Here is a 57,671-nt window from a genome sequence, read left to right as displayed (position 1 = left end):
ATGCCAAGCGTAAAGCTGCCGAGCGTTTTGAACAGGTCGGGGAATAGCGTGTTGAGCAGGCAGCCCAACAGAAGCGGCACCAAAATATTGGCGCCCGGGATGGAGGACATCTTAAAGAACGGCTCCTTTGCCGCCGGCGCCTCCACCGCAGTCGATTCACTCATATATATCTCCTTTGGATGCATGCGAATCGTAGTCGCACGCGCCTATATCAAAAAGAAGGCGACGGTCCCGAGTCGCAGGAGCCGTCGCCGAATAATCGTCGTGGGGTATTACCCGTCCAGGACGATGCCGCCGTCGCAGTCGCCGATCTCGCCGTTCACGAAGCTGGCGAGGTCGGAAGCGAAGAACAGCACCATCTGCGCAGGCTCGCTGGCCTGGGCGGCGCGGCCCAGAGGAATACCGTTGATGATGCGCTGAGAGTTCTCGTCAGAGAGAATCGAGGTCATATCGGTCAACGTAAGCGACGGGCACACGGCGTTGCAGCGGACGCCAAACTTGCCGCCTTCCTTGGCGACTGCCTTGGTTAGACCGTTAACACCGGCCTTGGAGCTGGCGTAGGCGGCTGTGCCGAGCAGGCCGCCACCGATCTTGCCCGCAACGGAACTCACGTTGACGATAGTGCCGGCATGGGCCGCCTTAAAGTGCGGGTACACGGCGTTCATCATAGTGAAGGTACCGTTGAGGTTGATGTCGATGGTGCGACGCCACTCGGTGTCATCGATCTCGTCGAACTTCTTGGTGCTGATGACGCCAGCGCAGTTGATCAGGATGTTGGTTTGCGGCAGGTCCGTAAAAATCTGCTCGACGGTCTCGCGCGCCTTGGGTGCATCGGCGACATCGAGCTGATAGAACTTGTTGCCCTCGCCAAGCTCGGCCACCGCGGCCTCGCCCTTAGCAGCGTTCCTTGCGATGAGCGCGACATGTCCGCCGCCCGCGACGATGCCCTTGGCGATCTCGAGGCCAATGCCCTGAGTGCCGCCCGTGACAATCGCGGTCTTACCCGTGAAGTCAAATGCCATGACTCCATCCCCCTTTATATAAGGTGTCTCCTCGCGGGAAGTTGGAGCATCGCACGTGGCGATTATATGAGTCCCAGTCGTCATGGTGGTGACAACCCCTCGCCTAACCGCGTGCATGATAATTCTTTGAAACGCTACAATTATTGAATTATTTTAATTCTTTATACGCTCTTTATATTGCCTAGCGGCCAAGTAGATTTTTGGGACATGCCTAGAAATCTACCGAATGGAATGCTTGGGCGGGGGTATCATCTTTCACCGAAATTAGTTTCTAGTGTTAGGAGTTTTCGGTGGAAGATACCGATTTCCATGAGCTTGGGCGTCAGCTCTTTACCGAGTTTGGCAGCATGCACCAGCGCGTTTCGCGCTTTGCCGACCAGGCTCTGGGTGGCGAGATGGCCGTCATGCGCGCCCTCATGCGCGCCGGCGGCTCGCTCACGCCGAGCGAACTCGCCGATCGTGCCTGGGTCTCGAGCGCCCGCATCGCCAATATCCTGCGCGCCCTCGAGGCCAAGGGCTGGGTCGAGCGCGAGCACTCAAAGACCGACCGTCGTCGCGTACACGTCACGGTGACCGACAAAGGATTCCAGGTTATCGAAATCAAACGTCGGGAATTCGAGGACCGCACCGCGGCCTTCCTCGAGCAGCTTGGCGAAACAGATACCCAAGAGATGGTGCGCCTTCTTAGACGTGCCAACGAAATTATCGACCGCAATCAAGAAAGGAGAGATGCCGAGTGAGGATTCTCAAGCTCTTTAAAAAACATATCCTGGCACTGTTCGCAGCTATCGTACTTATCGTAATCAGCTGCAACGCCGATCTGGCGCTGCCTACCTATATGAGCGACATCGTCGACGTGGGTGTGCAGCAAGGCGGCATCGCGTCGCCCGTACCCGACACCATTCGCGCCGAATCGCTCGACGACCTCGAACTCTTTATGAGCGCCAAGGACGCCAAGGCTGTGGAGGCCGTGTTTAGCAAGGCTGACAAAAACGACATTCGAACGTACGAGGGCACCGAGGAAGAGCGTGCCGATGGAGGCAAGATTGCCGACATTATGAGCCTGCCCGAGACTGTTGTCCTTTCGCTCAACCAGGGCATCGACGCCAACTCCATGGGCGACATGATGGGCTCGTCCAGCGAGAAAGACGACAACGCTGCCCAGGCCATGCCCACCCCCGAGCAAATGGCAGCGATGACGCCCGAGCAGCTCGCCGAGATGCAGCAGAAGGCCGCGGCGGCGCAGAACATGCAAAAGCAGATTGATGCCGACGGCGGTAAGATCACTATGAAGAGCCTGCGCCTGGGTGTCGAGGGCGGTCTGGTAGACCAAAGCAAGCTCGTCGAGGGCGCCAACCAAATGGCGGACAAAATGGGCTCCATGTCGGGCTCCATCGTCACCCAGCGCGCCGTGAGCTATGTACAGGACGAGTACAAGGCGCAGGGCATCGACCCCGCCGACGTGCAGAACGCCTACCTGAGCCGCATGGCGACCACGATGTTTGGACTGTGCCTCGTGTCGCTCGTCGCCACCATCCTGACCGGTGCCGTGGCTTCGCGCACCGCCTGCTCCATCGCCCGCGACCTGCGCCGCGAGACCTTCAACAAGGTTATGCACTTCTCGCCGGCCGAGGTGGGCAAGTTTAGCCAGGCCTCGCTCATCACCCGCTGCACCAACGACATTCAGCAGATCCAGATGGCCGCAACTCTGTTTATCCGCATGTGTCTGATGGCCCCCGTCATGGGCATCGTCGCCGTCATGCGCGTCCTGGCCAACCATACCGGCCTGGAGTGGACCATCGCCGTTGCCATCATCGCGGTCTCGGCCGTCGTCGGCGTGCTTATGGGCCTCACCATGCCCAAGTTCAAAAAGATGCAAAGCTTTGTTGACCGCGTGAACCTTACCGCCCGCGAGCTGCTCGACGGCCTTATGCCCATCCGCTCGTTCAACCGCGAGGAACATGAGCTCGAACGTTTTGACAAGGCGTCGCTCGACCTGATGACCACGCAGCTCTACACCAACCGAGCCATGAGCTTTATGATGCCGCTCATGATGCTCGTCATGAACTGCATCACCGTGCTTATCGTCTGGTTTGGCGCGCAGGGCGTGTCCGACGGCGTGATGCAGGTCGGCAACATGATGGCGTTTATCTCCTACACCATGCAGATCGTCATGGCGTTTATGATCCTCACCATGGTTTCGGTCATCCTGCCCCGTGCCGAGGTCGCAGCCGAGCGCGTAGATGAGGTCATCACCTGCCCCACGAGCATCAACGACCCCGCCTCGCCCAAACTGCCCGCTGCCAGCGCGCCGCGCGGCGAGCTCACCTTCCGTGACGTGAGCTTCCAGTATCCCGATGCCCGCGCCGACGTCATTAGCGGCGTAAACTTCACCACGCACGCCGGCCAGATGCTCGGCATCATTGGTTCCACGGGCTCGGGCAAGTCCACGCTCGTGCAGCTGATTCCGCGCCTGTACGACGTCACGGGCGGCAGCATTTCGCTCGACGGCATCGACGTGCGCGACATGACCCTTTCCGAGCTGCGCCGCCGCATCGGTTATATTCCGCAGCAGGGTCGTCTGTTCTCGGGTACCGTCGAGAGCAACCTCAAGTTTGCCGGCGACATGGTGAGTGACGAGGATATGCGCCAGGCAGCACGCGTCGCCCAGGCGGAAGACTTTATCGCCGAGCGCGAGGGCGGCTACGACTCCCCCATCAGCCAGGGCGGCTCCAATGTCTCGGGCGGTCAGCGCCAACGCCTGGCCATCGCCCGCGCATTGGCCAAAAAGCCCGAGGTCGTGGTGTTCGATGACTCGTTTAGCGCCCTCGACTACAAGACCGACGCGCGCCTGCGCGAGGAGCTGGCAAAAAACGTTACCGACGCCGCACTCGTGGTCGTAGCCCAGCGCATCGCGACCATCATGCACGCCGACCAGATCATCGTGCTCGACGACGGCCACGTAGTGGGCACCGGCACGCACGAGGAGCTGCTGCGCAGCTGCCCGGCGTACCTGGAGATCGCACAGTCGCAGCTTTCCGCCGAGGAGCTGGGGCTTACCCAAAAAGAAATTGCAGCCGTCACGGAAGGAGGCGAGCGCTAATGGCAGACGAGACCAAGACTCAGATTCCCAAGCCCACCCGCCAGCGTGGTCCCATGGGCCGCATGGGTGGCATGCGCCGCGGCGAAAAGGCCAAGGACTTTAAGGGCACCATGAGGCAGCTGCTCGGCTATATCGGCCAGCACAAGATTGCCGTGTTTGCCGCCGTCGCCTTTGCCGTGTGCTCGGTCATCTTTAACATTGTGGGACCCAAGGTGCTCGGCCAGGTTACGACCAAGCTGTTCGAAGGCCTGGTCGCAAAGGTCAACGGTACCGGCGACGTTGACTTTGACTGGATCGCCAAGACGCTCGGCTTCTTGCTCTGCCTGTATCTGGCGAGCTCTGTCTGCAGCCTGGTCCAGGGCTGGCTCATGACCGGCGTCACGCAAAAGATCTGCTACCGCATGCGCAAGGAAATCGCCGCCAAGATTGCCGTCGTGCCGATGAGTTACTTCAACGGCCACAGCAAGGGAGACGTACTCAGCCGCATCACCAACGACGTCGATACGCTGGGTCAGTCGCTCAACCAGAGCGTGACGCAGCTCATCACCTCGGTGACGCAGATTATCGGCGTGCTCGTCATGATGCTTTCGATCAGCCTGCCGCTTACCGGCGTCACCGTGCTCACGCTGCCGGCCGCCGCGATTATCTTGACCGTAATGATTCACTTCTCGCAGCCGTACTTCCGCGAGCAGCAGCAGGTTCTGGGCGCCGTCAACGGCATTATCGAGGAGGACTTTGCCGGCCAGAACGTCATTCAGGTGTTCGACCGCGCCGAGGCCTCGATCGAAGAGTTCGACCGTCAAAACGACCGCCTCTTTATTAGTGGCTGGCGCTCGCAGTTCCTGTCGGGCCTGATGATGCCGCTTATGAGCCTGGTGGGTAACATGGGCTACGTGGGCGTTGTCGTGGTGGGCGCACAGCTCGCACTGACCGGCAACGCCACGCCCGGCGACATCCAGAGCTTTATCCAGTACGTTCGCAACTTTACGCAGCCCGTGCAGCAACTGGGCAACGTGAGCAACACGATGCAGTCGATGGCAGCCGCCACCGAGCGCGTCTTTGAGTTCCTGGCCGCGCCCGAGGAGGAGCAGAAAGCCGACGCGCAGATTCCCGAAAAGCGCCCCGGCCATGTGGAGTTTGATCACGTCAAGTTTGGCTATACGCCCGACAAGACCATCATCCACGACTTTAGCTGCGAGGCGCAGCCCGGCCAGACCATCGCCATCGTCGGTCCTACCGGCGCCGGCAAGACCACGCTCATTAAGCTGCTGCAGCGCTTCTACGATGTGGACGGCGGTTCGCTGCGCGTCGAGGGTGTCGACGTGCGCGACTGGGACCGCGCGGCGCTGCGCGGCGAGTTTGCCATGGTGCTGCAGGATACCTGGCTGTTTAACGGCACCATCCGCGAGAACATCCGCTACGGACGCCCCGATGCGAGCGATGCCGAAGTCGAGGCCGCCGCACGCGCCGCACGCTGCGACCACTTTATCCATACGCTCGCCGGCGGTTACGACTTTATGATCAACGAGGAGGGCACCAACCTGTCGCAGGGTCAGCGCCAGCTCGTGACCATTGCCCGTGCCATTTTGGCCGACCGCCCGGCGCTAATTCTGGACGAGGCAACCTCCAACGTTGACACTCGTACCGAGGAGCTTATTCAGCGTGCCATGGATGCGCTGATGCAGGGCCGTACCAGCTTTGTTATCGCGCACCGCCTGTCCACGATCCGCAACGCCGACGTGATCTTGGTAATTCGCGACGGCGATATCGTCGAGAAGGGCACGCACGACGAGTTGCTCGCCCAGGGCGGCTTCTACGCCGATCTGTACAACTCGCAGTTCGACGAGGCGGCGTAAATTCTGCCGCGGGGAACGAATAACGCCCGAGAACGGGGGCGCAGGACAACCTGCGCCCCCGTTTTTGCTCTGCGGCCCTCAAACCGTCTCCCCTGGGACCTGATTGGCAGCCCCTTCGAGGCCCCGTGGGCAAAAAAGGGCAAATATGAGTACTGTTACCTTTTTAGTAACAGCCAAAACAGCCCCAAATGCCGTTTTCACGGCTTACACGCGTCCCTAAATTGATCAAACAGCCCTATAGCGGACTTATATGTGTTTGCGTTAATAAACATATTTTGCTGTTATGTCTATTATTTTGCGAAGGCAATATGATACCAAGATAGCAACCGTACTCATATTTGGCATTTTTTGCCCACAGGGTATTTCCTGGGGAACTGACAACAGCCTTAGGGTCCCGCGCGGCGCCGCTCCCTCCCGGCATTCGCCGACGTTTGCCCAGATAAAACCTGCCAAAATAAACCTGTCTCTTTTTGGTAGGTTTCGGGGTGACAAGGGCTTGCACTTTAGCGTGCGACAGCGGATAATGCCGAGCATTCGACAATGTTCTCGTTGCCATCAATTGATTGAGGAGGCCCCTATGGCCATGGAATTCAAACGCAGGCTGCCGATCCCTATGGAGATCCGCGAGGAAATGCCGCTTTCTGCCGAGCTTACCGCCAAAAAGCAGGCATTTGACGCCGAGGTCGCCAAAGTCTTTACCGGCGAGGACGCGCGCAAGGTGCTCATCATCGGCCCGTGCTCTGCCGACCGCGAGGATTCGGTGCTTGAGTACATGAACCGACTGGCCAAGACCGCCGAGGAGGTCAAGGACAAGCTCATCATCATTCCGCGCGTCTACACCAATAAGCCGCGTACCAAGGGCACCGGTTACAAGGGTCTTCTGCACAACCCTAACCCCGAGGCGCCCGACGACCTGCTCGAGGGCGTCAAGGCCATCCGCCACATGCACCTGCGCGTTATTGAGGAAACGGGCTTCTTTACCGCCGATGAGATGCTCTACCCGTCCAACTACCAATACCTCGTCGACCTGCTGAGCTATGTTGCCGTGGGCGCACGCTCGGTCGAGAACCAGGAGCATCGCCTGGTGTCGAGCGGCATTTCGGTACCCGTCGGCATGAAGAATCCCACTGCCGGCTCTACCACCGTTATGCTCAACTCCATTTACGCCGCGCAGGCGCACCAGAGCTTCATCTTCCGCAACTGGGAGGTCGAGTGCGACGGCAACCCGCTCGCACACGCCGTTATGCGTGGCTACATCGGTCTCGATGGTCGTACCTACCCCAATTACCACTACGAGCACCTGGAGCGCCTGGCCGAGCGCTATACCGAGCACGCCGGCTACGCCAACCCGGCGGCGGTCATCGACTGCAACCACGACAACTCGGGCAAGCGCCCGCTGGAGCAGTACCGCATTTGCAAGGAGGTGCTCGACAGCTGCCGCCGTAACGAGTCCATCTCTAAGCTGGTCAAGGGCTTTATGATCGAGTCCTACCTGGAGGACGGCAACCAGCCGGTCGACGGCGGCGTCTTTGGCAAGTCGATCACCGACCCGTGCCTGGGCTGGGAAAAGACCGACTACCTCATCCACGAGATCGCGGAACGTATTTAGTTACGCGGTTTTACCAAACCGCGTAACGACTCGACGCTGCACGGGCCGCACCTGTACAATCTGACGTTCAACTTCAAGGGCGCGACCAGAAGGTCAGCGCCCTTTCGTTTGACGCGGCAGTTAGGGACGTTCTTTTCCTGCCGGCAGTCAGGGACATTCCCTGGGTAGTCGTTGGGGACGTTCTTGTTTGACTAGTCGTTTAAGAACGTCCCCAACGACTACAAGCTCTCCAACCGCGAGGCCGAGGTTTTGCGTCTGGTTGTGCTGGGCAAATCAAACCAAGAGATTGCTGACGAGCTGTTCCTTGCCGTGGACACCGTCAAGACCCACATCCACAACATCCTGGTCAAAACCGTGCAGCAAAACCGCACGACGCTCATTCTCCGCTTCTGGAAGCGCTAACCTGCCAAAAAGGGACAGGTTTATTTTGGCAGGTTTTATCTGGGCAAACGTCCAAACCGCCGCGAAGGGGGAGTTGCCCCCCCTTCGCGGCGGTTTTTGGTTCATGGTTTCATTCGTCTCAATCTGTAACGCGTAGAGGACAAATCGCCGTCTTACTGTTACAGATCGAGACGAGTTATAGAGTGCGCGTCGAATAGTCTCAATCTGTAACAGGTAGAGACGTTTTTGCCAGCCAGGTGTTACAGATTGAGATGAACGAAGGGCAGCAGCGTTAAACAAGTCCGCCGCAAAGCAATTCGGAGAGATCCGATCCTAGAGTTATCTACCAGGTACGATATGTGCACTGATATTTTGTCTCAAACCCGGGCATCCCGTTGCCGCGCGGGCTTAACGCTGCACCCGTATAGAGAATCGTTTGCCCCGTACGAGAATACGAAGTTTTAAAAGACAGCCTCTTGTATGTCTGATCGAAGCAATCAATATTCTCGCTCGGGTGGTTTGCAGTGGAGAACGATTTGTAGGTGTCCAAGACATCCGCCGTCACAAGACGACAAGGTGCAACAGAACCTGCATCTGGTTGCGCCGACGCATAAGTGGGAATTACGGCCATCGACAGAGCGAACATAATACATGCGCACATTGCCTTCACATAGTTCTTCGCTACATTTCGCTTCATGGTCATCTTCCTTTCCTAGTTTTTGTTATCGTTCGTCTTGAAAAGCTGCGCGTACACATTACCGATCCATTTCGAATCACCTCCCATTTCTCGGGTAACGACACGCGAGCCATCTCGTGTGAACAATACGGAAGCATCGCAAAGCGATTCGAGATTTCCGATTAGATGAGAAGAGATAATGACATGCGCCCCCCTACCCGCATCGTCTCTAAGAGCATTCGAAACGATTGCGACGTGTCTCACATCAAGTGCATTCATGGGCTCATCCAAAAGGACGACTTCGCAATAGGACATATACGCCATCGCCACATTGAGTAATTGTCTATTTCCATCAGACAGCCTAGATACGGGCGTATTCTTCAACCCAGTCAAGTCAAAGCGATCAAGCACCTGGTCCAAAGTGCGAGGTGAATGCCAAATTCGCCTGCATCGGTCGAGATGGAAAGCGACTGTCATGTATGGAATCAATAGAGACGGCCCATTCGGAACCAAGAAGAATTCCTTTCTCATTTCCTCACAGTCGACACATGCTTTTGCATGAAAACAGAGAGAACCTGACACGCGCACTGATGACCCAGCGTCTCCCCAAAGAGCATTAAGTAACGTAGTCTTGCCATATCCATTTGGCGCGACAAGACCCCATATCTGGCCAGCGGGCATATCAAACTGCAATCCCTTTGCCAGCTGGTTTTTTTCAACCGTCAACACATCCAGCGACAGAGAGAGCAAGCTTTTCTCGCCCAAACTATCCGGACTAATATGGTTCCAGGCCCAGCGATTCTTGCTTTTTAGACGCGAAAACGAGATGATTCCCAACGCACAGACAACAAGCGTGCCCATTACGGCAAAGAAACAGTGCAGCGCACTGGCTTCAGGAACGAGTGATACCTCAGCTCCATTGGCGTAAGAAGCGCCGCCGAGTGCAAGCGAAGAGACAGAATAGCTCGGCACCATATACGGCAGCAACGCATGCCATGGAGCATCTTTGCTCGCATAAAACGGAAGCTGGCTTATGCCCCCCACAAGAGCGACCACCATGGACGAAATGGCCCTGTTTCTGCTTCCTGCGTATACGCACACGCCCAAACAAGCAAACATCATAGACAACGCAGCCTCAAAGACAGCAAATAGCCCAAGCTGAACTAACACAGTTCTTTCGACCACGTCACCATACTGAATGAATACGACTGGGTACTCCGTCTGACCGGCACCGTTAAGCACCGTTGCCAATACAAAACAGGGAGCCAACGCCAGAACCAAAACCGTCATCGATGCAATGCCAGAGACGAGAACGCGGCATGCATTCATCTCTAACTTTGACAACAAAGCCCGATCGTAGAACCGCTTTCCATCCCCCTCAAGCGACATATAGAGGACGAGAACCGGAACTAAAAGCCACGCTATTGCAGGAACAGCGCCGCAATAATATGCAAGAAGATTCATCCCAGGCATTTTTGTTGTTGAGCCGTACGATTCCGGATGGGGCAGCATTGCTATGGCTCGGGGAAGACGCTCTTGGGCCTCAAGCGATAGCTCCGAATCAACGCCATTCAAATAACCGAGTCGGTATTCCTTGAGCAATAGATTGTCGTAATCGGCAATCGCATCGTAATACCCTCTGGAATCTGCCTTGTTTTCAAGCGCTCGATCAAGACACGCCCTTTCGTCGGCAATGATGCTGTTGAGCTCCTGTGGGGCGGTGTCATAAACGCCGCCAGAGACTTGAGAGGCCAACAATGCCCTCTGCTCCTCGATGGAACCTCTGCCATATAGATAATCTGCCCCCGTTGGAACGGATAGAAAAACCGGGATGCAGAATACGAGCGCGAGCAGCGCCGTCAACAACATAATTCCCCGGTTGCGCGCAAGAACTTCTAAATTAAGCCGTACATATGTGAGGCAATCACAAACCTTCACAGCAAGCACCTCCGGTTCGCAACACACGGATCGTCGGACCCGTTGTCCGGAAGTATCGCCTTCATCGTCTGAACTGTCTGTAGACGTGCGGGATGGACTTATGATCTTGTTTGTCTACAGGCTTCTACCTGCCATTTTCTACAACATCAGCTATAAGACAAAATACTTTATCTCTAAGTTCACGCTCCGAGTGAACTCCAAGCAAGGCATAGCTCTTGCTCTTGGCCTCTTTGACGGTTCCCCGAGCAACATTAAGATGCGCGCAAATCTCGGTGGTTCTATTGCCATCAAAAACGCATGCCATGATGTCGGCATAAAGCGGCGTGAAGCCAAGCCTCAAGAAAGCCTCACGCACGGCATCGCGTCGATCACCCGCCCGAGCTGCATCTTTCAAACGCAAGGATAGCAGCGAATAAGTCAGAAGGATAAGTACGACAAGGAACGCGATCACGCGTAAAGCAGGCAAAAGGACGCCAACGGACTCACCGCTCCCAACGGACTCAAAGAAAATGTACAGTCGACTTACTGCATCGTGAGCCCAGAACGCTATTCCGGCACCCGCGGATACCGAAGAAAGACTCAGTTCAGGTGAGCAACATAAATGCATTTCTGTCATCCGCCGTATAACCGCATAGCAACACAGGGCCAAAAGCACTGTGGCTATCGATAGGATTATCACATCATGCTCAAAGCTGAAGCATACGAGGATTTCCTCGATGCCCATTCCAGACGCATACATAAACAGGAAGCAGGCGAAGACTATCCTGCAGTTCCGATTGGACGATGAGAGCCTCAGTGATTCTGAACGGTGATCATGGTCATTTGTTGCGTCGAAATGCCACGTATCCTTTGACGAAAGAAGTTCAGCCGTCGCCTCCGAAATGCTTTTATATCCGGTTTTAGTCAAGGCCCGCGACAAATAGGTACGGGCGGTAGACGGGGAAATATCCAAGGCAGAAGCAATCTCCTCGTACGTTTTTCCCTCTATCCTCATAGAGAAAACCGCGGACTCCCTTTGAGAAAAACCCAAAGTCGCAGGGATATCGGCAACTGCAGAGCGTTTTCCTCCTAATTTGGCATCCGCAGAAAAAGCGCTCGTTAAGTCGGGTAACGATCGCATTATGGCCCTGACAAGGATGCTGCCCAAGACAGTCACCAGAAGCAGTGCGATCTCTTGACGCCCACCAAAGCTCAGGAGCACAGCTCCGATGTTTATATTGCGCGAAAACAAACAATCCAAATCAAGAGCAACGGCAGCATTACCAAACGCAAGAGGTTCGACGAGCGAGGCAGCAACCCCCATCTCGGCGTTAACGGAAAGGATAGAACCGATGGACTCCATCAACGAGGCGAGAAGAAACTGAAGGCCAACAAGCAAAGCAATCAAGAGTACAACGGGGCTGTAAAGGGCGAGCTCAGGATACCCATGGAGAACAGGGCCATCGGCTACATGTTTCCCCGTTGATCCCGCACGCATGTTTGTGAATTCACCGCCAAGCGCCCAAGAACAGCAAGCGACAAGCAAGGGGGCTAGCAACAACAAAATGAACGCGAGCGCCGAAACCACACCATGAAATTGATGAAACACATTAAGAGATACCGTGAACATCGCGAGAAGTGCAATATCTACGAGCATAAGTCCAAAAAGCCGTTTGGAAATACCCGGTCTCACGGGGCGAGAGATGAGACCCACACAGAAGCCCGAAAGCAGATGCAGACCGATAAGAACGGTGCCAGAAAGGCCCGCATAAATACTTGGCGCCATACAATACAGACCAGCCGCCCCTATAAACAACATAATTGAATGCCAGAGGAACGAGCGCTTTACGTTTTGTAGATCAGCCGCCTCGATTGCCATAAATTCAAAGCTCCTAGATAGCATTTTGGCTATTTTAACATCGGCCCCAGCGTTAAAAAACTGTTACCCGAATTAATCAATATACCCCCTCCGCTAAAAGGCACCACGCTCATCCTCCACTTCTGGGAGCGCTAGCCTGTCAAAAGGGGACAGGTTTATTTTGGTAGGTTTTATCTGGGCAAACGCCAGGCGCCGCGAGGGAGCCGCCTTCCCTCGCGGCGGTTTTCTAGCAGAAAAACCAAGTGAGTAGGCTTTTTTCAGGAAGCCAAGCACGCCCCAAAACATCACTGCCCTGACCTGCGGTTTTATTGAGCATTTGTCCCGATGTGCTCGGCAGGTTCAAAAAAGTCTACTCACTTGTATCTGAGACGCACCAGGTTGGCAAAAACCGCCGCGAAAGGGCCCCTGGTCCCTTCGCGGCGGTCATACGCCTCTGATTTTGCGACGATTTTGCCCGCTTGTTACTCGCTGTAGCGGGTGGCGATGGCGGCTCGCACCATGCCGGTACTCATGAGGTAGGTCACCAGGAAGTAGCCACCGTATGCTGCCAGGAAGATTGCACAGGTGAGGCCCACGGTGCCGCCGATGCTCATAGCTCCGAACGTGCTCACCAGCTCGATGATCACCTTAAGTGCCACAAAGGAGTGCGCCAAGCCCACTGCCAGCGGGAACAGGAAGAATACCGCTTGCTGCGCCATCACCGAATGGCGAATCTGGCGGTCGTCACAGCCGATCTGTGCCAGCACACGATAGCTGCGGCTGCCGTCGGCCACGTTGGAGAGTTGCTGGATCGACAGAATCGCCGCGCATGCAACGACCAATACAAAGCCGATGTAGATGGCTAGGTAGCTAATAAGACCGTTCATTTGCGCTGCCTGCGTGTACATCTCGGAGCGTGTGATGAAGGTTCCCCACGACCCCGGCTCCTTGCCGTCAACGAGCAGATTGTCGAGCACAGTGTATTTAATGCTCTCGTCTGCCTCGGTCGTATCCATCCCCTGTTTGTAGTTAACGAGCAGGCTACTGGAATACGGCTGCAGATTAAGTTGGGACAACAGCTCGTCGGCAACGACGACGGTACCCGGATTACTGCCCATCGCCGAGTTGGCGATGGCCGCCGTATCTTCGTCCGACTTATCGGTTGCGGGCTTGAGCGTATGCCCGCCCAAGGTAAGGGCATGGCCGCTAGCCATATACTTGGTGTACAGGTCGACCAGCTCGCCGCCCATATCACACGTGAGCAGATACTGGTCGCGGCCAATGCTCACCGGCTCCTCGCCCATCATCTGGCGCAGTTTGTTGTACTGGCTCGCCGGCGTCACAAACAGACCCATCGCATCGGCATTGCTACCCCCGAGCGCCTTGGGAAGCTTTTCGCCCATGGTCTTGCACATTTCACTTGGAGTCACCGAAGGATCCGAGCCGCCGAGCGGGTAACTCAGATACGAATCGATCTGCACATGCTCACCGGCAACATCGGCGATATTGACCTTCTTGCCGGTCTCGTCGTTGTTGTCCGCCGACTTGCCCTTAATACCGTCTGCAACGTTATCGTGATCGATACGATCGCCGTGCCATGCGGAGTACAAATCGACCGTACTATCGGCCAGCACCATTCGATCGGCCTCAGACGGATTGAAAGACTCTTTGTAGAAGTCGAGCGTATCGGGCGTGTAATAGACATACGTCTGCGACATGTCGGCCGGATTATAGCGCTCCAGGTTTTCGTTCATCACGTTGGCAATCGACATACCGCACGTCACCGAGGTGATGGCCAAAAACAGGAGCATCGCGATGACGCCCATCGAAAAGCACACCGTGTTGACCTTGGCCGCAAGCTGGCGCACGGTAAACATGTTGAGGCCGCGCCAATACACGCCGCGCAGGCTCTGCACCAGCTTGATGAGCATGCCCGAGAGTCCCCAGAACAGGGCAAAGGTGCCCACGGTAACCATAGCGGTCGTAATACCAAACTGGTTCATGGCCTCTTGCAACTTGCTGTCCGTCGCAGTTAGCGGGAACCCATCACGTAGCAGACGGTAATAGGCCACGCCCACAAGCACCACGCCCACGGCAAAGATGGCAATCGCGATCCAGGGGTTGCGTGTCTTGATGCTCTCGTTGCGACGCTCGGCACCCATAAGCTCGATGAGTTTGGTACGACGCACGGCGCGAAGGTTCAGCAGTAGCGTGAGCACAAACATTACGAGCATGCAGGCAAGGGTCAGATTGAACGCATGCACCGAGAAAAAGAAGTGGAAATTGGCGATCTGTGTCTTAAAGAGCGAGGCCGTAAAGAACGTCATGAGCTGGGAGAGTCCCACACCCAGCACAATGCCGGCGACAAAGGCCACGACCGACACTATCACGGTCTCGAGCGACATGATCGTGGCGACGCGCCCGCGCCCCATGCCGAGCACCTGGTACAGGCCAAACTCCTTCTTGCGGCGTTTCATGATGAAGTTATTGGCGTACACCATCAAAAAGGCCATGACACCGGCCAAAAAGTACGTCAGGTCGCCGAGCATGCTGCCCATAACCTGCGCCAAGCCCTTTTCATCGATTCCGGCGATGTCGACCTGCATCGAGATGGTGTTAAAGGCATAGAAGACCGTGACGCCCAGGGTGAGCGTCAAAAGGTAGACGAGGTAGTCGCGGCCGGCGCGGCGGACGTTGCCCCAAGCGAGTTTACAGAGCATCGGAGCCTTCACCGCCCATCATGGCAACGACCTCCATAATGCGGTCGAAGAACTCTCGGCGGTCGGTGTCGCCGCGGCGCAGATCGGTGAAGATCTTGCCATCGCGAATAAACAGCACACAGCTCGTGTAGCTGGCGGCAAAGCTGTCGTGCGTGACCATGAGCACCGTGGCGCGCAGGCGGCGATTGAGGGCCTCCAGGCTCTCGAGCAGCAGGCGGGCACTCTTGGAATCGAGGGCGCCGGTGGGCTCGTCGGCCATGATCATGGTGGGGTCGGTGACGAGCGCGCGGGCCGCGGCAACGCGCTGCTGCTGACCGCCGGACATCTGGTAGGGATACTTGTCGAGCACCTGACTGATAGACAGACGCGCGGCCACATCCTGCACGCGGGTCGAGATCTCTGCCGAGTTTGTGCGGGCAATGGTGAGCGGCAGGGCGATGTTCTCGCGTGCCGTGAGCGTATCGAGCAGGTTGGAGTCCTGGAAGATAAAGCCGAGCTCCTCGCGACGGAACTGCGAAAGCTTAGCCTGCTTCATGCGCGTAACGTCCTGCCCGTTGATGCGGATGGTGCCGCTCGTGGCGCTATCGATGGTCGAAACGCAGTTGAGCAACGTCGACTTGCCCGAGCCCGAAGCGCCCATGATGCCAACAAATTCGCCGCGGTTGACGGTAAAGCTGACGTCGTTGAGCGCGCGGGTCACGTTGCCCAGCGCTCCATATACCTTTTCGAGATGCGCGACCTCCAGTACCGGGGTCGCCATGTGCGTGGTTTGCATACCGAGTCCTTTCTTGCGATTAGTCTACGGCATCTATAGTCGCAAGAAGACGAGTCAGCTACCATCGATATGGCTTACGCTTGCCTTACCGTTGTGTAAGGTACGCGTAGCTACCCTGCCACGTGTTGATGTTGAGAGAGGACTCCTGTTGAAGACTGTTCATGTTGCCGCTGGGATCATTCGCAAGGAAGGATCTGATGAGCTGCTTGCCGTGCAGCGCGGCTACGGCGACATGCAGGGACTTTGGGAGTTTCCCGGTGGCAAGCTCATGCGCGGCGAGTCGCCCGAGGACGCCGTACGCCGCGAGCTTATGGAAGAGTTGCAGGTCAAAGTCACCAATCTGCGCGATTTCTATACCGTTGAGTACGACTACCCCGATTTTCATCTTTCCATGGAGTGCTACTACTGCTCGCTGGCTAAAGAGTCTGGCGAGCCCCAGAAGCACGACCGCCAGCTCGATATCCGCTGGATTCCGCGCACCTCGCTTGCCACCGTTGAGTGGATGCCCGCCGACAAGGGACTCATTGATGCCCTAATTGAGTTGAAGGAAGACCGGCTTAAGGTCAACAGCACTGCCAAAGATGCCGAGGCCGCCACGACCGAACGCCCCGTCGCCAAGCCCAAGCGCGCACCTAAGCGCCGCAGCAAAAAGCGCCCCAAGCCCGGCCTGCTGGACGGCATCGACACCTCGGACCTCTCCGCCGACGAGCGTGAGCTCGTGCGCCGTCGCGCTGCCATCAAAAAATCCATGAAGGGCAACAAGCGTGCGAACACCAAACCCGAGCTGCTCGTTCGCCAGCGCCTGCGCGCCGCAGGCCTTACGGGATACCGTCTGGAATGGAAGGTGCCCGGAAAGCCCGACATCGCCTTTCCCGGGCGCAAGATCGCCATCTTCGTCAACGGCTGCTTTTGGCACCGCTGCCCCAAGTGCAATCCGAGCCAGCCCAAGCGCAACGTTGAGTTTTGGGAGGCAAAGTTCCGTCGCAACGTCGAGCGCGACCGTGCTGCTGTGACAGCACTCACTCAAATGGGCTGGACACCCATAACCATCTGGGAATGCGAGCTCAAAAAAGACCGCATCGACGCCACGATGGAAAAGGTCATCGAGCAGGTGCGCGCCGCAGAGCCGCAGCGCTAACAGTGAGCATTCACACGCTCCGCACGTCCGCGCCACATCCACGTCACAAACCTTAGAAAGCCCTTAAGCCCAAAACCTTTCAAGAGTGTTACCCGATAGCTTTGACCTGCGGTTTCATCACAACGTCAAACCTCATTAAGCTTTTCTTTAGCGATTCTTTGCAACAGCCGCGGCATAATACTGCCAACGCACGGGACCTAGCAGCACACCCCGTGCGCAACCTTTTGGTGGACATCGAGGAGGCCGCATAAGCATGCATTCTTCCAACGACGCAGCACAGCAGCCATCCCTAACACATGCAGACCTTTTCTCCTTCCCCCCGACACAGAGAAACGGTCTCCTCGACTCCCCCACCACAAAAACCAAGCGCTCAGCCGATCAGAGCCACAACTTGAGAGCATCGTTCGAAAAGCTCCAAGCATCCCTAGACAAGGCGTTCCCCGAACAGGCAAGAGCAATCTAAGCCCATCGCGCTTTATACTGATGCCATGCGAAACATGGATCACATAGAATTGCACCGCGGAGGACGCGAGGAAGCGTTTCCCGAGACCGCCGAAGACTGGCCCTATATTGCCGAACGCACAGAATTCGCTCGCTATCCGGGCAATTCCGTCCCCTGGCACTGGCATTCCGAAGTTGAGCTTTTCTACATGGAGCAGGGAGCGATTGACTATCGAACGCGCGCGGCTCATGAGCACGTACGCTTTGAGGAAGGGTCCGCCGGCTTTATCAACGGCGGCGTTTTGCACAGCACGCTGCAATCACCCAATTCGGCACCAGCCATTCAAATGTTGCATATCTTTCAGCCGTCGATGCTCGGCGATCCCGCGGGACGCCTTCAAAAGCGCTATATCAATCCTTTGCTGCAATGTCGAGGCGTCGATGTGCTCAAATGGTCGCCCACCAACCCCGACGATATGCCCTTTATCGATTTGCTAAAGAGTTCCTTTAACCACGACCTTCAACGGCCGCAGAACGAGATGGCGCTTCGAAATAGTTTGTCAGAGCTCTGGATTCAGATTTACGCCAAGGCCGAACCGCTCTTTTCCTCCGACAACGCCTCTTGGATGACCAACCGCGACGTACAGTTCAAGGCAATCCTGGACTATATCCGCGCAAACTATGCAGCCGCTATAGATGTGCCCCAGATGGCATCTGCAGCCGGCGTAAGCGAAAGAGAGTGTTACCGCATTATCGAAGCTTGCGCAGGAACGACCCCGGCGGCATATCTGCGCGCATACCGCGTAAACCGTGCTTGCGAACTTTTGGCACACACCACGCGAACGGTCCAGACAGTCGCGCGCCAATGCGGCTTTGCGACAGCAAGCCATCTTGGCCAGGTATTTAAAGAACAAATGGGATGCACTCCTTCGAGCTATCGAGCAGCGAGGCAGAATCTCGATAGTACCAGGCAGAAATCCCGCTAGCCCTTCTTCTGTCACCGCATCAAACTTGCAGGCAAACAACAGAGAGGAGCAATCATATGAAGCACTTTGACCATATCGTATTTGACGTTGATGGGACATTGGCAGATACAGAAGAAAGCGTTCTGTCATCGCTTGTCCAGATTGTCCAAGAAGAAACCGGCAAAACGCTCCCCCGACACGAGCTTGAATTTGCCCTCGGCATACCCGGCAAGAACGCCCTTGAGAAACTTGGGATCTACTCACAGGCAACGCTGGATCGCTGGTGCCAAGTTGCCGCCAGCTTTAAAAGCACCATCAGCGTGTTTCCCGGCTTGCACGAAGTTATCGCAACACTCTCCGACAACGGTTGCAAACTTGGCATCGTCTCCTCACGTGCGCGCGACGAATACGCAGAAGAAATTGCACCCCTTGGCTTCGATAAGTATTTTGAGCACATCATCCTTGTCGAAGACACAACCGAACATAAACCCGCACCCGCTCCCATGCTCGAATATCTCCGGCGTACGGGCGCGAATCCTGGCAACGTCGTCTACGTTGGCGACACCGTCTACGACGAACAATGCGCAACTTCGGCAGGGGTCAGTTTTGCCAGAGCGGCATGGGGATCACACCAAGACATCCCAAACGCCACCTACAACCTCAAAACCCCCAACGACCTGCTAACCCTAACAACCAAGTAACCCCCGCGCCCCACCCTTTCAGCCCCAACACCACAAGGGCGATTGAGCAGGACGGTTTGGGCGGGTCCCCGTACTTAGTTTCCAAAATCATTCCACAGCGCGAAGGCTTCTTATTATTTTCAGACCTAACGCCACAAGGGCGACGACCTCGAGAAGGTCAACTTGGGAGGGACGAGGGCTTAGTTCCCCAATCTTTCCGCAGGGGGCAAAAAGCCTCGCCGCACGAAGTGCGCAGCGAGGCTTTTTGCATGCCCGAGGACGATTGGGGAACTAAGCCCTCGTCCCTCCCCGGGATATGTAGCGAGTCGGAGTACCCTTGCTGTTACTCTGCTTTGCCCACAGAGTTAAGGTTGGTCATGCGGATCTTAACCAGCTCGGTGATCTCACGCATGCCCTCCTTGGCCGGCTTCTTGGGATCGAAGCAGGCAGGGTTCTCGGCCATGTAGGCCATGAAGCCCTTGGTGTAGGCCTGACGCAGCTCGGTGGCGTAGTTAACCTTGCAGATGCCGTTCTTCACGGCCTCGGCGACCTGCTCATCGGGCACACCGGAGGTGCCATGCAGAACCAGCGGCACGTCGACGGCGTCGCGGATGGCCTTGACCACGGACTGCTCGATGTGCGGATCGCTCGTGTACACGCCGTGGCTGGTGCCAACGCCAATGGCCAGCGAGGTGCAGCCGGTGCGCTCGACGAACTCCTTGGCCTCGGCAGGATCGGTGTAGGGGCTCTCGCCCTCAACCGCGGGACCGTCGTCCTCCTTGCCGCCAACCTTGCCGAGCTCGGCCTCGACGGGCACGCCCATGGCGCGGCCAGCGTCGGCGACGGACTTGGTCAGGGCGATGTTGTCCTCGAAGGACTCGTGCGAACCGTCGATCATGACAGAGGTATAGCCGGTGCGGAAGGCCTGCATGCAGCGGTCATAACCATCGCCGTGATCGAGGTGCAGGGCGACGGGCACGGAAGCGCGCTCGGCAGCGGCCTTGACCATGCCGTAGAAGTAATCCAGGCCAGCGGTCTTAATGGTGCCCGGGGTGGTCTGCATGATGACGGGGGACTTGGTCTCCTCGGCAGCGGCCAGAACGGCCATAACAAACTCGAGGTTCTCGACGTTGAACGCGCCGACGGCGTAGTGGCCGGCCTGAGCGTCCTTGAGCATCTTTTCGGTGGTAACAAGTGCCATGAGCGTTTGCTCCTCTCCCTCGCCCGCATCTGGACATCGGGCGTAGTCGTTCACAAGGCGTTTCACCTTGCGTTTTGCTGCGCCCATTGTATGAAAATCGACGGCGTCGCACGTATGAGATATCACCGGCACACAGGTCAAGACACTCGTTTTTGAAAAGCAAACGGAAGGGATTCGCGCCGGATCCCTCTATACGACATTGCAGTTTTCAAGCGAATCATCTTTCTTTTATAGAAAAGATAAGTAATCGAAAGGCGTTTTCTTACTTAAAAAGAAAATGAACGAAAATAGACTCAACACAATTCCTGCAAATTTAAGTTAAGGATGGAGCAGCTATGGCCCATGCAACAACCCGAGCCTTCGCCGATGAGCGTCGCGCTGCCATCATGGAGATGCTCGAACATAACGCCTCGGTGCAGGTGGCAGAAATCGCCCAGACCTTTGGCGTGTCCTCCGTTACCGCCCGTGCCGACCTAGACGCGCTCGCCGAGTCCGGCAAGCTACGCCGCACGCATGGTGGCGCCGTGTCGCTCCAGAAGCGACTGACCGTATCCACCCAGGATCGCCGCATCAATGTCAACGTCGCCGCCAAGCAGGCCATCGCACAAAGCGCCATTGAACTCGTCGGCAATGGCGACACCCTACTCGTCGATTCGGGCACCACCGCTCTCGAGTTTGTCCGGCTCCTTGACCAGCGCGATGGCATCACCGTCATCACGGCCGACATTACCATCGCCGATTACATCGACGAAAGCATGCCCTCGGTCGATGTCGTCATGCTGGGCGGGGTGCTGCGCAAAGGTCATCGCTATCTGTACGGCCCGCTCACTATGCAAGCGCTCCAAATTGTCCACGCCGATCTTGCCGTCATGTGCCCTGGAGCTTTTGTTCCCGGCTGCGGCTTTACGACCGACTTTCCGCAGATGGCCGAGACCAAAGCGGCTATGGTCGGTGCCGCCCGTCAAAGCGTCGCCCTTATGGACGCCAGCAAGGTTAACGGACGCGGCATGTACCGCTTTGCCGAGCTGACCGATGTCGACACCATCGTGATGGACCGTGATCCCGATGGCGCCGTCACCACCTCAATCGCCGAGACCGTCGACGACGCCCGCCCAAATCTCGTCATCGCCGGCGCTTAAACAAAAACCACCACAAAGGTGCCTGTCCCCTTTGTGGTGGTTTTGCTCGTTAAAAGCGAAATATCGCTACTTGGAAAGCTCGTCGGCGAGGGCCTCGATCTGAGCGCGCGAGGCGTCGTTGAGCGAACCCAGCACGGTCACCTTGTTCTGCGCCAGAGCGATGTCCTTCATACCCTCGAGCTCCTTGGTCATAACCTTGGCGGCAGCGGGCGCCCAGGAGCCGGCCTCGACGAGTGCCACCGTACGATTCTGATAGGCGTGCCCGGCAAGCGTGTGGATAAAGGTGCTCATGAACGGGAAGATCTCGCCCTGATAGGTAATGGAGGCGAGCACCAGACGGTCATAGCGGAACGCGTCCTCAACGGCCTCGGCCATATCGTCGCGAGCCAAGTCAAAGACGGAGACCTTCTGGCCGCGGGCCTCGAGCGCAGATGCGAGCTCCTCAACGGCAGCCTTCAGATGGCCATACACACTCGCATAGGCGATCGTGATGCCCTCATCCTCGGGCTGGTAGCTCGACCAGGTGTTGTAAGTGTCGAGGTAGTAGCCCAGGTTCTCGGTCAGCACAGGACCATGGAGCGGGCAGATGATCTGGATATCCAGATCGGCGGCCTTCTTGAGCACGGCCTGCACGAACTTGCCGAACTTACCGACGATGCCAAAGTAGTAGCGGCGCGCTTCGCAAGCCCAGCCCTCGGGATCCTCGATGTCGTTGGCGCCAAACTTGCCAAAACCGTCGGCACTAAAGAGCACCTTGTCGGTGGACTCGTAGGAGAAGAGCACCTCGGGCCAGTGAACATTGGGGGCACCGACAAAGGTTAGGCTGTAGCCGCCCAGGTCGAGCACGTCGCCATCTTTGACGACCATCTTGCGCTCGGGGAAGTCGGTGCCAAAGTAGTTGACCATCATACGGAAGGCGCCCATGCTGGCAACAATCTGCGCCTGGGGATAGCGCTCCATAAAGGCGGCGATGCCGGCGGAGTGATCGGGCTCCATGTGATGGACGATCAGGTAGTCGGGCGTGCGGCCATCGAGCACGGCCTCGAGGTTGCCGAGCCACTCGTCAACAAAACCGCCGTCGACTGAATCGGCGACAGCGATCTTTTCGCCCAAGATAACGTAGCTGTTGTATGCCATACCGTTCTCGGACACATCGTACTGGCCCTCGAACAGGTCAATGTCGTGATCGTTAACGCCAATGTAGCGGATATCCTTGGTGATCTCCATCAGGCAAAGCCTCCTAGATAGACAAAAGAGCCCGTCTATCATAGCACTCGTCTTCATAGCCACGGCTATCTGCCAGCATCCTTATCGATTGTTATTGAGGCGGAATATATCGCCATTGACCTGCAAAAACTATGTGCGCGGAGCTGCCGTGGTATGTCGAACGATAAGCTGGCCGGGAATACGAATGGCAACGGTTTTGCCCGCCGTACCCGCCTCGGGAACCGCATGCTCGAATACTTCGCGTCCACGCTGATGTAAATCGAATCGCACGGTCGTGAGCTCGTTGTGTGCCACAAAATCATCGAGCGAATCGTCGACGCCCACCACGCTCACGTCCTCGGGCACGCGCAGACCGCTATCGCGCAGCGCTGCAATCGCGCCATTTGCCATCTGGTCGTTTGCCGCGTAAATCGCCGTCATGGTGCGATCGTGCTCGGCCAGGTACCTGCCGGCCTCGTAGCCGCTGTTGGCAGACCAGTCGCCCTCGAGCGGCTCTGCCGGCTCGATGTGTTTACGCTCGAGTGCATCCTGCCAACCGGCGCGACGAAATTGCTCGTCGACCGAGAATGACGGGCCGCCAATATAGCGAATCTGCTCGTGCCCTAGCTCAAACAGGTGATCCATAAGCAATAGCGAGCAGCCGTAATGGTCGGAATCGACCGTGGTCACCCGCGGGTGCGCGTACATGGTAACGATGACCGTGCCAATGCCCGGCAGTGGATCAAACGTCTCAAAATCGGGCGCCATGCGACTCATACCGATGATGATGCCGTCCACCGGCAATGCGGCCATACGACGCGTGGCCTCGGCAAGCGAAAACTCCTCGGTCTTGGACATCTCGACCAGCGTGATGGCGCAATTATGCTCGCGAGCAGCGCTGGCGATGCCGTCGATCATTGAGAGGTTGCCGAACTTGGTGACATCGTTGACGCACAGGCCGACCGAATGATAACGGCCGTCGCGCAGCGAGCGACCGGCATAACTCGGACGAAAGCCGAGCTTTTGCATAGCGGCCTGTACGCGCTGGCGCGTCTGCTCATTAACGTTAGGCAAGCCGTTGGCGACGCGCGAAACCGTCTGCTGCGAAACGCCGGCAGCGCGGGCGACGTCGGCCATGGAGACCGGACGCGAACTGGTATCGTTGGACGGGCGCCTTGCCACAGGATCACCTTCACCCTTGCGAGATCTGAATAGCGTGAATGCCGGCCCGGGCAGAAATACATCCCGCGCCGAGGCCCGCTATCGTCGGACGCATGTTAACGTACTCTACTTTTTCTATCGGCGGTTCTTTTGCTCCATATGTCCATACAGCCACACCGTTCACGGCCGAAAATCTACCGATTACCAGATTCTCAAAAATAGATATGCGTTGTGTTATGAGTACGTTAACATACCCATTAACGTGCGGCACCGCGACCGTCTGGTTTGTGGTGCTCAAAATTGTTAACGTACTCATAATGACACGGACCAGTCTCTCCCGCGTCAAGGAAAGGACCCCCCATGACCACCCCCGACGAAAAGACACTCGCCACGCTCACCAAGCTGTTTGAGGAGGAGTTTGGCACCATCGGCGATCGCCAGGTGCTCTATGTGCACGCGCCCGGCCGTTCCGAGATCAGTGGCAACCACACCGACCACGAGGGCGGCCACGTCATCGCCGGCTCGCTCGATGTCGCCGTTGACGGCATCGCCGTAGCGACCGACACCAACAAGGTCCGCGTTGCCGATGAGGGCTACCCCACCTTTGAGATCACGCTCGACACGCTGGATATTCAAGAGTCCGAGAAGGGCACGTCCGCAAGCCTCGTCCGCGGCATGGCCCATGAGATTGCAGCCCTTGGCGTTGAGCCCCAGGGCTTCGACTTCGCCTTCACCTGCTCCGTCCCCTCGGGCGGCGGTCTTTCGAGCTCCGCTGCCGTCGAGGCGGCATACGGTCGTGCCATGGAGACGCTCTGGGGAGCGCCCGCCATTGAGCCCGTCGCACTCGCCCAGATGAGCCAGCGCACCGAGAACAACTACTACGGCAAGCCCTGCGGCCTGATGGACCAGGCCGCCGTTTGCTTGGGCGGCCTCGCCTACATGGACTTTGAGGATCAGGCCCAGCCTAAGACCCAGAAGCTCGAGCTCAACTTTGAGGATCACGGCTACGCGCTCGTGCTCGTCAAGGTCGGCGCCGACCACGTGGCCGCTACCGACGACTACGCCGCCGTTCCGCGCGAAATGCAAGACGTCGCCGCCGAGTTTGGCAAGGCACGCCTGTGCGAGGTAAACGTTGCCGATTTTGACGCCAAGCTCCCCGAGCTGCGTGCTAAGCTGGGCGACCGTGCCTGCCTGCGCGCCGTTCACTACTGGTACGAGAACGGCCTGGTCGACAAGCGCTGGGCAGCCCTGAACGCCGGCGACATCGACCAGTTCCTGGTCCTGACACGCGAGTCCGGCGCCAGCTCTGCCATGTACCTGCAGAATGTCGTTGCCAAGCTGGGCTCCGAGCAGCCCTCGATGTATGCCCTGGCACTGGCCGAGCACGTGCTCGACGGCCGCGGCGCCGTCCGTATCCACGGCGGCGGCTTTGGTGGCACCATCCAGGCCTTTGTGCCACTCGATCTGGTCGACACCTTTATCACCAAGATGAACAGCTGGCTGGGCGAGGGCTCTGCCCGTCACTACGCTATCTCTGACAAGGGGGCTTACGCGGCATGGCTGTAATGACCGACGCGCGCGAGGCTGCGCAGAACCTGATCGAGTACGCTATCCACCGATCGATGATCGGACAGGACGACCGCATCTGGGCCTACAACACCATTCTGGAGTGCATCGGCGCCACGGGCCCCGCGCTCAACATGGCCTGGGCGCTCAAGACCGAGAAGATTTCGCTCTTGCACCCCGATACCCTGCCCGATTTTGACCTGGAGGGCACGCTCGCCGCGCTTTCCGAGGCCGCCGTTGCCAACGGTGCTGCCGAAGACACGGTGTCGGGCCGCGACCGCGTCGCCATGCGCATCATGGGCGCGCTCATGCCGAGGCCTTCGGTTGTAAACGAGGAGTTCAACGGCCGCATGGGCGTCAACGAGCCCCGCGCCGCGACCGACTGGTTCTACGGTCTGTGCTGCGACGCCGGCTACGTGCGCCGTGCCGCCATCGCGCGCAACATCAAATGGCGCACCCCCACCAACTGGGGCGACCTGGAGATCACCATCAACCTGTCGAAGCCCGAGAAGGACCCGCGCGACATTGCCGCAGCCGGCGCCGCAAAGAACACGGGCGAGAAGTATCCCGCCTGCCAGCTGTGCATCGAGAACGAGGGCTATCCCGGACGCTCCGCCGCAGCCGACGGCGGCGCCCATCCCGCCCGCCAGAACCTACGCGTTATCCCCATTCAGCTCAACGACGAGCGCTGGGGCTTCCAGTACAGCCCGTACGCATACTTTAACGAGCACTGCATTGCTATGAGCTCCGAGCATCGCCCGATGCACGTCGACCGCAAGGGGCTGACCTGCCTGCTCGATTTTGTGGACCTGTTCCCGCACTACTTTATTGGCTCCAACGCCGACCTGCCCATCGTGGGCGGCTCGATTCTGTCGCACGACCACTTCCAGGGCGGCGCGCACGAGTTCCCCATGATGCATGCCGCCGAGGTCTCGCAGTTTAGCGTGCCCGGCTTTGACCAGGTCAGCGGCACCGTGTTGCAGTGGCCGCTTTCGGTGCTGCGACTGCGCTCGCACGACCGCACCCAGCTGCTCGATGCTGCCGAGAAGATTATCCTCGCCTGGCGCGAGTGGACCGACGAGTCCGTGGGCGTTATCGCACACACAGCCGACGGCGTAGCGCACAACACCGTAACGCCCGTCATCCGCCGCGTCGACTCCCGCGGCAACGCCGGCGGCGAAATCTACGAGGCCTACCTGGCGCTTCGCTGCAATATCACGACCGACGAGCATCCGCTGGGCGTATTCCACCCGCATGCCGAGTACCACCACATTAAAAAGGAGAACATCGGCCTGATCGAGGTCATGGGCCTGGCAATTCTGCCGCCGCGCCTGGTTCCCGAGCTTGGCGCTGTCCGCGAGCATCTGCTGGCAGCCAAGGCCGATGCCAGCTACGACCTTGCCGGTGCACTCGAGGGCGATGATCTATGCCGCAGCCACGCCGCATGGGCCGAGGATGTCTATGCCCGCCGCGCCAACGAGCTTACGGCCGACAACGCCATCGATATCCTGCACGATGAGGTCGGCGTGGTGTTTGGCCACGTGCTCGACAACGCCGGCGTCTTTAAATGGGACGAGGCAGGACGCGCCGCCCAGCAGCGCTTTATCGACTCGCTGTAGCACGCGAGCTCGAACGAACGCACTTAACAAATAGCGCCTACACGACCACGGCGCCCGCCGGCAACATCGCCGACGGGCACCGTTTTTGAGTGTAGTCATTGGGGACGTTCTTAAACGACTAGTTATTAAAGAACGTCCCCAATGACTACCCCAAGGAATGTCCCAGACTGCCGGCAGAAAAGGAACGTCCCTAACTGCCGCATCCGGAGCAAGACAACGCCGCAGGTAGAGGACGGACAGCGAGCGGGTCGCATTTGAGACAAGGTGACGCGAAACGAAAGGGCGCTGACCTTCTGGTCGCGCCCTTGAAGTTGAACGTCAGATTGTCCAAATGCGGCCCGCGCAGCGTCGAGCCGTTACGCGGTTTGGTAAAACCGCGTAACCCTAAAGCTCCGTTACTTCAACGTTGTTGTAGATCTCGTCCCAGCGATCCATGACCAGGTGGCCGGTCTTGGGATCCATGGCGTTAAGCTTGCCGCAGGTATTGGCGGTCTTGAGCACCGTGACGTCGTCGGCGCCGGCAGCAATGGCATGCGCAAAGCCGGCGATGGTCGAGTCACCGGAACCCGTCGCGTTCACAGCCGCAATCGCGGGCGTCTTGGCGCGGAACGCGCGGCCCTCATGGAAGCCCACCGAACCGGCAGCGCCCATCGAAACGACAACCCAGGGAATACCGGCAAAGCGGTCATCGGCGGCAAGCGCCTCGCGCAGGGCATCGACATCATCGGTCGTAAAGGACGTACCCAGCAGGCCGTTAATCTCGGTCAGGTTGGGCTTTACGAGCTCAGGCTTAGCGTCGGACTCCAGCGCGGCCTCCAGCGATGCACCCGAGGTGTCGAGCAGCACCTTGGCGCCCGCCTCCTCGGCGATCTTGACGAGCTCGGCATAGTAGCCGGCATCGACCCCACGCGGCAGCGAGCCCGAAAGCGTCACAACGTCCGCCTTCGCTGCAAGCTCGGCAAACTTGGCCGTAAAGGCCTCGAGCTCGGCCGGGGCGATCTGCGGACCGCTCTCCAAAAGCTCGGTCTGATTGCCCTCGTGCAGGATATTCAAGCAAATGCGCGTCTCACCGGCGATGGGCACAAAGTCGTTCTTGACGCCGTCGGCATCCATAAGCTCGGCCATATAGGCACCCATGTGGCCGCCGAGCAGGCCGGTCGCGAGCACGTCGTCGCCCAGCTGCAGCAGCACACGGCTCACGTTGAGGCCCTTACCGCCAGCGGTCTTTTCGGGCGTCACGCGGTTAACGTCGTCGATGATCAGCTTGTCAAGTTGATAGCGCGTATCGATCGACGGGTTCATGGTAACGGTCAGAATCATATTGAACTCCTGTTCCGGGGCGGCATGACCCGCCCCAAACATACGATAACTCGTTAAAGGATCTCGATCTCAAAGCCGCGGGTAACGGTCTCCCCCGGCTTGGCAACTAGGCAGCCACGCTTGTGCTCCAGAATATCGTCCTCGTCGGAGCAGGTGGACAGGCCGCCCCACGGTTCAACAGCCACAAAGTCGCCCTCGGGCTTGCTCCACACAATCAGGTACGGCATATCGGGGAACGTCAGGCGCACGCCCTTGTCCTCAGTTTTCTTGGTCAGCGTAACCACGCGGCTCTCAAGCACGTCAAAGATGGTCTCCGCGAAGTCGAAGAGTTCGTGGGTAAGCGGCAAGTCGTGGCCGACCATCGGGTTCTTGCTGCGATGCTCAACATCAATCAGGCCCGTCGAGGGAACGGCAGTACAGAGCTCGGTGGCCTCACGCTGCTCAAAACGGAGCTCATAGTCGTCATAGGACTCACCCTCGTCGAGCGGGCACTTAAAGCCGGGGTGACCGCCCACAAAGAATGGCATGTCCTCGGTGCCCTCATTGGTCACTTCGTAGGACACGTTCACCTTTTCCGAATCGATCGTGTAACGAGCAACGATCTTAAACGGATACGGGTACTGCTCGAGCAACTCGGCATGGTCGGCAGAGCTTAGGCTCAGCGCAACCATGTTGTCGCTCTGTTCCTCGAGCTTCCACTCCTGCTTGCGCGCAAAACCGTGGCGGGCGAGCTTTACCTCGCGGCCGTCCATGGTCATTGCGTGACCGTCACGAAGGCCGCCGCAGATCGGGAAGCAAATGGGTGCCTGGCCCGACCAGACCGCCGGGTCGCCCTGCCACAGGTACTCACGGCCGTTGGCCGCAATAGAAGTGAACGATCCGCCAGCCGTGCTCAGTGCTACGCGGATAGAACCGTTATCAAGAACAAACTCCATAGGAGCCTTCCCTTTCTTACGACAGCCCGCCAAGTCAATAGGGCTGATAGAAAACCGGCCCGCGCCCCCTCACAGAAACGCGAGCCGTCAACGGACTAGTTAATTACGCCGAATACCCGCTAATCATGGTATTCGCCGCGGTCCCACTTCTCGAGGAACTCGTCAAAGAAGTGCGGGTCAGCCTGAGCCTCGGCGTCGGCCTTATTGCAGGCATCGATCTTGGCGATCAGGGCATCGTGCTCGGGGGTCTTCTCGTAGGGCTCCTCCAGGAAGGCAAGCATGATATCGGCCATCAGGAACTCGCCGGTGATCTTGCCGCCAAAGCCCACGATGTTGGCGTTGAGCTCGCGACGGGCATACAGGGCAGAGGTCATGTCGCGGACCAGGGCGCAGCGGGCGCCGGGAACCTTGTTGACGGCGTTGGTGATGCCGATGCCGGTGCCGCACAGGGCCACGCCAAAGTCGGCCTTGCCGCTGGCAACAGCCTCGCCCACAGCCTTACCGTAGATGGGATAGTGCGTACGGGTGTGGCTGTAGGTGCCGCAGTCGAGCACCTTGTAGCCAGCCTGCTCCAGGCGGTCGGCCAGATAGATCTTCTCGTCCGTAACGATATGGTCGCAACCGATTGCGATGGTCTTCTTCATCAGAACGTCCTTTCGTCTGAATTCACAAGTTGAGGTAGAAGTTCGAGTTCTCGGTGGCTCTCGTTAGGCCATCTTGTTGAGCATGTCGACACGGATCTGGTGACGGCCGCCGGCGTACTGCGCGCGCAGGAACTCGCGGGCGATCTTCTTGGCGACCTCGGTGCCCACAACGCCCGGGCCCATGGTGACCATGCGCGAGCCGTTGTGCTCGCGGGTCATGTAGGCGGAACGCTCGTCGGAAATGTTGGCGACGACCATGCCCTTAATCTTGACGGCGGCCATATAGGAGCCGACGCCGTACTTATCGAATGCGAAGCCCTGGGAATCCTTGTGCTCCAGCAGGTCCTTGGCAACGGCGGTCGCGGAATCGACAAAGTCCGCGGCAGGGGTCTCGGAATAGTCGACGACCTCGTGACCGTCGGCGATGAGCATCTCCTTGATGGACTCCTTCATCGACATACCGTCGGCATCGGAAGCGATTACAACCCTCATGACATCCTCCTTGAGAGATACGCAGGTGCGTAGTTTCTGTTTGGAAGTGTTGAATCGCGTTCAGGTCCGGGCATCTGAATGTGCGGTTCTTCACTGTTCATGTTTATTTGAACACATTCGAACAGTAACTGCAACAACTATTTGTTTATCTTTGTTCTTTTTTGAACAAATACCGTTCACGGATGATTGCTGACCGTTTGAGCCGGGCGCGGACGCAGCGACCATGTGTTCAACAAACAAAAGGGCGACCGAGAACGCGTCTCGGCCGCCCTTCGGCGGTATTCCCCGGTATATACAGCTGTTTTAGCTACTCGGACTGCCCGCCCTTTTTGGCGTGCTTGGAAGGAGCACTCAAGAAACGGCCCGTCAAATAGTTCGCCGGGCCGGAAATATCGATCCCCAGCAGCACGTGTCCTAGCCATAGGAACGCCACGAGCACCAGCAGCGGGATAACGCACGAGGTCACGATCATCACGATGACGCCTTCAATCAGATCGGTCACCTGCCGCACGATCTCATCGGTCATCTGCTTGGCGCCGCTGGTCACCGACGTAACAAGGCTCGATGCCCCATCAGTCAACTGCTCGAACACGTTTTTGGACTCCGTGGCCTCGGATTTTTTCTTGTTCGATTTTGAGCTGGTCTCGGCTGACTTGTCCGTGGTGTCGGCCGCGTCCGCAGCCTTTTGCTCAGCTTGCTCAATACTTACGCGATACGTTTCATCGACCTTTTGCGACACCCATACGCTCGCGGGCACGAGCGCCATGCCGATCACGGCAACCACCAGCACGCGTGTCGCCACACGGCGCAGGACAGTGCTCGTGCTCCAGCGCCCGTGAATGCCGAGCGACACCGCAAAGAGCACCAACGCAAACGGGATTAAGATGCCCAGGCCGACCGACCACAAAATGGTTAGCAGGTATTTCTCTAGGTAGAGCACGGCAAGCACAATACCAAGGTTGCCTGAAAGCTGCGCGAGCTGCTCGGCAACCGGCGTTCCCGTATCACCCGGCAGCGCGGTAATGCCTGCAGACAGCGCCACGCACGAGGTCGTGAGCGCCAGTACGTTACCCTTCTTTTGGTCGATGACCTCGATGGTGGAGTCCCAAGTCTTGGTATCGGCGAAATGCGGACGAGCTACAAAGCCCGACAGCAGCGCCAGGACCACGAGCGCAACGATAAAGCCAATCTGCAGCTTTTTGTTTGCGCACACGACATCGGACAGACTGGGCTGCAGCTCGGTTACCGTCGTGTGCTCGGTTATCTGGACAGGACGCCCATGAGCCATCTCGTGCGCGCCTCTTTTTTGTATTGACCCGTTATCCGGCATTTGGATACCTCCTCAGTCCGGCGTTTAATGCGAAAGGAAGTATACCCACCGAGCAAAAATCGAACGGGAGGACGAACGGAGCGCACCAAGACTATCCCCAATGACTAGTCGTTTAAGAACGTCCCCAATGACTATCTCGGAATGAGTTGCGGGGAGGAGGACAGAAAAAGCCCTGCCGCGGGTAGCGGCAGGGCTTTTGGAAAGGGGCTTGGTTGTGAGGGCTCGTTAGGCGAGCTTGGCCTCGAGCTCGGCAATGCGCTTGTAGGCATCGATGGTAAAGCGGGCCTGCTTCTCCAGAATCATAGTGGTCATGAGGGTGTCCTGAGCGTGAGCCATGATGAAGGTCATCTCCATCTCGCCACCGCCGGCCTCCTGCGAAAGCAGCTTGGTCTGCGTGTCGTGGGCACCGATGAGCGCATCGCTGGCATCCTTGTGCAGCTGCTCGGCCTTCTCAAAGTCACCCTCGCGAGCAGCATCGAGCGCTGCAAGCAGATCGGTCTGGGCGTCACCTGCGTATGCGACGATCTCGAATCCAACCATCGAGATTTCTTCTTTGGTTGCCATGTTGCGTTCCTTTCACATATGAACCAATGGAGAGCATCGCGTCCGGGCATACGCGCTGCGTTGTGTATGTCAGAAACAATAACATTCAAACAAAAAAGAACAGCGCAAAACGTAATTTCGAGCTATGAACGGTCACTTTTCGACCGTGAACGGTTTTTAAACCAATCTGAACAATATCGAACACAATTAGCGGAAACCCAAACAGACCCGCGCCCTAGCGTACATCGCGCACCGTATCGCCCTCGACGAGCACGCCCGGAAACAGCATGTGCTCCACACCGGGTTCAACGCCCTCGGCGCCGGCAATCTTGTCAACCGCCCACATGCCGACGCGCTTGTTGTCAAAGCGCACCGTGGTCAGGCGACAATCGGGCACGATATCGCCCAGGCTGTCATCAACACCCACCACGCTCACGTCCTGGGGCACGCACTTCCCGCGCGACTCGAGCCCACGGATGCAGCCATATGCCATGGCATCGTTGGAGGCATAAATGGCCGTGCAGGTCGGATCATCCGCAAGCGCCTGGCCGGCAGCATATCCACTCTGCGCCGTCCAGTCGCCACGCACGAGCTGCGGGAACTCAATGCCATGCGCACGCAATGTCTCACGCCAGCCTTCCTCGCGCCGCATGCCCGAAAGCGAGCGCTCGGGACACGAGATAAAGTGCACAGTCTTGTGCCCCCGCTCCAGCAAGTACTCGACCACCTGGCGCGAGCAATCGAACTGGTCGTTATCGACCGTTGAACAGAGCGGGTGCTCCAGCATGGTAACGAGCACCGTCTGCATGCCAGGTAGCGGCTCGAAGGTGCCAAAGTCCGCCGGCATGCGATTCATGATCACAACCATACCGTCCACTGGCAGTGCGCTCATACGCGACGATGCGCTCTCGAGGGTATAAGGGTGTCCATCTACTTTAGTAAGGGTGATGGCATAGCCATGTTTGTCAGCCGCGGCGGCAAAGCCCTCCATACGGTCGAGGTTGCCGGTACCGGTAATGTTGAACATGGCAACGCCGACGGTCTTAAACTTGCCACGGCGCAGCGATCGACCGGCAAAATTGGGGCGATACCCCAGCTCGCGCATGGCGGCACGCACGCGCTCCTTGGTCTCGGGGCGTACGCTGGGCGAATCGTGCACCGTACGCGAGACTGTCTGCTCCGAGACGCCCGCGAGACGTGCCACATCCTTGACGGATACCGATTTTTTAACAGCGGCCATAGGTCGATCTTTCTATGTCAACGATGCCATTGGTGGCACCCTGCGCAGTCATTTTTACCGCCTTCAAGTATATCCAACGCCTCCCCCACCATACGCTCACCACCCAAAACCTACCGTTCACCGACATTTTTGCTTCCCCGAACGGCTTTTGTCGTCCAAATGTTAACGTTGCCATTGCGCAAAAACAGAGCCACCGGGCGGCTCAAACGTTTACGCATAAGGAATCGACGGTTCGCAGGCACAGGAACCACCGGTTCGCGTCTTTTTTTGTGTCGCAAAATGGCAACGTCAACATTTTGGCAACCGAACGCCAAAAGCTACCATCGTTGCTAACCCACCGACTCTTAGGAGCATTGCATGGAGCAACTCATCGCCATCATCGAAAAGGGCCAGCCCTTTTTCAACGCGATCGCCCGCAACAAGTACCTCAAGGCGATCCGCGACGGCTTTATCTCCGTCATCCCCATCATCATCTTCTCGTCCATCTTCTGCCTGGTAGCCTCGGTCCCCAACATCTGGGGTTTCTACTGGCCCGATGACATCAACAACGCCCTGTGGAAGTGCTACAACTACTCCATGGGCATCCTGGCCATCGCCTGCGCCGCCACCACGGCCAAGCACTTCGCCGACGCTCAGAACCGCGATCTGCCCAAGAACAACCAGATCAACTTTATCTCGTGCATGTGCGCGGCCATCATCGGCTTCTTGCTCCTTTCGAGCGACACCATCGCCACGGACGCTGCCAGCGGTTTCAACACCACCTACCTTGGTTCCAAGGGCCTGCTGACCGCTTTCATCGCTGCGTTTGTGACCGGCATCATCTACAAGTTCTTCATTAAGCGCAACATCACCGTCAAGATGCCCGAGCAGGTTCCGCCCAACATCTCGCAGACCTTTAAGGACATCATCCCCTTCTCCGTCTGCATCACCGTCTTTTGGGTTTTTGACATCGTCTTCCGCGCTGCTTTTGGCTTCTGCTTTGCCCAGGGTGTCATCCAGGTGTTCCAGCCCCTGTTCACCGCTGCCGACGGCTATATCGGCCTCGCTGTGATTTACGGCGCCATGAGCCTGTTCTGGTTCGTCGGCGTCCACGGCCCCTCGATCGTCGAGCCCGCCATCGCCGCCGCCCTCGTTGCCAACATGACCGACAACCTGGCCGCGTTCCAGGCTGGCCAGCACGCTTCCGCTGTCCTGACCCAGGGTGCCCAGTACTTCGTCGTCTGCATGGGCGGCACCGGCGCCACGCTCGTCCTGGTCTTTATGTTCTGCTTCCTGGCCAAGTCTCAGGAGATGCGCGCCGTCGGTAAGGCCGCTATCGTCCCCGTGTGCTTTGCCGTCAACGAGCCGCTGCTGTTCGCTGCGCCCATCGTGCTCAACCCCGTCTTCTTTGTCCCGTTTGTCTTTGCCCCGATCGCCAACATCTGGATCCTCAAGATCTTTATCGACTTCTTGGGCATGAACGGCTTTATGTACACCCTGCCTTGGACCGTCCCCGGCCCCATCGGCACCATCATGGGCCTGGGCTTCCAGCCGCTCGCCTTTGTGATGCTCGCCCTTATCCTGGTCGTCGACTTTGTCCTGTACTATCCGTTCTTCCGTGCCTATGACGCCCAGAAGTGCGCCGAGGAGGCCGAGATTTCCCAGGAGGAGCTCGCCGCCAAGAACGCCGAGAAGGCCGCCAAGCTTAACGATGCCTTCCAGGGCAAGGCTGACGCCAAGAGCGTTGCCGCCGGCGCTGCTGCCGAGGCCGTAAAGACCGATGCCGCTCCCGCCTCTACCCCCGCCACCGAGGCCACGGCCACCAGCGACCTCAACGGCAAGCGCGTGCTCGTGCTCTGCCAGGGTGGCGGTACCTCGGGCCTGCTCGCCAACGCGCTGGCCAAGGCCGCCAAGGAGCGCGGCATCAATCTTGAGACCGCTGCCGAGGCCTATGGCAACCACGTGGACATGCTCCCCGACTTCGATCTGGTCGTCCTGGCCCCGCAGGCTGCCAGCTACCTGGCCGACCTGCAGAAGGACTGCGAGCGCGTGGGCAACAAGTGCGTCGCCTGCCGTGGTAAGCAGTACATCGAGCTCTCCCAGAACGGCGACAAGTCTCTCGCCTTCGTCGCCGAACAACTTTCGAAGTAAGTAACGCTCAGGGCCAGCCGACCATCCACAGCCGGCTGGCCCTTCGATTTAGACGATTGGATCATCATGTCCGTTAACCCTGCTAGCGTCACCAACCCGCCCGCACAGTTTCCCGAGGACTTTGTCTTTGGCGGCGCCACCGCTGCCTACCAGGTAGAGGGCGAGACCCGCACTCACGGTAAGGGCAAGGTTGCCTGGGACGACTTCCTGGAGGCCCAGGGGCGCTTTTCCCCCGATCCCGCTTCGGACTTCTACAACCAGTACCCCGTCGACTTGGAGCTGTGCGAGGAGTTTGGCATCAACGGCATTCGCCTCTCCATCGCCTGGAGCCGTATCTTCCCCAACGGTACCGGCGAGATTAACCCCGAGGGCGTTCAGTTCTACCATGACCTCTTCGCCGAGTGCCACAAGCACCACGTTGAGCCGTTCGTCACGCTGCACCACTTTGACACGCCGCTGACTCTCTTTGAGAAGGGCGACTTCCTCAACCGCGAGACCATCGATGCCTTTGTGGACTTCGCCACCTTCTGCTTTAAGGAGTACGCCGACCAGGTGACCTACTGGTTCACCTTTAACGAGATCTGGGCCGACGCCTCCAACACCTACATCGAGGGCACCTTCCCCGGCGGCGTTAAGGCACATCTTGCCGAGGCCTTCCAGTGCGAACACAACATGATGCTCGCCCACGCCAAGGCCGTGCTGGCCTTCCACAACGGCGGTTTTAAGGGCAAGATCGGCGTCATCCAGTCGCTGGAGTTTAAGTATCCGCTCAACGAGAACGACCCCGCCGACATCAAAGCCGCCAACAACGAGCACGTGCTGCAGAACCAGTTCTTGCTCGACGCCACCTTCCGCGGCGACTACGCGCCCGACACCCTCGAGTGCGCCAACCGCCTGGCTGCCGTCTCGGGCGGCACCATCGAGATCCTGGACGAGGATCTGGAAATCATGCGCGAGGCCGCGCTCTACAACGACTACCTGGGCGTTAACAACTACCAGTGCCGCTTCCTGAAGGCTTACGACGGCGAGAACGACCTGCACCACAACGGTACGGGCGAGAAGGGCACTGGCCGCTGGCGCGTTAAGGGTATTGGCGAGCATGTGAACAAGCCTGGCATCCCCACCACCGACTGGGACTGGATCATCTATCCCGAGGGCCTGTTCGACCTGCTCGTCTACATTAAGCAGCGCTACCCCAACTACAAGCAGATTTTCATCACCGAGAACGGCATGGGCTACAAGGACCCCTACAAGGACGGTTTTGTGGACGACCAGCCGCGCATCGACTACATCGAGCAGCACCTGCGCTGGTTGCTCAAGGCCATGGAGGTGGGTGTCAACGTGGGCGGCTACTTCCTGTGGAGCCTGCAGGATCAGTTCTCCTGGACCAATGGCTACAACAAGCGTTACGGCTTCTTCTACGTTGACTTTGAAACCCAGAAGCGCACGCCCAAGGCAAGCGCATACTGGTATAAGCACGTGGCGCAGACCCGTCGTCTGGACTAGTGACTGGCGGGGTTGCCCGCTCACATAACCTGTCCCCATTTCTCAGCCGGGGGCGGCACGTCACACGGCGCGCCGCCCCCGGTCTTTTGTTTTTGTTCGGCCTGGGGGCCGTTTGTCTCGATCTGTAACATCTAGCCGAGTTTTTTGGTCCTAGCTGTTACAGATTGAGACGAACAGGATTGCTCTTTCCGAAGAATCTAAATCTGTAACACGTAGCCCGCTTTTGACCGTCTACCTGTTACAAATCGAGACAAACGGAGTAGGACCTAACCCCGTATGTCCCTAACAGTCGAGCGTTCGACCAGCGTACTCGGCACATGAATCGCCTCGATAGACGAGCTCTCTCCAATCGCCGCCTCAAACGCAAGCTTACCGACACCGCGCAAATCAAATCGCAGCGTCGTCAGCCGATTGTGAGGAACAAGTCCCTCGAGTGCGTCGTCGATACCAACCACGCTCACGTCGTCGGGCACGGACAGGCCCGCGTTCTCGAGCGCGGCGATAACGCCCAGCGCCATCTGGTCATTTGCCGCAAGCACGGCAGTCGGCGCCTGCGACCCGCCGGCAAGCACCTCGGCCGCAATCCGCTCGCCCATGGCGTACCCACTGTCCGCACTCCAATCGCCACGCAGCATCGGAGCGGCATCGACATGAGCACGACCCAGCGTATCGCGCCAACCGGCCTCACGAAAACGCGAGGAAATCGAGTTTTCCGGACCCGCCACAAACCGCATATTCGAGTGACCATGTTCCAGCAGATAATTGGTCAACAGCTCGCACGAACCATACTGGTCGGAGTCGATCGTCGTGCAGCGCGGATGCGCATACATGGACAGGATGACCGTTCGCACTCCCGGCTGGGGAACAAACTCCTCAAAATCGGGAGCCATGCGGTTCATGTTGAGAATCATGCCGTCGACGGGTCGCTCGACCATGCGGCGCGAGGCATCGGCAAGTGTATAGGGCTTGTCGCCGCCCATCTCGATCATAGTGACGGCAAAATCGTGCTCGCGCGCCGCTTGCATGATACCCTCGAGCGTCGCCAGGTTACCGACACGTGTGATGTTGTACATGCACAGGCCAATAGAACGATACGACCCGCCGCGCAACGCCGCTCCAGCAAAATTGGGACGAAAGCCCAGCTCTTCCATGGCGGCCAGCACACGCTTGCGCGTCTTTTCCGTCACGTTGGGCATACCGTTGACCACGCGAGACACAGTCTGGCGGCTCACGCCAGCGAGCGCCGCAACCTCTGCCGCGCTCGCCGAATGACCATTCCTTGTCTGCTGAGCCATGCCTTCCACGCTAACCTGCTTCCCAACTATTCCCCGCGCCCATGGCGCATCGTACATACATCGATAACGTGCTCATGATACCCGAGCCATATACCACAACATGAAAACTTCTGTCAATCAAAACCGCTTACCGAACAAATACAACCGTTCGCGGCTGTTTGAAGTTGTTTTGTTTCTATACATCCCAGCCGGATGTTAACGTGCTCATTGTCAAATGTTCACGTGCTCATTTTGGTTCTAATCATTTTAAGATAGTGTTTATCGGGCTTTTTCACCGCTGAACGCTAACCAGGGAGCCTCCTGAGCGCAAACGCACAATATCGAACAGCGAGACGAGAGGGTGTATGCATATGTCTTTGCTAAACCGCGTACAGCAGCTGCCGAAGGGCTTTGTTTGGGGCGCCGCAACCGCCGCGTACCAAACGGAAGGTTCCACGAAGGTGGCAGGCAAGGGTAAGACCATGTGGGACGATTACCTTGTCGCCCAGGGTCGCTTTTTGCCCGACCCGGCCAGTGATTTCTACAACCGCTACGAGGAGGATATCCGCCTTTCTGCCGAGCATGGACTCAACGCCATCCGTGTGTCCATCGCCTGGACCCGCATCTTCCCCAACGGCGACGATGCCGAGCCCCTCGCCGAGGGCGTTAAGCACTACCACGAGCTGTTCGCCTGCTGCAAAAAGTATGGCGTCGAGCCCTATGTGTCCCTGCATCACTTTGACTCCCCCGCCGCCCTGTTCAACCAGGGCGACTGGCTCAACCGCAAGACCGTCGACGCCTATGTGCGCTATGCCGAGTTCTGCTTCCGCGAGTTCCGCGAGGTCAAGAATTGGTTCACCATCAACGAGCTCATCAGCCTCTCGCACTCCCAATACATCCAAGGCAACTTCCCGCCCAACCATCACTTTGATGTGACGAGCGGCATCCAGAGCCAGCACAACGAGCTCGTTGCCCACGCCCGCGCCGTCAACCTGTATAAGGATCTTGACGAGACCGAGCACCTGGGCGGACGCATTGGCATGGTCAACGTCCTGACGCCGGCATATCCTGCCACAGACTCGCCCGCCGACCAGCACGCCGCCGACCTGTACAACGCCTTCTACACCGACTTCATCATGGACGGCGCCTTCCTGGGTCACTACTCCGCGCGCACCCTCTCACTCATCAACGAGATTCTGCGTGCCAACAACGCCACGCTTACGGTTGAGGACAGCGACATGGAGGAGCTCGCCAAGGCGGCGCCCCGCAACGATATGTTCGGCCTCAACTACTATCAGTCGGCGTTTATCGCCGCCTACGATGGCGAGTCCACCAACAGCTTTAACGGCACCGGAGACAAGGGCACCTCGTGCTTTAAGTTTAAGGGCGTCGGGCAGCAGGTCGATATGCCGGGTATCCCCACCACCGACTGGGATTGGCTCATCTACCCGCAAGGCCTCTACGACACGCTCAAGCACATCAGCGCCACCTATCCCAACCTCCCCGTCATCTATATCACCGAAAACGGCCTGGGCCACAAGGACCCCGAGCCCGACGCAAACGGCATCGTCGCCGATCCCGAGCGCATCGACTTTGTCGACCAGCACATGGAGAAGGTGCTCCGGGCGCGCGCCGAGGGCGTCGACGTCCAGGGCTACTTTATCTGGAGCCTGCAGGACCAGTTCTCGTGGGCCAACGGCTATAACAAGCGCTACGGCCTGTTCTACATCGACTTCGACACGCAAAAACGCTACATCAAGCAGTCGGCACTCTGGTACAAGGAGCTCGCCGACACTATGGCGGACGCGCAGTAGCGCATCGCCTCGCTTTCCCCCGAGAGGGGAGCGGCCCTATGCGATACAAACCCAGCCGCTCCCCTCTCTCCCCCTGGGACCGACCCCGCCTGCACCCGGGCTTTTAGCAAGCGGGAGACCATATAGGTTTTCAACGTCCATGCCATTAAGATTTCATGCAAAGAGGAGCGTGAACTATGGAATCGATCGTTAAGTTCTTGGAGAAAGGTCAGCCGTACTTCGACAAGGTCTCTAAGAACATCTACCTTCAGGCCATTAAAGACGGCTTTTTGGCAGCAATGCCCATCATCCTGTCTTCTTCTGTCTTCCTGCTTATTTCGACCCTGCCGGGCGTTGTCGCCACGGTCGGCGGCTTTACGCTGCCCGACTGGTGGAACGTCGACGTCGTGAACTTCTGCAACAAGGTTTACAACTTCACGATGGGCGTCGTGGGCATCATGGTCGCCGGCACCACCGCAAGCGCGCTGACCGGCTCCAAGAACCGCCGCATGCCTGCCGGCAAGGCCATCAACGCCACGAGCACCATGGTCGCCGCCATGTGCGCTATGCTCATCTTGGCCGTTACCCAGACGAGTGCCAAGATCGACGGCGCCGATGTCTCGGTGTTCTTTACCGACAACATGGGCACCAAGGGCCTACTGAGCTCCTTTGTCGCCGCATTTGCCACGGTCAACATCTATGCCTTCTGCATTAAGCGAGACATCACCATCAAGCTGCCCAAAGAAGTCCCCGGCGCCATCGCCCAGAACTTCCGCGACATCTTCGCCTTCAGCTTCTCCATCCTGTTTGTCGCCGTCATCGACGTTATCTGCCGCACCTGCTTGGCCGTCCCGTTTGCCAACGTCATCTCCACGCTGGTGAGCCCGCTGTTCGCCGCTGCCGATTCCTACGCCGGCCTCGCCCTCATCTGGTTCATGATCCCGCTGTTCTGGTTCATGGGCATCCACGGCCCCTCGGTCGTTAAGCCTGCCCTCAACGCCGCGCTGTTTGGCAACATCACCACCAACCTCGCCACGCTGCAGGCCGGCAGTCACCCCGCCCTCGCCCTGACCGAGAACTTCGGTAACTACATCGGCGAACTCGGCGGCACCGGCGCCACGTTCATTGTCCCGATCATCTTCCTGCTCTTTATGCGCTCCAAGCAGCTCAAGGCCGTCGGCAAAGCCTCTGTCGTACCCGTGATGTTCGCCGTCAACGAACCGCTGCTGTTCGCCGCGCCCATCATCCTCAACCCGTACTTCCTGATCCCGTTCCTGTTTGCCCCCGTGGCCAACGTCCTCATTGGTAAGTTCTTCATCGACTTTTTGGGCATGAACGGCTTTATCTATGCCATGCCGTGGGCACTCCCCGGACCGATCGGCACCTTCATCGACACCAACTTCCAGCCGATCTCTCTGGTCCTGGTTGTCGTCCTGCTGGTCGTTGACTTCTTAATCTACTACCCGTTCTGCAAGGCCTACGACAACGTCCTGTGCAAGCAGGAGGCCGAGACCCTGGCCGAAGAAGAGGCCGAGGAGACCAAGGCCGTCAAGACCGCTGCCGCCCCCGCCGTTGAGGCTCCTGTTGTCGAGACCGCTTCTGCCACTGAGGCCTCCGCAGCTCCGTCCGCCCTTAAGGGCAAGGATCTGAGGGTTCTGGTTCTGTGCGCTGGCGCCGGCACCTCTGCACTGCTCGCCAACGCGCTTAAGGAAGGCGCCGACGAGCTGGGCATCGACATTACCGCCAACGCCGGTGCCTACGGCAGCCACTACGCCATCATGGACCAGTACAACGTCATCGTCCTGGCTCCGCAGGTTCGCACCTATTACAACGAGATGAAGGCCGACACCGACCGCCTGGGCATCACGCTGCTGTCGCCCAAGGGCAAACAGTACATCGACCTCACTAAGGATCCCAAGGGTGCCGTCGCCTGGATCGAGGAAAACCTCGAGGCATAAGACGCTGACGCCACCTGCCGCTCGCAGAAAAAAAATGGCCCGTGCATCGATGCGTGATGCGCGGGCCATTTTGTTTAGACCGTACCCGTCCTCCTGTTCATCTTAATCTGTAACATCTAGCCGAGTTTTTGGGTCCCAGCTGTTACAGATCGAGGTGAGCGCACAGGCCAAGCCAAAAATCTCAATCTGTAACATGTAGACCGCTTTTGACCGCTTAGATGTTACAGATCGAGACAAACAGATGGGTCAATCCAATCAATCTAGATCTGTAACACCTGGCTGGTCATTTCACTCCTAACTGTTACAGATCGAGACAAAGATGATGGCTGGGTAGACAAAATCTCAATCTATAACACCTAGTCGAGTTTTCGGGTCCCACCTGTTACAGATTTAGACGAGCAGGCCGAGCACGTCTACGCCCGCAGATCCCTTACGCTGGAACGCTCGACCAACACGCCCGAGACGAGCGTACGACTTCTGGAGCTCGGGGCTTCCAGACCTGCGACGACCTCGTTAAGCGCACGGATGCCCAGTTCGCGGTGGCGAAACTTCACCGACGTCAGAATCGAGTTGGGAATCGTCTTGTAGAGCTCATCGTCGAAGCCGATCACGGACACGTCGTCGGGCACATTGAGCCCTTTGTCACGTAGAGCCATCATCACGCCGTTTGCCATGCAGTCGTTAGCAGCGAGGACCGCCGTGCAATCGGGCTTATCGGCAAGCACAAGGCCCGCGGCATAGCCACTATCCGCATTCCAATCGCCTTGCAGAGGCTCGGGCGGCTCAATGCCACGTGCCTCGAGTGCCGCTCGCCAACCTTTCATACGGCACTGGCTCGACAGTGACTCTTTCTTACCAGAGACGAAGTACACGTTCTTGTGCCCGTGGTTCAAGAAGTACTCGCACGCCATGCGCGCGCCGCCCTCTTGGTCGTCACTGACGGTAGAGCAGGTAGGATGTTCCATCGGTGTGATAATCACCGTCTTGAGGTCTTTCGGCGCCTCAAAGGTATCAAAGTCATCGACCATCTGGCGCAGGTTGAAAATCATGCCGTCGACGGGGAGCTGCGACATCCTACGCGCCGCTTCGGCAAGGGTCATCTTCTCCCCCGCCCGCTTTTTGATCATCGTAAGAGCAAAGCCTCGCTCTTCGGCGGCATCGGCGATACCGTCGATCATGTCCACGGCACCGCCCGACAAGTGGAACAGCACGACGCCGATGCACCCGTAACGGCCCAACTTGAGCGAACGCGCGGCAAAGTTGGCTCGAAACCCGAGCGCCTCCATGGCCGAATGAACCTTATCGCGTGTCGACTCTCGCACGCTATCGGGCTCGTTAATCACGCGCGAAACCGTCTTGAGAGAAACACCAGCGGCAATCGCCACATCATTCATTGAGACATTTTTCTTGTCCATCGTTGCCACTGCTTCTCCAGTCGGTTTTACATCGCTTGTTTTTGCGTTCTAGCATACACTACCTGCCTGACTGATAAATCAACCGTTTACCGAACAATATCGACCGCTCACCCGTATATCCTTGTTGCTCTTCCAAAAATGTCTTACGTTGTCATTAACGAAATGACAACGTTGTCATTTCGCAATGCCTTCCTTAAGCAGGAAGGTTTCCGGGCAGTCCTGACCATCCATCGACGACCAGTTCCATCCACATGCATCGCGCATCAAGCAGCAAAGGAGCTCTATGGACGCCATCGTAAAGATGCTCGAAAAGCATCAACCGTTCTTTGAGAAGATCTCGAGGAACATCTACCTCCAGGCCATCAAGGACGGATTCCTTGGGTGCATGCCCATTGTCCTCACCTCTTCGATCTTTCTGCTCATTGCCACCCTTCCCGGCGTTGTCGGCATCACGCTGCCCCAGCCGCTCATCGACTGGTGCAACAAGCTGTACAACTTCACCATGGGCGTCATGGGCATCATGGTTGCCGGCACCACTGCCAAGAACTTCACGGCATCCATGAACCGTCGTATGCCCGCCGGCAAAGTGCTCAACGACGGTTCCACCATGGTGGCCGCCCAGTGCAGCATGCTGCTGCTCGCAGTCACGCAGTTCACCACCAAGTTCAACGGCTCCGAACTTTCGGTCTTCGATTGCACCAGCATGGGCACGCGCGGTCTGTTCTCGGCCTATATCGCCGCGTTCATTACCGTGTGGGTCTACAAATTCTGCGTCTCGCGCGATCTGACCATTAAGCTGCCCAAGGAGGTCCCGGGCGCCATCGCTCAGAACTTCCGCGACATCATCCCCTTTGGCGGTGCTGTCATCATCTGCGGCATCGTCGATGTCGTTGTGCGCAACCTCATGGGCGTTCCGTTCTCCGAGTTGCTTATCAAACTGCTCTCCCCGCTCTTCACTGCGGCAGAGACCTACCCCGGACTCATCCTTATTCAGGCGGCCACCGCGTTCTTCTGGTTCATCGGCGTCCACGGCCCTTCGATTGTCCAGCCGGGCATCGACCCCATCCGTCTTGCCAACCAGGCCGAGAACCTGCAGGTTCTGCTGGCCGGTGGCCACCCCGCCCACTCCCTCACCTTTAACATGTCGCTCGTGGGTGAGTTCGGCGGCACCGGCGCCACGTTCATCGTGCCGCTTCTGCTGATTCTCTTTATGAAGTCCAAACAGCTCAAAGCCGTCGGCAAGGCCTCGATTGTTCCTGTTGCCTTCGCCGTCAACGAACCGCTGCTCTTTGGCGCGCCGATGATCCTTAACCCCTACATGCTCATCCCCTTTGTTGCCGCCGGCTGCGTCAACGTGAGTGTTGCCAAGTTCTTTATCGACAACGTGGGCATGAACGGCTTCTCCTTCGTGGTGCCTTGGGCTACCCCTGCCCCCATCGGCATCTTCATCACTACAAACTTCCAGCTTATCGCCCTGGTATTTGTCGCGATCATCATCTTGCTGGACGCCATCATCTACCTGCCGTTCTTGAAGGCATACGATAAGCTGCTCTGCGACCAGGAAGCCGAGCGCGCCGCCGAGCTGGGTCTCGAGTCCGATGGTGCTGCCACCATCGCCGCCAGCACCTCTGCGCCCGCTGTCGAGCAGGCCACCGCTGCCGTCGAGCCGACCGCCGCTGCCGCTGACAGCAAGCCTGTCGCCGATCAGCCCGAGCCCGCTGCCGATGCATCCGCTAAGAAGGATGTCGACGGTCTGAAGGTCCTCGTCCTGTGCGCCGGCGCCGGCACCTCTGCCATGCTTGCCAACGCCATCAAGGAAGGTGCCGCGCAGACCGGAGAGAACATCGCTTCCTCCGCAGGCGCCTATGGCCAGCACACTGCCATCATGGATCAGTACGACGTTATCGTGCTTGCCCCGCAGGTCCGTAGCTACTACAACGACATGAAGGCCGACACCGATCGCCTGGGCATTAAGCTGCTCGCCCCGCGCGGTAAGGAATATATCGACCTTACTCGCGACCCCGCTGGCGCCATCAAGTGGCTCCGCGAGAACCTCGACTAGGTTCCTCCCTCTGTTGGTGCCCGGATCCCCAGTTCGGGCACCTCTCCCTATTCGAATCCCACAGAAAGGATGACTCATGACCAACCCCATGCAGTTCCCCGACGGCTTTGTGTTTGGCGGCGCCACCGCTGCTTACCAGGTTGAAGGCGAGACCCGCACGCACGGCAAGGGCAAAGTGCCCTGGGACGATTTCCTGGCTGCCCAGGGTCGCTTCTCCCCCGACCCCGCAAGCGATTTCTACAACAAGTATCCGGTCGATATCGACCTGTGCCAGCGTTTTGGCATCAACGGTATCCGCGTCTCCACCGCTTGGAGCCGCATCTTCCCCAACGGCACTGGCGAGATCAATCCCGAAGGTGTCGCCTTCTATCACGAGCTTTTCGCCACCTGCAATAAAGCCGGCGTTATCCCCTATGTCACGCTCGATCACTTTGATACGCCCGAGGCCTTTTACCAGAACGGCGGCGAGGGCTTCCTGACGCGCACGACGATCGACGCCTTTGTCGAGTACGCCAAGTTCTGCTTTGCCGAGTTCACCGAGGTCAAACACTGGTTTACCTTTAACGAGATTCCCGCGACCGCCGAGGGCAGCTTTATCGTCGGCAACTGGCCGCACGGCGAGAAGTACCGCCTGGACAAGGCCTTCCAGCTCATGCACAACATGATGGTGGCCCACGCCAAGGCTGTCGTCGCCTTCCATGAGGGCGGCTTTGAGGGCGAGATCGGCATTGTCCAGAACCTGGAGCCCAAGTATCCCCTCGACCCCAACAACGCCGCCGACTGCGAGGCAGCTCGCATGGCCGACGTCATCAACAACCGTTGGGTACTCGACGCCACCTTCCGCGGCCACTATGCAGCCGATACCATGGAGGCTGCGACCAAGCTGACTCATATCGCCGGCGGTGAGCTCGACGTCCGCGACGAGGACATCGCCGTGCTGACCGCCGCGCTCCCCTACAACGATTGCCTGGGCGTCAACACCTACAAGTGCCAGTTCCTGCGTGCCGCCGAGGGCGAAAACGACATCAACCACAATGGCACCGGCGACAAGGGCTCCTCGCGCTGGTTCCTCAAGGGCGTGGGCGAGTCATGCGTGCGCGAAGGCATACCCACCACCGATTGGGACTGGATCATCTATCCCGAGGGCCTCTACGACCTGCTGCTGCGCATTAAGAACGATTACCCCAACTACAAGAAGATCTACATCACCGAGAACGGCATGGGCTATAAGGACGACTTCGAGGACGGCTTTATCGACGACGCCCCTCGTATCGACTACATGCGCCAGCATCTCGCATGGATCCTCAAGGCAATCGACGGCGGCGTAAACGTCGACGGTTACTTTGTGTGGTCGCTGCAGGACCAGTTCTCATGGACCAACGGCTATAACAAGCGTTACGGCCTGTTCTACATCGACTTTGAGACCCAGAAGCGCTATCCCAAGGCGAGCGCGTACTGGTACAAGAACGTCGCGGAGACCGGCCTGCTCATGGCCTAATTCAAGCCGTATACCCCCTGTCGGCCGCATGTGAATTCCTCCACGGGTTCGCATGCGGCTTTTTTGTTTTGGTGGGCCCGAGTGGATCATTCGTCTCGATCTGTAACATCTAGTCGAGTATTTCGGCCCTAGCTGTTACAGATTTAGACGAACGGGCGGCCCGGGCCGAACAATCTCGATCTGTAACATGTAGACCACTTTTGACCGTCTAGATGTTACAGATCAAGACAATAAGATAGTCAAATCCAAACTTTCCAAGCAGTTATGAAGCATGGTTTCTAGTTTTCGGTATCACGAACATACTTTCGGTATCATTTAATGGTATTATGATATCGAAAGTATGTTCGTGATACCGAAAGGAGCCGCATGCGCCAGTTCGATTACACCACAGTCCCAGCGGAACTCGAAGCAACTCCAATCACCAACCTCCTCCTCTCGATACGCGAGCATAAAGGCCGACAGCTTGCTCTGAGTCAAGTCAAACCCGAACTTCTATCGTCCCTTATGGAGGAAGCTAAAATCCAAAGCACCCAATCCTCCAACGGACTTGAAGGAATTGTTACCACCCAAAAAAGACTCAAAGCGATCATGGCGTATTCCGCCAAGCCAAGCTCCCGCGCAGAGGAAGAAATCGCTGGATACCGAGATGTGCTGTCGCTTATTCACGAGCAACACGATTCCATTCCCGTAACGCCATCGGTCATTCTGCAGTTGCATCGTGACCTCATGGTACACACAGCAATCTCGTATGGGGGCCATTGGAAAGATAGCGATAACGAAATCATCTCAATCGACGATCAAGGCAATCGATTTGTGCGCTTTAGGCCGCCTTCGGCCCTAGCAACCCCCGGACTTATCGAAGAAGCCTGTCGGTCCCTCAACGACGCCTTATCTCGTCAAGTTTGCGACCCCCTCCTTATATCATTCCGCTTCATCTTCGATTTTGTCAGCATTCATCCCTTCAACGATGGCAATGGCAGGATGAGCCGGCTCCTTACAACGCTGCTACTCGAAAAGACTGGATACGACGTTGCGCGTTACATCAGCATCGAACGACTTATTGAAGACAACAAGGCGCTCTACTACAACGCCCTCGCTGCAAGCTCCGCTGGATGGAATGAAAATCAAAACACCGAAGCACCCTTTATCCGTTTCATGCTCGGAACAACCCTGGCCGCCTACCGACAGCTCGAGCAGCGTACCTTAATTGAATCAAGCACTCGTCCCATGTCGAAGCAAGCGCGCATCGCCGTTCTATTTCAACAGAGACCCGGTGTCATTAAGAAATCCGACATCCGATCCAACTGCCCCGATATCAGCGAGGTTACCGTTAAACGAACCCTCGGTCAGCTTGTTAGTTGCAGCGCAATCGAAAAAACAGGAGCGGGTCGTTCGACGGGCTACATACTCAAAGACGTCCATGCTCTAGAACTATTCTTGCAATCCACATTACCCGATAGCGAGGCCGCAATAACAAAAGAGGCTCCAAAGGATAAGCTCCTTGAACGTGTAAACCACGCCGAGGATGAAAGCAGAGAGGGGCTCTATGAAGACTACGATTCATTCTCAAGGGACATAAAGACGAAATACGGAGTCTAGTCATATCCCAGAATAGCCTCATCCTTGTTGCCCAAAGTTATTTACGCGTCATTGTAAAGCGGTACCCCCGCGCCGGCAGGGGGCAGATGTATCGCTTGCAGCGCTAGCTAGCAAATGACCTGCGTGAGTTCCTCGATGGCGGCGCGATCCTCGGCGGCGATGCCCGGCTCGCACACCACGGCGTCCAGGCTGTCCAGACGGCAGAAGGTGTAGAAGTCGCGCTTGCCGATCTTACTGGAGTCGGCGATCAGATAGCGCGAGTCGGCCTTGCTAAAGGCGAGCTGCTGGATACGACCCTCATCCATATTAGACGTAGACACGTCGCCATCCAGAATGCCGTTGGCGCCGATAAACGCCGCGTCGATACCCAGCGCACGCAGGGTATCCTCGGCCGTTGGTCCCACAAAAGCGGCGGTACGGCGACGGTACATGCCGCCCACTAGGCACAGGTCGCAGTCCTCGCGCGCCTCGAGCAGGTTAAACACCGAAAGCGAATTGGTCACGATGCGCAGACGAAATGCCGGCAGCATCGAGGCCATCTGCTCAACCGTGGTGCCCGTACCCAAAAAGATGGTCGAGCCCTCCTCGATGAGCTCCACGGCGCGGCGCGCGATCTGCAACTTTTCCTCGGCATGCTTGGTGCGCTTTTCGCTGTGCGAATACTCATGGCGCAACATAGCATGTGGACGGCCCTGCGCACTGCGGGCTCCACCGTGCACGCGCTCGATCTCGCCCAGGCTCGCAAGCTCCTCGAGATCGCGGCGGATCGTCATATCCGAGACACCCAGTGCATCCGAAATCTCCTTGACCGAGACCGTGCCCTGCTCCTCGAGCAGCTGACGAACCCTATCCTGTCGCTCTGCCTTAATCACGATGAATCCTCGCCGTTCTATGCGTGCATATCATTCAAACAGTAACGAACAAATTGTATCAGACCCGTGCGTGTCAAAAATGAACGCCCGTACAGCTCAATCATCACTTTTTTGAGAAAAATACCCCCTGCTTTAGTGGGGTGTAGTGATAATCTCGCCTGTTCGCGCTACAGTTTGTCGGAAATACCTCGATGTTAGGAACCAAATGATCACTTCCGAGCTTTTCGGCACCGCGCCGTGCGGTACCCCCGTTCATCGTTACACCCTCAACGGGCCCGAGATCTTCGTTCGCATTATGGACTTTGGCGCCACCGTGCTGGGCATCGACGTGCCCGACATCCCCGGCAACGTGCGCGATGTGGTGCTGGGCTTCGATAAGCTCGAGGATTACTTTGACAACCCCGCCTGCTTTGGCGCGACCATCGGCCCCGTGGCCAACCGCACTGCGGGTGCCACGATCACCATCGCCGGCACGGACTGGCATATGCCGGCCAACGAGGGCGTCAACAACCTGCACAGCGACCTTGAGCACGGCCTGCACAAGCGCGTGTGGGACGTTGAGCTCGACGAGGTCCACAATGCCGTGCGCATGACCACCTCGCTTGAGGACGGTGAGCTGGGTCTTCCCGGCAACCGCACCTTTACGGCCGTGTTTACCGTGACGCGCACCGGCTGCTTCCGTATCGAATACGGCTGCGAGAGCGACCGCGCCACCTACGTGGCCATGACCAACCACACGTACTTTAACCTTGCCGGCCATAACGCCGGAATGGACTGTGAGCACTTCTTTGTTGCTAACGCTGCCCACTACCTGCCCATCAACGAGCAGAACATCCCCACCGGCGAGATTGCTCCGGTCGAGGGCACGCCGTTTGACTTCCGTGAGCTGCGCCCCATCGCGCCTGGCATGGAGGCCGACGATCCGCAGATTAAGCAGGCACGCGGCTACGACCACTGCCTGTGCATCGACGACTATCAATACGGTCGCAACCTGCGCCGCGCCCTGCATGTCGAGGAGATGTGGACCGGCCGCGAGCTGGACTACTACACCACCGCCCCGGGCGTGCAGCTCTACACTGGCAATTGGCTGGGCGACGAGCACGCCAAGGACGATGCCAACTATAGCTGGGGCGCCGGCTTTGCCCTCGAGGCAGAGATGTACCCCGACACGCCGCACCAGCCGCTGTTCCCGCAGGGCATTGTGGGCCCGGGTCACCCATACAGCAATGTGATCGAATACCACTTTATGAGGCACTAGGCCCACAACGCGACATATTGCACAGCAACGCCCGCCGGCACCACCGCCGACGGGCGTTTTTTCATCTTTTGGGCTCAATTTCGCTGTGACTGTATGAGCGACATATCAAAACTATGCCCATTTACTACGTTTAGCCCGGGATGCTCGACCATGCACCGGTTTTTGCTAAATTCGCGAGCCGCCTACCTGCGGTTTTGTTTTTCTCAAATTCGACATGCTCGGCGATAGCCGATCAAACGTAGTAAATGGGCATTGTTTTTGACAGGCAGCATCGCACGCGTCCCTCGCAAGGGCAAAATGATTCGTTTTTCTCCGTCCCTAAGGGATCAGTTGAACAGATTGCCGATGGGGTCGGGATTGGAGCTGGGGAGATAGCGGATTTCTAGTTCTATGCCGAGCTTTTGCAGCTCTTTGAAGGCGGCGACATCTTCGCCGTCTACGGCGACTGCGGGCGTTATGGGGTGCTTGCCCTCCCCTGCCTGCATGTGACCGATGCTGATCTTGGTGATGGGCACGCCGCCCTTAACCAGCGCGAGCGCATCGGCGGGTGAGGCCACCATGATCTGAATCAACTGGCGCGGCGTTGCGGTATGAATGATGTCGATGGCCCTTTGCACCGAGAAAAACCGCGTCCACACGCCCTCGGGCGCCGCGACCCTCATAGGCGCCCACTTGCGCGAATCAGCCGCAATCTTGTCGTTGACGATCAGGACAAGGTTGGAACCCACAGCCTCGTTCCACAGTTCAACGTCTTGCCCGTAAATAAACCGGTCGTCGATACGCGTCAGGAGAATCTTGGGCTGAGCCATCGCCGCCTCGTTTCGCTCGACATCCATACGATCTGGACGCCAGCAGCCAACTCAGCAGCAGGTCAAACGCCAAATGGGTGCCACAGACATCACGCTTCTAATATTAGTGCATTTAAAGTGAGAAAAGCCGTCAGAACCCTTGCGCGGATGTGCGATGTCCCGTATCATAGACAGCCGTTGACGCCTCAGTTGCGTCACCACATGGCCGCCAGCGTAGCTCAGTTGGTAGAGCACCGCTCTCGTAAAGCGGGGGTCACCGGTTCGAGCCCGGTCGCTGGCTCCATTGCACAAGATAGCCGCCTTCGGGCGGCTTTTTTGTTGCCGATTTTGAGTGCGCGCCAATCCAAGCATCGCCACGTCGACAGCTCCCCTATTCAAAAACAGAAACCCCGCCAAACGTGATTCCCCTAGGGGAAACACTTTTGGCGGGGTCCTTGCGTGATTTCCCTAGGGGAACCACGCCATCAGACGAACAGCTCAGCCGAGCAGCGCTACTCCTCCCAGTAAGCATCTGCAAGCAGCTTAAAGCAGATCTTCTTGACCGGCTGTGCGCCATCGCCCGGGAACTCGAGCGTGGGCATGTGAGGCTCGCCGGCAACAAACAGCGCGAACTTGTCGTCGGCAAGATCGCCGGCGATCGAAGCGTCGGAATCGACCAGATCGTAGTCGTCCTTCTCGTCAAACTCCTGAACCAACGTCAGGCTGCCCGTGGCAACCTTAAAGGCCTCGCGACCCTCGACATCGATCTGCAGGTCGTGATAGCGCTGATGCGTCTCATAGTGAGCCTCGGCCTCGGGACGCGTCGTGGGAGCCATGACGTTCGCATAGACCTTGTCGCCCAGAATCGGATGGCTGCCGACCTCGAGCTGCGCCGGGTCGTTCTCCTCGAGCCAGTCGATCAGCACGTCGAGGCCCTTGAGCATTCCGCGATACTCCTCGATATCGCCCAATGCACCGTAAATCATCTAAATCCCCTCTCGGATCGTTTCCTTGGCGGCTACTCGGCAAACGCATTACCAAAGCTGTTGCCGCCCACGTACGTCTCGACCAGGGTAAGGTCGGGACTGAACACGACAAAGTCGGAGTCGTGCCCCGGCATAATGCTACTGCACTTGTCGTCGACATGAGCTAGCAAGCGATGCCGGGGCCGCAGCACAAGCTCCTACAGCTCGGTCACGACAACGCCGTTGTAGACCTCGTCCCAACGATCCATGACCAAGTGGCCAGTCATAGGATCCATGGCATTGAGCTTGCCGCAGGTGTTGGCGGTACGCAGCACCGTCTCGTCGTCCGCGCCAGCAGCAATGGCATGCGCGAAGCCAGCGATAGTGGAGTCACCAGAGCCCGTGGCGTTAACGGCAGGGATATCGGGCGTCTTTGCGCGGAACGCACGGCCATTGTGGAAGCCAACGGAGCCGGCAGCGCCCATGGACACGACGACCCAGGGGATATCGGAGAAGCGGGCATCAGAGGCGAGCGCGGCGCGGAGCTCGTCCACATCGTCGGTGGTAAAGCTCGTACCCAAAAGGCCGTTGATCTCGGTCAGGTTAGGCTTGACCAGCTCGGGCTTAATTTCGGACTTAAGGGCGGCCTCGAGCGAAGCACCCGAGGTATCGAGCAGCACCTTGGCGCCGGCGTTCTCGGCAATGCCCGTGATCTTGGCATAGTAGTCTGCCTCGACACCGCGGGGCAACGAACCCGAGATGGTGACGACGTCGGCCTTGCTCGCAAGCTCGGCGAACTTTGCGGTAAAGGCATCGAGCTCCTCGGGGGCAATCGTCGGGCCGCTCTCGAGCAGCTCGGTCTGGTTGCCGGCGTGGAGGATGTTGAGGCAAATGCGAGTCTCGCCCTTGATGGGCACAAAATCATTCTTAATGCCGTTAGCGTCCATGAGCTCGGCCATATAGGCGCCCATATGGCCACCAAGCAGGCCGGTTGCCACAACATCGTCGCCCAACTGACCAAGGACGCGGGCTACGTTAAGGCCCTTGCCGCCGGCGGTCTTTTCGGGCGTCACACGGTTGACGTCGTCGATGACGAGCTCATCGAGCTGATAGCGCGTATCGACAGACGGGTTCATCGTAACGGTGAGGATCATTTTTAGCTCCTTATCTCGCAGGCTCCTTGTGCCTCGCGATACGAGTCGACAAAACGGAATTACAGAATCTCAATCGTGAACGAGCGAACGACGGTCTCCTTGGGCTTGGCGATAAGGCAGCCGCGCTTGTGCTCAAGCACGTCGTCCTCATCGGAGCAGGTCGAAAGGCCGCCCCAGGGTTCAACTGCCACAAAATCGCCCTCGGGCTTGCTCCACACAATGAGATATGGGAAGCCCTCAAAGCTCAGGCGGACGCCCTTGTCCTCGCCCTTTTTGGAAAGCGTGACCTGACGGCTCTCGAGCACGTCAAAGATGGTCTCCGCAAAATCGAAGAGCTCGTGCGACAGAGGCAGCGTCTTTCCCACCATGGGGTTCTTGGAGCGGTTTGCCACGTCAATCAAGCCAGTCGAAGGGACAGCGGTGCAAAGCTCCGCAGCCTCGTCTTTCTCAAAGCGCAACTCGTAGTCCGTATAGGCCTCGCCCTCATCGAGCGGACACCTAAAGCCGGGATGACCGCCGATAAAGAACGGCATGTCCTCGGTACCCTCGTTGGTAACCTCATAGGCGACACGCACGGCGGCGTCCTCAAGCGTATAACGAGCGACAAGCTTAAACGGGTACGGATAATCGCTCAGCAGCGCGGCGTTATCCTCCGAAGCCAGGCACATCGCCAGCTCGTTCTCGTCTTGGCTCAGCAGCTTCCACTCCTGTTTGCGCGCAAACCCGTGGCGAGCGAGCTTCACGTGATGCCCGGCAAACGTCATGGCGCTACCATCGCGCAAACCTCCGCAAATCGGGAAGCAAATCGGTGCTTGGCCGGACCACACGGCGGGATCGCCCTGCCACAAGTACTCGCGACCTCCGGCCTCGATCGAGGTAAACGAACCACCAGCCGTGGACACCTTAATAGAAATCGAATCGTTGGAGAGAGCGTATTCCATTGCCCATCCTTTCGAACAACTGCTTTTTTGCTCGCAAGAACCCGTCTCGGCCCTGACCAAAGGACAAACCCGCACGTTCATCGATGCGTCCGGTATCCCAGCCATGCAACGGGGTACCATACAGACATTGATGCAATTACAGCTGAAAGGCCTTCTTATGCGAACCATCATCCTTTATGCCTCACGCCACCACGGCAATACGAAAAAGCTCGTGGACGCCATCGTCGAGGCACACCCCGAGATCGATACCCTCGACGTCAAGGCGCTCGGTAAAAACGAGTATCCCAACCTGCACGAATATCATCTGATCGGTGTCGCCACGGGCATCTATTACTCCGAGATCGACAAGGACATGGCACGCGTGCTCACTAACGTGCTGCAGCCGCAGGACAAGGTGTTTGGCCTTATGACCTACGGTGGCAAAAACAAGTGGTACGGCAAGGATATCGATGGCATCTGCCGCATGAGGCAGGCCATCTTTATGGGTGTCTACGGCTGCCCCGGCTTTGATACGTGGGGACCGTTCAAGCTCGCCGGCGGTGTCCAAAAGGGACACCCGACCGCTGAGGAAATTCAGGGCGCCGTCGACTTCTTCGACAAGATCGAAGACGAGTATGGCGACATCATCGTCGAAGAGTACGCCAAGCGCGAAAAGCGCCTAGCATACGAGAAGGAGCATCCTGCAGGAGGCTTGGTGGCCGGCGTCAAGCGCACGGCAAAGAAGATCGCTAACAAGCTGTAACTGTAAAGGTGCTTTTGAGCGTTTAACCCATACGGCGGGTCCGAGCAGATTCGGGCCCGCCGTCTTTTTCTATCGTTACTCGGTAAAGGCGTTGCCGACGCTCTGGCCGCCAACATACGTCTCGACGAGGGTGAGCTCATGGTCGAACACGACAAAGTCGGCGTCGCGACCCGGCATGATGCTGCCGCACTTATCCTCGATGTGCGCGGAGCGTGCCGGCACCTCGGTTGCCATGCGAATGGCGATATCGGCGCTGGCGATGCCCCAGTCGACGATATTCTTGACGCCCTGGGCAAGCGTGAGCACCGAGCCGGCAATGCTCTTGCCGTCGGCGAGCCAGCACAGGTTGTCCTTCATGATGACGTCCATGCCGCCACTGGTGTAGCTGCCCTCGGGCATGCCGCCGCAGCCAAGGCAGTCGGTGATGAGCACCGTATGCTGCCAGCCCTTTGCCTGCAGCAGCGCCTTGATGGCAGCGGGGTTTACGTGTTTGCCATCACAGATGATCTCGGCGTAGGTCTCGGGCGTGGACATGGCAGCACCCACGACACCGGGCTCACGGTGATGCAGCCCGCGCTGGCCGTTATAGGTATGCGTAAAGCAGCTGGCACCGGCGTTGATGGCGGCGATGCACTCATCGTAGGTGGCGTCGGAGTGACCGATGCTGGTCACGACGCCCTTGGCGTTCAGAGCAGCCGCATAAGCAGCGGCACCGTCGCGCTCGGCCGCCATGGCGCTCTTAACGATGCGACCACCCGCAGCCTCCTGCCACTGGTCGAAGACCTCCTCGGAGGGATCGATCAGGTAAGCGGGGTTCTGCGCGCCCACATGCTTCATGGTAAAGAAAGGGCCCTCCAGGTAGATGCCCTGAATGCGAGCACCGCAGAAGTCGGGGCCGCGACCCTCGTCCGCCTGGGCGATAGCGGCGCAGGCGTCCTTGATCTGCTCGACGCCATCAGTGAACGTCGTGGGCAGCCAGCTGGTGGTACCGCGACGGGCGAGCTCGGTCGAGCTGATATCGATGCCCTCGGGATCGTTATCGGTAGTTGAGTGGTTGTAGAAGCCATGGATGTGAGTATCGACCATACCCGGCGCGATCCACGATCCCGTGTAGTCCTTAATCTCGCAAGAGGGCTCGTCGGCCTGCCAGGCGCCAAAGACGCCATCCTCGACCATAAGATAGCCGCCCAGTTGCGGGCCTGCCGGCAAGAAGAACTTGTCAGCCTTAATTGCGTACGTGCTCATATGCACTCCTTGCTTCTAAAGCAGTTGACTGTGGTGATGCTTATACCCAGCACACGTAAAACAAAAAGCGCCCGCCCGCCGTTATGAGCGGACGGGCGCCCTTACAGGGGGACGCGATTAAGCGGTGAAGGGGTGAATCGTCACGCCCTTAACCACGCGGTTGACCGTGCCGGTGGGGCTCGGCGTATCGGGCGTGTTGCCCACGCGCACGGAGTTGAGCAGGCTGATAGCCTGGGCAAACATCACGAACGGCAGAGCAAGGTAGCCCTCGGGAAGTGCCTCGTAGCCCTTAAAGGTGAAGGACTCACCCTCATAGACGGTGGCACCTTCCTGCTGAACGGCGACGGTGTGCTGAGCGATCTTGTCGCCACCGATCTCGTTGAGGATGTCGATGTCGTACTGACGGGTGTAGGCGTCGTTGTTGACGAACACGAAGACGAGCGTCTTATCGTCGACGAAGGACTTGGGTCCGTGACGATAGCCCATGGAAGTGTCGTAAGAAGTGGCAACCAGGCCGTGAGCAAGCTCGAGAATCTTAAGCTGGCTCTCCTGAGCAAGGCCGCCAAAGGAGCCGGAGCCCAGGTAGGTCACGCGGTTGAAGTCGCCAGCGAGGTAATCGGCGACCTCGGACTCGCGAGCGATAACCTCCTCGCCCATCTTGGCGATGGTCTCGACCCACTCGGCCTTCTGCTCGTCAGAGGCAGTGTCGAAAATAAGGGTGGAGAGCAGGGTCATGCAGGAATAAGAACCGGTCATGGCGAAGCCCTTGTCGTTGGCGCGCGGAATGAGCAGCGTCAGCGCATTGGGATCATCGGCAGACTCGACGGCGAGCTTGCCCTCGGGAGCGCAGGTGATGTTGAGGAACTTGACGTTGTGGACGAGCTCCTTGGCAACGGCAACGGCGGCAAGGCTCTCGGGGCTGTTGCCAGAGCGG

General features: G+C 58.1%; 45 protein-coding genes, 1 tRNA gene and 1 pseudogene (2 of these 47 running past the window's edge). 21 read left to right on the top strand and 26 right to left on the bottom strand.

Annotated features, from left to right (window positions below; translation table 11 throughout):
- Positions 1 to 164: the 5' end (the start) of a 2-keto-3-deoxygluconate permease gene (locus AAAX34_RS05930; protein ID WP_349110404.1), read on the bottom strand. It extends 856 nt beyond the left edge of the window; the window shows 164 of its 1,020 coding nt (coding positions 1–164); the start codon lies at positions 162 to 164; the stop codon falls past the left edge of the window.
- 108 nt (positions 165 to 272) lie between these two features.
- A complete protein-coding gene (locus AAAX34_RS05925) occupies positions 273 to 1,022 on the bottom strand; it encodes an SDR family NAD(P)-dependent oxidoreductase (protein WP_006234857.1) in 750 nt (249 codons plus the stop codon).
- Positions 1,023 to 1,312: 290 nt separating this feature from the next.
- Between AAAX34_RS05925 and AAAX34_RS05920 the strand changes: the two genes are divergently transcribed.
- The 5 genes and pseudogenes from AAAX34_RS05920 to AAAX34_RS05900 form a co-directional block, all read left to right on the top strand.
- The gene (locus AAAX34_RS05920; RefSeq protein WP_050766108.1) at positions 1,313 to 1,762 is read left to right on the top strand and encodes a MarR family transcriptional regulator; all 450 of its coding nucleotides are present in this window, start codon (positions 1,313 to 1,315) and stop codon (positions 1,760 to 1,762) included.
- Entirely contained in the window at positions 1,759 to 4,125 is a 2,367-nt protein-coding gene (locus AAAX34_RS05915; RefSeq protein ID WP_349110402.1) for an ABC transporter ATP-binding protein, read from the top strand. The genes AAAX34_RS05920 and AAAX34_RS05915 overlap by 4 nt, the downstream gene beginning before the upstream one ends.
- Positions 4,125 to 5,981, top strand: a complete 1,857-nt coding sequence (locus AAAX34_RS05910) for an ABC transporter ATP-binding protein (protein ID WP_195620757.1) — start codon at positions 4,125 to 4,127, stop codon at positions 5,979 to 5,981. The genes AAAX34_RS05915 and AAAX34_RS05910 overlap by 1 nt, the downstream gene beginning before the upstream one ends.
- Before the next feature lie 577 nt (positions 5,982 to 6,558).
- Positions 6,559 to 7,590 carry a 3-deoxy-7-phosphoheptulonate synthase gene (locus AAAX34_RS05905; protein ID WP_006234851.1) on the top strand — a complete coding sequence of 344 codons (1,032 nt, stop codon included), beginning with the start codon at positions 6,559 to 6,561 and terminating at the stop codon, positions 7,588 to 7,590.
- A 234-nt stretch (positions 7,591 to 7,824) separates the two neighbouring features.
- Positions 7,825 to 7,992, top strand: a pseudogene (locus AAAX34_RS05900) (LuxR C-terminal-related transcriptional regulator); the annotation flags it as partial.
- A 322-nt stretch (positions 7,993 to 8,314) separates the two neighbouring features.
- Here AAAX34_RS05900 and AAAX34_RS05895 read toward each other — a convergent pair.
- The 5 genes from AAAX34_RS05895 to AAAX34_RS05875 form a co-directional block, all read right to left on the bottom strand.
- Positions 8,315 to 8,668: a hypothetical protein gene (locus AAAX34_RS05895; RefSeq protein WP_152067587.1), complete on the bottom strand. Its 354-nt coding sequence runs from the start codon at positions 8,666 to 8,668 to the stop codon at positions 8,315 to 8,317.
- 15 nt (positions 8,669 to 8,683) lie between these two features.
- On the bottom strand, positions 8,684 to 10,585 hold the full coding sequence (locus tag AAAX34_RS05890) for an ATP-binding cassette domain-containing protein (protein WP_349110400.1): 1,902 nt from the start codon (positions 10,583 to 10,585) through the stop codon (positions 8,684 to 8,686).
- 124 nt (positions 10,586 to 10,709) lie between these two features.
- Positions 10,710 to 12,443: a helix-turn-helix transcriptional regulator gene (locus AAAX34_RS05885; RefSeq protein WP_349110398.1), complete on the bottom strand. Its 1,734-nt coding sequence runs from the start codon at positions 12,441 to 12,443 to the stop codon at positions 10,710 to 10,712.
- A 461-nt stretch (positions 12,444 to 12,904) separates the two neighbouring features.
- Positions 12,905 to 15,142, bottom strand: a complete 2,238-nt coding sequence (locus AAAX34_RS05880) for an ABC transporter permease (RefSeq protein WP_349110397.1) — start codon at positions 15,140 to 15,142, stop codon at positions 12,905 to 12,907.
- Complete coding sequence (locus AAAX34_RS05875; protein WP_349110396.1) at positions 15,132 to 15,917, bottom strand: ABC transporter ATP-binding protein; 786 nt, start codon at positions 15,915 to 15,917, stop codon at positions 15,132 to 15,134. Before AAAX34_RS05875 ends, AAAX34_RS05880 begins: the two co-directional genes overlap by 11 nt.
- 148 nt (positions 15,918 to 16,065) lie before the next feature.
- Here AAAX34_RS05875 and vsr point away from each other — a divergent pair, with 148 nt between their 5' ends.
- The 3 genes from vsr to AAAX34_RS05860 all read left to right on the top strand — a co-directional run bounded on the left by vsr (position 16,066) and on the right by AAAX34_RS05860 (position 19,162).
- Entirely contained in the window at positions 16,066 to 17,055 is a 990-nt protein-coding gene (gene vsr, locus AAAX34_RS05870; protein ID WP_349110394.1) for a DNA mismatch endonuclease Vsr, read from the top strand.
- A 497-nt stretch (positions 17,056 to 17,552) separates the two neighbouring features.
- On the top strand, positions 17,553 to 18,482 hold the full coding sequence (locus AAAX34_RS05865; RefSeq protein ID WP_349110392.1) for a helix-turn-helix domain-containing protein: 930 nt from the start codon (positions 17,553 to 17,555) through the stop codon (positions 18,480 to 18,482).
- Positions 18,483 to 18,538: 56 nt separating this feature from the next.
- Entirely contained in the window at positions 18,539 to 19,162 is a 624-nt protein-coding gene (locus AAAX34_RS05860; RefSeq protein ID WP_349110391.1) for an HAD family hydrolase, read from the top strand.
- Positions 19,163 to 19,484: 322 nt separating this feature from the next.
- Here AAAX34_RS05860 and AAAX34_RS05855 read toward each other — a convergent pair whose 3' ends face one another.
- Entirely contained in the window at positions 19,485 to 20,342 is an 858-nt protein-coding gene (locus AAAX34_RS05855) for a class II fructose-bisphosphate aldolase (protein WP_022095149.1), read from the bottom strand.
- Positions 20,343 to 20,677: 335 nt separating this feature from the next.
- On the opposite strand from AAAX34_RS05855, the gene AAAX34_RS05850 reads away from it, so the two are divergent.
- Entirely contained in the window at positions 20,678 to 21,481 is an 804-nt protein-coding gene (locus AAAX34_RS05850) for a DeoR/GlpR family DNA-binding transcription regulator (protein WP_349110390.1), read from the top strand.
- 66 nt (positions 21,482 to 21,547) lie between these two features.
- On the opposite strand, the gene AAAX34_RS05845 is transcribed toward AAAX34_RS05850, so the two are convergent.
- Both AAAX34_RS05845 and AAAX34_RS05840 read right to left on the bottom strand, forming a co-directional pair.
- Positions 21,548 to 22,708: an FprA family A-type flavoprotein gene (locus tag AAAX34_RS05845; RefSeq protein ID WP_349110389.1), complete on the bottom strand. Its 1,161-nt coding sequence runs from the start codon at positions 22,706 to 22,708 to the stop codon at positions 21,548 to 21,550.
- Positions 22,709 to 22,837: 129 nt separating this feature from the next.
- The gene (locus AAAX34_RS05840) at positions 22,838 to 23,824 is read right to left on the bottom strand and encodes a LacI family DNA-binding transcriptional regulator (RefSeq protein WP_349110409.1); all 987 of its coding nucleotides are present in this window, start codon (positions 23,822 to 23,824) and stop codon (positions 22,838 to 22,840) included.
- Positions 23,825 to 24,208: 384 nt separating this feature from the next.
- Between AAAX34_RS05840 and AAAX34_RS05835 the strand changes: the two genes are divergently transcribed.
- Both AAAX34_RS05835 and AAAX34_RS05830 read left to right on the top strand, forming a co-directional pair.
- Complete coding sequence (locus AAAX34_RS05835) at positions 24,209 to 25,414, top strand: galactokinase family protein (RefSeq protein WP_349074926.1); 1,206 nt, start codon at positions 24,209 to 24,211, stop codon at positions 25,412 to 25,414.
- Complete coding sequence (locus AAAX34_RS05830) at positions 25,414 to 27,033, top strand: UDP-glucose--hexose-1-phosphate uridylyltransferase (protein ID WP_349110408.1); 1,620 nt, start codon at positions 25,414 to 25,416, stop codon at positions 27,031 to 27,033. Before AAAX34_RS05835 ends, AAAX34_RS05830 begins: the two co-directional genes overlap by 1 nt.
- Positions 27,034 to 27,417: 384 nt before the next feature.
- Here the strand turns inward: AAAX34_RS05830 and AAAX34_RS05825 are convergent, their stop codons facing one another.
- The 7 genes from AAAX34_RS05825 to AAAX34_RS05795 all read right to left on the bottom strand — a co-directional run bounded on the left by AAAX34_RS05825 (position 27,418) and on the right by AAAX34_RS05795 (position 33,537).
- Entirely contained in the window at positions 27,418 to 28,353 is a 936-nt protein-coding gene (locus tag AAAX34_RS05825; protein ID WP_195361267.1) for a hexose kinase, read from the bottom strand.
- A 53-nt stretch (positions 28,354 to 28,406) separates the two neighbouring features.
- A complete protein-coding gene (locus tag AAAX34_RS05820) occupies positions 28,407 to 29,288 on the bottom strand; it encodes an aldose 1-epimerase family protein (RefSeq protein ID WP_349110388.1) in 882 nt (293 codons plus the stop codon).
- Positions 29,289 to 29,407: 119 nt separating this feature from the next.
- On the bottom strand, positions 29,408 to 29,932 hold the full coding sequence (gene lacB, locus AAAX34_RS05815; protein ID WP_006234831.1) for a galactose-6-phosphate isomerase subunit LacB: 525 nt from the start codon (positions 29,930 to 29,932) through the stop codon (positions 29,408 to 29,410).
- Positions 29,933 to 29,995: 63 nt separating this feature from the next.
- A complete protein-coding gene (lacA, locus tag AAAX34_RS05810; RefSeq protein WP_006234830.1) occupies positions 29,996 to 30,424 on the bottom strand; it encodes a galactose-6-phosphate isomerase subunit LacA in 429 nt (142 codons plus the stop codon).
- A 307-nt stretch (positions 30,425 to 30,731) separates the two neighbouring features.
- Entirely contained in the window at positions 30,732 to 31,712 is a 981-nt protein-coding gene (locus AAAX34_RS05805) for a hypothetical protein (RefSeq protein ID WP_117847952.1), read from the bottom strand.
- Positions 31,713 to 31,979: 267 nt separating this feature from the next.
- Positions 31,980 to 32,318 (bottom strand): PTS lactose/cellobiose transporter subunit IIA, encoded by a 339-nt coding sequence (locus AAAX34_RS05800; RefSeq protein WP_055252615.1) that lies wholly within the window; start codon positions 32,316 to 32,318, stop codon positions 31,980 to 31,982.
- Between the two features lie 214 nt (positions 32,319 to 32,532).
- A complete protein-coding gene (locus AAAX34_RS05795; protein WP_349110386.1) occupies positions 32,533 to 33,537 on the bottom strand; it encodes a LacI family DNA-binding transcriptional regulator in 1,005 nt (334 codons plus the stop codon).
- A 357-nt stretch (positions 33,538 to 33,894) separates the two neighbouring features.
- Between AAAX34_RS05795 and AAAX34_RS05790 the strand changes: the two genes are divergently transcribed.
- The gene (locus tag AAAX34_RS05790; protein ID WP_349110385.1) at positions 33,895 to 35,667 is read left to right on the top strand and encodes a lactose/cellobiose PTS transporter subunit IIB; all 1,773 of its coding nucleotides are present in this window, start codon (positions 33,895 to 33,897) and stop codon (positions 35,665 to 35,667) included.
- A 66-nt stretch (positions 35,668 to 35,733) separates the two neighbouring features.
- Complete coding sequence (lacG, locus tag AAAX34_RS05785; protein WP_349110384.1) at positions 35,734 to 37,173, top strand: 6-phospho-beta-galactosidase; 1,440 nt, start codon at positions 35,734 to 35,736, stop codon at positions 37,171 to 37,173.
- A gap of 266 nt (positions 37,174 to 37,439) precedes the next feature.
- Here the strand turns inward: lacG (AAAX34_RS05785) and AAAX34_RS05780 are convergent, their stop codons facing one another.
- Complete coding sequence (locus tag AAAX34_RS05780; RefSeq protein WP_055310566.1) at positions 37,440 to 38,468, bottom strand: substrate-binding domain-containing protein; 1,029 nt, start codon at positions 38,466 to 38,468, stop codon at positions 37,440 to 37,442.
- A 344-nt stretch (positions 38,469 to 38,812) separates the two neighbouring features.
- On the opposite strand from AAAX34_RS05780, the gene lacG (AAAX34_RS05775) reads away from it, so the two are divergent.
- Together lacG (AAAX34_RS05775) and AAAX34_RS05770 are read left to right on the top strand one after the other, a co-directional pair.
- Positions 38,813 to 40,261: a 6-phospho-beta-galactosidase gene (lacG, locus tag AAAX34_RS05775; protein ID WP_082437840.1), complete on the top strand. Its 1,449-nt coding sequence runs from the start codon at positions 38,813 to 38,815 to the stop codon at positions 40,259 to 40,261.
- A 176-nt stretch (positions 40,262 to 40,437) separates the two neighbouring features.
- Positions 40,438 to 42,198 (top strand): PTS lactose transporter subunit IIBC, encoded by a 1,761-nt coding sequence (locus AAAX34_RS05770; protein WP_349110382.1) that lies wholly within the window; start codon positions 40,438 to 40,440, stop codon positions 42,196 to 42,198.
- 413 nt (positions 42,199 to 42,611) lie between these two features.
- Here the strand turns inward: AAAX34_RS05770 and AAAX34_RS05765 are convergent, their stop codons facing one another.
- Positions 42,612 to 43,613, bottom strand: a complete 1,002-nt coding sequence (locus AAAX34_RS05765; RefSeq protein ID WP_349110381.1) for a LacI family DNA-binding transcriptional regulator — start codon at positions 43,611 to 43,613, stop codon at positions 42,612 to 42,614.
- Positions 43,614 to 43,896: 283 nt separating this feature from the next.
- On the opposite strand from AAAX34_RS05765, the gene AAAX34_RS05760 reads away from it, so the two are divergent.
- The 3 genes from AAAX34_RS05760 (at position 43,897) to AAAX34_RS05750 (ending at position 48,772) form a co-directional block, all read left to right on the top strand.
- Positions 43,897 to 45,675 carry a PTS lactose transporter subunit IIBC gene (locus AAAX34_RS05760; RefSeq protein WP_349110380.1) on the top strand — a complete coding sequence of 593 codons (1,779 nt, stop codon included), beginning with the start codon at positions 43,897 to 43,899 and terminating at the stop codon, positions 45,673 to 45,675.
- Positions 45,676 to 45,751: 76 nt separating this feature from the next.
- Positions 45,752 to 47,173, top strand: a complete 1,422-nt coding sequence (gene lacG, locus AAAX34_RS05755) for a 6-phospho-beta-galactosidase (protein WP_349110379.1) — start codon at positions 45,752 to 45,754, stop codon at positions 47,171 to 47,173.
- Between the two features lie 366 nt (positions 47,174 to 47,539).
- Positions 47,540 to 48,772, top strand: a complete 1,233-nt coding sequence (locus AAAX34_RS05750) for a Fic family protein (RefSeq protein ID WP_117743264.1) — start codon at positions 47,540 to 47,542, stop codon at positions 48,770 to 48,772.
- A 107-nt stretch (positions 48,773 to 48,879) separates the two neighbouring features.
- Here the strand turns inward: AAAX34_RS05750 and AAAX34_RS05745 are convergent, their stop codons facing one another.
- Positions 48,880 to 49,644, bottom strand: coding sequence for a DeoR/GlpR family DNA-binding transcription regulator (locus AAAX34_RS05745; protein WP_233505086.1), 765 nt, complete (start codon positions 49,642 to 49,644; stop codon positions 48,880 to 48,882).
- A 205-nt stretch (positions 49,645 to 49,849) separates the two neighbouring features.
- On the opposite strand from AAAX34_RS05745, the gene AAAX34_RS05740 reads away from it, so the two are divergent.
- Positions 49,850 to 50,902: an aldose epimerase family protein gene (locus AAAX34_RS05740; RefSeq protein WP_349110378.1), complete on the top strand. Its 1,053-nt coding sequence runs from the start codon at positions 49,850 to 49,852 to the stop codon at positions 50,900 to 50,902.
- Positions 50,903 to 51,228: 326 nt separating this feature from the next.
- Here the strand turns inward: AAAX34_RS05740 and AAAX34_RS05735 are convergent, their stop codons facing one another.
- Entirely contained in the window at positions 51,229 to 51,738 is a 510-nt protein-coding gene (locus AAAX34_RS05735; RefSeq protein WP_349110377.1) for a PTS sugar transporter subunit IIB, read from the bottom strand.
- Positions 51,739 to 51,918: 180 nt separating this feature from the next.
- On the opposite strand from AAAX34_RS05735, the gene AAAX34_RS05730 reads away from it, so the two are divergent.
- Positions 51,919 to 51,994 (top strand) — tRNA-Thr (locus AAAX34_RS05730).
- Positions 51,995 to 52,202: 208 nt separating this feature from the next.
- Here AAAX34_RS05730 and AAAX34_RS05725 read toward each other — a convergent pair.
- From AAAX34_RS05725 to AAAX34_RS05715, 3 genes are all read right to left on the bottom strand, one after another.
- Positions 52,203 to 52,676, bottom strand: coding sequence for a YhcH/YjgK/YiaL family protein (locus tag AAAX34_RS05725; protein ID WP_117743267.1), 474 nt, complete (start codon positions 52,674 to 52,676; stop codon positions 52,203 to 52,205).
- Positions 52,677 to 52,873: 197 nt separating this feature from the next.
- Complete coding sequence (locus AAAX34_RS05720; RefSeq protein ID WP_117564754.1) at positions 52,874 to 53,809, bottom strand: hexose kinase; 936 nt, start codon at positions 53,807 to 53,809, stop codon at positions 52,874 to 52,876.
- A 59-nt stretch (positions 53,810 to 53,868) separates the two neighbouring features.
- Positions 53,869 to 54,750, bottom strand: coding sequence for an aldose 1-epimerase family protein (locus AAAX34_RS05715; protein WP_349110376.1), 882 nt, complete (start codon positions 54,748 to 54,750; stop codon positions 53,869 to 53,871).
- A 157-nt stretch (positions 54,751 to 54,907) separates the two neighbouring features.
- On the opposite strand from AAAX34_RS05715, the gene AAAX34_RS05710 reads away from it, so the two are divergent.
- Entirely contained in the window at positions 54,908 to 55,492 is a 585-nt protein-coding gene (locus AAAX34_RS05710) for a flavodoxin domain-containing protein (protein ID WP_316365481.1), read from the top strand.
- Between the two features lie 75 nt (positions 55,493 to 55,567).
- On the opposite strand, the gene nagA is transcribed toward AAAX34_RS05710, so the two are convergent.
- Together nagA and AAAX34_RS05700 are read right to left on the bottom strand one after the other, a co-directional pair.
- Entirely contained in the window at positions 55,568 to 56,737 is a 1,170-nt protein-coding gene (gene nagA, locus AAAX34_RS05705) for an N-acetylglucosamine-6-phosphate deacetylase (RefSeq protein WP_022094606.1), read from the bottom strand.
- Between the two features lie 117 nt (positions 56,738 to 56,854).
- Positions 56,855 to 57,671: the 3' portion of an SIS domain-containing protein gene (locus AAAX34_RS05700; protein ID WP_316365479.1), read on the bottom strand. It continues 350 nt past the right edge of the window; the window shows 817 of its 1,167 coding nt (coding positions 351–1,167); its start codon lies beyond the right edge, outside the window; it ends in the stop codon at positions 56,855 to 56,857.

This window comes from Collinsella sp. CLA-ER-H4, from assembly GCF_040092395.1.
GTDB lineage: Bacteria > Actinomycetota > Coriobacteriia > Coriobacteriales > Coriobacteriaceae > Collinsella.
Note: the sequence above shows the minus strand (reverse complement) of the source record. Positions and strands in the feature narration are given on the sequence as shown.

Excerpts from the sequence above, each read along its gene's own strand:
- AAAX34_RS05925 (WP_006234857.1), bottom strand. The coding sequence starts at position 1,022 with ATGGCATTTGACTTCACGGGTAAGACCGCGATTGTCACGGGCGGCACT.
- AAAX34_RS05910 (WP_195620757.1), top strand. The coding sequence starts at position 4,125 with ATGGCAGACGAGACCAAGACTCAGATTCCCAAGCCCACCCGCCAGCGT.
- AAAX34_RS05905 (WP_006234851.1), top strand. The coding sequence starts at position 6,559 with ATGGCCATGGAATTCAAACGCAGGCTGCCGATCCCTATGGAGATCCGC.
- AAAX34_RS05895 (WP_152067587.1), bottom strand. The coding sequence starts at position 8,668 with ATGAAGCGAAATGTAGCGAAGAACTATGTGAAGGCAATGTGCGCATGT.
- AAAX34_RS05885 (WP_349110398.1), bottom strand. The coding sequence starts at position 12,443 with ATGGCAATCGAGGCGGCTGATCTACAAAACGTAAAGCGCTCGTTCCTC.
- AAAX34_RS05880 (WP_349110397.1), bottom strand. The coding sequence starts at position 15,142 with ATGCTCTGTAAACTCGCTTGGGGCAACGTCCGCCGCGCCGGCCGCGAC.
- AAAX34_RS05875 (WP_349110396.1), bottom strand. The coding sequence starts at position 15,917 with ATGCAAACCACGCACATGGCGACCCCGGTACTGGAGGTCGCGCATCTC.
- AAAX34_RS05865 (WP_349110392.1), top strand. The coding sequence starts at position 17,553 with ATGGATCACATAGAATTGCACCGCGGAGGACGCGAGGAAGCGTTTCCC.
- AAAX34_RS05860 (WP_349110391.1), top strand. The coding sequence starts at position 18,539 with ATGAAGCACTTTGACCATATCGTATTTGACGTTGATGGGACATTGGCA.
- AAAX34_RS05855 (WP_022095149.1), bottom strand. The coding sequence starts at position 20,342 with ATGGCACTTGTTACCACCGAAAAGATGCTCAAGGACGCTCAGGCCGGC.
- AAAX34_RS05850 (WP_349110390.1), top strand. The coding sequence starts at position 20,678 with ATGGCCCATGCAACAACCCGAGCCTTCGCCGATGAGCGTCGCGCTGCC.
- AAAX34_RS05845 (WP_349110389.1), bottom strand. The coding sequence starts at position 22,708 with ATGGAGATCACCAAGGATATCCGCTACATTGGCGTTAACGATCACGAC.
- AAAX34_RS05840 (WP_349110409.1), bottom strand. The coding sequence starts at position 23,824 with ATGGCCGACGTCGCCCGCGCTGCCGGCGTTTCGCAGCAGACGGTTTCG.
- AAAX34_RS05835 (WP_349074926.1), top strand. The coding sequence starts at position 24,209 with ATGACCACCCCCGACGAAAAGACACTCGCCACGCTCACCAAGCTGTTT.
- AAAX34_RS05830 (WP_349110408.1), top strand. The coding sequence starts at position 25,414 with ATGACCGACGCGCGCGAGGCTGCGCAGAACCTGATCGAGTACGCTATC.
- AAAX34_RS05825 (WP_195361267.1), bottom strand. The coding sequence starts at position 28,353 with ATGATTCTGACCGTTACCATGAACCCGTCGATCGATACGCGCTATCAA.
- AAAX34_RS05820 (WP_349110388.1), bottom strand. The coding sequence starts at position 29,288 with ATGGAGTTTGTTCTTGATAACGGTTCTATCCGCGTAGCACTGAGCACG.
- lacB (WP_006234831.1), bottom strand. The coding sequence starts at position 29,932 with ATGAAGAAGACCATCGCAATCGGTTGCGACCATATCGTTACGGACGAG.
- lacA (WP_006234830.1), bottom strand. The coding sequence starts at position 30,424 with ATGAGGGTTGTAATCGCTTCCGATGCCGACGGTATGTCGATGAAGGAG.
- AAAX34_RS05805 (WP_117847952.1), bottom strand. The coding sequence starts at position 31,712 with ATGGCTCATGGGCGTCCTGTCCAGATAACCGAGCACACGACGGTAACC.
- AAAX34_RS05800 (WP_055252615.1), bottom strand. The coding sequence starts at position 32,318 with ATGGCAACCAAAGAAGAAATCTCGATGGTTGGATTCGAGATCGTCGCA.
- AAAX34_RS05795 (WP_349110386.1), bottom strand. The coding sequence starts at position 33,537 with ATGGCCGCTGTTAAAAAATCGGTATCCGTCAAGGATGTGGCACGTCTC.
- AAAX34_RS05790 (WP_349110385.1), top strand. The coding sequence starts at position 33,895 with ATGGAGCAACTCATCGCCATCATCGAAAAGGGCCAGCCCTTTTTCAAC.
- lacG (WP_349110384.1), top strand. The coding sequence starts at position 35,734 with ATGTCCGTTAACCCTGCTAGCGTCACCAACCCGCCCGCACAGTTTCCC.
- AAAX34_RS05780 (WP_055310566.1), bottom strand. The coding sequence starts at position 38,468 with ATGGCTCAGCAGACAAGGAATGGTCATTCGGCGAGCGCGGCAGAGGTT.
- lacG (WP_082437840.1), top strand. The coding sequence starts at position 38,813 with ATGCATATGTCTTTGCTAAACCGCGTACAGCAGCTGCCGAAGGGCTTT.
- AAAX34_RS05770 (WP_349110382.1), top strand. The coding sequence starts at position 40,438 with ATGGAATCGATCGTTAAGTTCTTGGAGAAAGGTCAGCCGTACTTCGAC.
- AAAX34_RS05765 (WP_349110381.1), bottom strand. The coding sequence starts at position 43,613 with ATGGACAAGAAAAATGTCTCAATGAATGATGTGGCGATTGCCGCTGGT.
- AAAX34_RS05760 (WP_349110380.1), top strand. The coding sequence starts at position 43,897 with ATGGACGCCATCGTAAAGATGCTCGAAAAGCATCAACCGTTCTTTGAG.
- lacG (WP_349110379.1), top strand. The coding sequence starts at position 45,752 with ATGACCAACCCCATGCAGTTCCCCGACGGCTTTGTGTTTGGCGGCGCC.
- AAAX34_RS05750 (WP_117743264.1), top strand. The coding sequence starts at position 47,540 with ATGCGCCAGTTCGATTACACCACAGTCCCAGCGGAACTCGAAGCAACT.
- AAAX34_RS05740 (WP_349110378.1), top strand. The coding sequence starts at position 49,850 with ATGATCACTTCCGAGCTTTTCGGCACCGCGCCGTGCGGTACCCCCGTT.
- AAAX34_RS05735 (WP_349110377.1), bottom strand. The coding sequence starts at position 51,738 with ATGGATGTCGAGCGAAACGAGGCGGCGATGGCTCAGCCCAAGATTCTC.
- AAAX34_RS05725 (WP_117743267.1), bottom strand. The coding sequence starts at position 52,676 with ATGATTTACGGTGCATTGGGCGATATCGAGGAGTATCGCGGAATGCTC.
- AAAX34_RS05720 (WP_117564754.1), bottom strand. The coding sequence starts at position 53,809 with ATGATCCTCACCGTTACGATGAACCCGTCTGTCGATACGCGCTATCAG.
- AAAX34_RS05715 (WP_349110376.1), bottom strand. The coding sequence starts at position 54,750 with ATGGAATACGCTCTCTCCAACGATTCGATTTCTATTAAGGTGTCCACG.
- AAAX34_RS05710 (WP_316365481.1), top strand. The coding sequence starts at position 54,908 with ATGCGAACCATCATCCTTTATGCCTCACGCCACCACGGCAATACGAAA.
- nagA (WP_022094606.1), bottom strand. The coding sequence starts at position 56,737 with ATGAGCACGTACGCAATTAAGGCTGACAAGTTCTTCTTGCCGGCAGGC.